Annotated in this window: 51 protein-coding genes (2 of these 51 cut by a window edge); 24 read left to right on the top strand and 27 right to left on the bottom strand. The window is 70.5% G+C overall.

Translation table 11 applies throughout. The features are described 5' to 3' along the window. Nucleotides 1-1,400, bottom strand: partial view of an ABC transporter substrate-binding protein gene (locus Q5716_RS00500; protein ID WP_305001131.1) — the 5' portion only. The gene continues 118 nt to the left of window position 1, outside the view; only the first 1,400 of its 1,518 coding nucleotides appear in the window; the start codon lies at nucleotides 1,398-1,400; its stop codon lies off the left edge, out of view. 166 nt (nucleotides 1,401-1,566) lie between these two features. Here Q5716_RS00500 and Q5716_RS00495 point away from each other — a divergent pair, with 166 nt between their 5' ends. The 5 genes from Q5716_RS00495 (at nucleotide 1,567) to Q5716_RS00475 (ending at nucleotide 7,853) form a co-directional block, all read left to right on the top strand. Then, complete coding sequence (locus Q5716_RS00495; RefSeq protein ID WP_305001130.1) at nucleotides 1,567-2,184, top strand: TetR/AcrR family transcriptional regulator; 618 nt, start codon at nucleotides 1,567-1,569, stop codon at nucleotides 2,182-2,184. 2 nt (nucleotides 2,185-2,186) lie between these two features. Further along, complete coding sequence (locus Q5716_RS00490) at nucleotides 2,187-4,556, top strand: glycoside hydrolase family 2 TIM barrel-domain containing protein (RefSeq protein WP_305001129.1); 2,370 nt, start codon at nucleotides 2,187-2,189, stop codon at nucleotides 4,554-4,556. A gap of 184 nt (nucleotides 4,557-4,740) precedes the next feature. Beyond that, nucleotides 4,741-5,082, top strand: a complete 342-nt coding sequence (locus Q5716_RS00485; protein ID WP_305001128.1) for an L-rhamnose mutarotase — start codon at nucleotides 4,741-4,743, stop codon at nucleotides 5,080-5,082. Beyond that, nucleotides 5,079-6,248, top strand: coding sequence for an L-rhamnose isomerase (gene rhaI / locus Q5716_RS00480; protein WP_305001127.1), 1,170 nt, complete (start codon nucleotides 5,079-5,081; stop codon nucleotides 6,246-6,248). Before Q5716_RS00485 ends, rhaI begins: the two co-directional genes overlap by 4 nt. A 171-nt stretch (nucleotides 6,249-6,419) precedes the next feature. Next, nucleotides 6,420-7,853 (top strand): L-fucose/L-arabinose isomerase family protein, encoded by a 1,434-nt coding sequence (locus Q5716_RS00475; RefSeq protein ID WP_305001126.1) that lies wholly within the window; start codon nucleotides 6,420-6,422, stop codon nucleotides 7,851-7,853. A 22-nt stretch (nucleotides 7,854-7,875) separates the two neighbouring features. On the opposite strand, the gene Q5716_RS00470 is transcribed toward Q5716_RS00475, so the two are convergent. Genes Q5716_RS00470 through Q5716_RS00450 form a run of 5 tightly spaced genes read right to left on the bottom strand, consistent with a single transcriptional unit; the run spans nucleotide 7,876 to nucleotide 10,469 of the window. Continuing rightward, complete coding sequence (locus tag Q5716_RS00470) at nucleotides 7,876-8,649, bottom strand: ABC transporter permease (protein ID WP_305001125.1); 774 nt, start codon at nucleotides 8,647-8,649, stop codon at nucleotides 7,876-7,878. A gap of 3 nt (nucleotides 8,650-8,652) precedes the next feature. Further along, nucleotides 8,653-9,423: an ABC transporter ATP-binding protein gene (locus Q5716_RS00465; protein ID WP_305001124.1), complete on the bottom strand. Its 771-nt coding sequence runs from the start codon at nucleotides 9,421-9,423 to the stop codon at nucleotides 8,653-8,655. Next, nucleotides 9,420-9,776 carry a DUF1048 domain-containing protein gene (locus tag Q5716_RS00460; protein WP_305001123.1) on the bottom strand — a complete coding sequence of 119 codons (357 nt, stop codon included), beginning with the start codon at nucleotides 9,774-9,776 and terminating at the stop codon, nucleotides 9,420-9,422. Before Q5716_RS00460 ends, Q5716_RS00465 begins: the two co-directional genes overlap by 4 nt. A 2-nt stretch (nucleotides 9,777-9,778) precedes the next feature. Further along, complete coding sequence (locus Q5716_RS00455; RefSeq protein ID WP_305001122.1) at nucleotides 9,779-10,138, bottom strand: DUF1048 domain-containing protein; 360 nt, start codon at nucleotides 10,136-10,138, stop codon at nucleotides 9,779-9,781. A gap of 1 nt (nucleotide 10,139) precedes the next feature. Continuing rightward, nucleotides 10,140-10,469: a PadR family transcriptional regulator gene (locus tag Q5716_RS00450; protein ID WP_305001121.1), complete on the bottom strand. Its 330-nt coding sequence runs from the start codon at nucleotides 10,467-10,469 to the stop codon at nucleotides 10,140-10,142. A 188-nt stretch (nucleotides 10,470-10,657) separates the two neighbouring features. Here Q5716_RS00450 and Q5716_RS00445 point away from each other — a divergent pair, with 188 nt between their 5' ends. The 3 genes from Q5716_RS00445 to Q5716_RS00435 are packed head-to-tail and all read left to right on the top strand — an operon-like array spanning nucleotide 10,658 to nucleotide 14,884. Then, nucleotides 10,658-11,407 carry a DeoR/GlpR family DNA-binding transcription regulator gene (locus Q5716_RS00445; protein ID WP_305001120.1) on the top strand — a complete coding sequence of 250 codons (750 nt, stop codon included), beginning with the start codon at nucleotides 10,658-10,660 and terminating at the stop codon, nucleotides 11,405-11,407. Between the two features lie 49 nt (nucleotides 11,408-11,456). After that, nucleotides 11,457-13,493, top strand: a complete 2,037-nt coding sequence (locus Q5716_RS00440; protein ID WP_305001119.1) for a bifunctional aldolase/short-chain dehydrogenase — start codon at nucleotides 11,457-11,459, stop codon at nucleotides 13,491-13,493. After that, entirely contained in the window at nucleotides 13,490-14,884 is a 1,395-nt protein-coding gene (locus Q5716_RS00435) for a rhamnulokinase (protein WP_305001118.1), read from the top strand. Before Q5716_RS00440 ends, Q5716_RS00435 begins: the two co-directional genes overlap by 4 nt. A 110-nt stretch (nucleotides 14,885-14,994) precedes the next feature. Here Q5716_RS00435 and Q5716_RS00430 read toward each other — a convergent pair whose 3' ends face one another. The 4 genes from Q5716_RS00430 to Q5716_RS00415 are packed head-to-tail and all read right to left on the bottom strand — an operon-like array spanning nucleotide 14,995 to nucleotide 20,928. Then, nucleotides 14,995-15,711: an SDR family NAD(P)-dependent oxidoreductase gene (locus Q5716_RS00430; RefSeq protein WP_305001117.1), complete on the bottom strand. Its 717-nt coding sequence runs from the start codon at nucleotides 15,709-15,711 to the stop codon at nucleotides 14,995-14,997. Then, on the bottom strand, nucleotides 15,711-16,385 hold the full coding sequence (locus tag Q5716_RS00425) for an SDR family NAD(P)-dependent oxidoreductase (RefSeq protein WP_305001116.1): 675 nt from the start codon (nucleotides 16,383-16,385) through the stop codon (nucleotides 15,711-15,713). Before Q5716_RS00425 ends, Q5716_RS00430 begins: the two co-directional genes overlap by 1 nt. Continuing rightward, nucleotides 16,386-19,220, bottom strand: a complete 2,835-nt coding sequence (locus Q5716_RS00420; RefSeq protein WP_305001115.1) for an FAD-binding and (Fe-S)-binding domain-containing protein — start codon at nucleotides 19,218-19,220, stop codon at nucleotides 16,386-16,388. It abuts the gene before it with no gap. After that, entirely contained in the window at nucleotides 19,207-20,928 is a 1,722-nt protein-coding gene (locus Q5716_RS00415; RefSeq protein WP_305001114.1) for an IlvD/Edd family dehydratase, read from the bottom strand. Before Q5716_RS00415 ends, Q5716_RS00420 begins: the two co-directional genes overlap by 14 nt. Nucleotides 20,929-21,053: 125 nt before the next feature. Between Q5716_RS00415 and Q5716_RS00410 the strand changes: the two genes are divergently transcribed. The 7 genes from Q5716_RS00410 to Q5716_RS00380 all read left to right on the top strand — a co-directional run bounded on the left by Q5716_RS00410 (nucleotide 21,054) and on the right by Q5716_RS00380 (nucleotide 28,173). Continuing rightward, nucleotides 21,054-21,905, top strand: a complete 852-nt coding sequence (locus Q5716_RS00410; protein WP_305001113.1) for a fumarylacetoacetate hydrolase family protein — start codon at nucleotides 21,054-21,056, stop codon at nucleotides 21,903-21,905. Between the two features lies 1 nt (nucleotide 21,906). After that, on the top strand, nucleotides 21,907-22,926 hold the full coding sequence (locus tag Q5716_RS00405; protein ID WP_305001112.1) for a zinc-dependent alcohol dehydrogenase: 1,020 nt from the start codon (nucleotides 21,907-21,909) through the stop codon (nucleotides 22,924-22,926). Next, nucleotides 22,923-23,687 carry an IclR family transcriptional regulator gene (locus tag Q5716_RS00400; RefSeq protein WP_305001111.1) on the top strand — a complete coding sequence of 255 codons (765 nt, stop codon included), beginning with the start codon at nucleotides 22,923-22,925 and terminating at the stop codon, nucleotides 23,685-23,687. The genes Q5716_RS00405 and Q5716_RS00400 overlap by 4 nt, the downstream gene beginning before the upstream one ends. Nucleotides 23,688-23,965: 278 nt before the next feature. After that, a complete protein-coding gene (locus Q5716_RS00395; RefSeq protein ID WP_305001110.1) occupies nucleotides 23,966-24,604 on the top strand; it encodes a GntR family transcriptional regulator in 639 nt (212 codons plus the stop codon). Then, on the top strand, nucleotides 24,597-25,829 hold the full coding sequence (locus Q5716_RS00390) for an alpha-hydroxy acid oxidase (protein WP_305001109.1): 1,233 nt from the start codon (nucleotides 24,597-24,599) through the stop codon (nucleotides 25,827-25,829). Before Q5716_RS00395 ends, Q5716_RS00390 begins: the two co-directional genes overlap by 8 nt. A 125-nt stretch (nucleotides 25,830-25,954) precedes the next feature. Further along, nucleotides 25,955-27,103: a sensor histidine kinase gene (locus Q5716_RS00385; RefSeq protein ID WP_305001108.1), complete on the top strand. Its 1,149-nt coding sequence runs from the start codon at nucleotides 25,955-25,957 to the stop codon at nucleotides 27,101-27,103. After that, nucleotides 27,100-28,173, top strand: a complete 1,074-nt coding sequence (locus tag Q5716_RS00380; RefSeq protein ID WP_305001107.1) for a hypothetical protein — start codon at nucleotides 27,100-27,102, stop codon at nucleotides 28,171-28,173. Before Q5716_RS00385 ends, Q5716_RS00380 begins: the two co-directional genes overlap by 4 nt. A gap of 27 nt (nucleotides 28,174-28,200) precedes the next feature. Here the strand turns inward: Q5716_RS00380 and Q5716_RS00375 are convergent, their stop codons facing one another. The 6 genes from Q5716_RS00375 to Q5716_RS00350 all read right to left on the bottom strand — a co-directional run bounded on the left by Q5716_RS00375 (nucleotide 28,201) and on the right by Q5716_RS00350 (nucleotide 33,783). Further along, entirely contained in the window at nucleotides 28,201-28,956 is a 756-nt protein-coding gene (locus Q5716_RS00375) for an SDR family oxidoreductase (RefSeq protein ID WP_305001106.1), read from the bottom strand. A 117-nt stretch (nucleotides 28,957-29,073) separates the two neighbouring features. Then, entirely contained in the window at nucleotides 29,074-29,787 is a 714-nt protein-coding gene (locus Q5716_RS00370; protein ID WP_305001105.1) for an ABC transporter ATP-binding protein, read from the bottom strand. Then, nucleotides 29,771-30,529, bottom strand: a complete 759-nt coding sequence (locus Q5716_RS00365) for an ABC transporter ATP-binding protein (protein ID WP_305001104.1) — start codon at nucleotides 30,527-30,529, stop codon at nucleotides 29,771-29,773. The genes Q5716_RS00370 and Q5716_RS00365 overlap by 17 nt, the downstream gene beginning before the upstream one ends. A 70-nt stretch (nucleotides 30,530-30,599) precedes the next feature. Further along, nucleotides 30,600-31,859, bottom strand: coding sequence for an ABC transporter substrate-binding protein (locus Q5716_RS00360; protein WP_305001103.1), 1,260 nt, complete (start codon nucleotides 31,857-31,859; stop codon nucleotides 30,600-30,602). After that, on the bottom strand, nucleotides 31,856-32,923 hold the full coding sequence (locus tag Q5716_RS00355; RefSeq protein WP_305001102.1) for a branched-chain amino acid ABC transporter permease: 1,068 nt from the start codon (nucleotides 32,921-32,923) through the stop codon (nucleotides 31,856-31,858). The genes Q5716_RS00360 and Q5716_RS00355 overlap by 4 nt, the downstream gene beginning before the upstream one ends. Then, the gene (locus Q5716_RS00350) at nucleotides 32,920-33,783 is read right to left on the bottom strand and encodes a branched-chain amino acid ABC transporter permease (RefSeq protein ID WP_305001101.1); all 864 of its coding nucleotides are present in this window, start codon (nucleotides 33,781-33,783) and stop codon (nucleotides 32,920-32,922) included. Before Q5716_RS00350 ends, Q5716_RS00355 begins: the two co-directional genes overlap by 4 nt. A 158-nt stretch (nucleotides 33,784-33,941) precedes the next feature. Here Q5716_RS00350 and Q5716_RS00345 point away from each other — a divergent pair, with 158 nt between their 5' ends. Together Q5716_RS00345 and Q5716_RS00340 are read left to right on the top strand one after the other, a co-directional pair. Beyond that, the gene (locus Q5716_RS00345) at nucleotides 33,942-35,117 is read left to right on the top strand and encodes a Gfo/Idh/MocA family protein (protein WP_305001100.1); all 1,176 of its coding nucleotides are present in this window, start codon (nucleotides 33,942-33,944) and stop codon (nucleotides 35,115-35,117) included. A gap of 49 nt (nucleotides 35,118-35,166) precedes the next feature. Beyond that, on the top strand, nucleotides 35,167-36,174 hold the full coding sequence (locus Q5716_RS00340) for a sugar phosphate isomerase/epimerase family protein (RefSeq protein WP_305001099.1): 1,008 nt from the start codon (nucleotides 35,167-35,169) through the stop codon (nucleotides 36,172-36,174). A 181-nt stretch (nucleotides 36,175-36,355) separates the two neighbouring features. On the opposite strand, the gene Q5716_RS00335 is transcribed toward Q5716_RS00340, so the two are convergent. From Q5716_RS00335 to Q5716_RS00305, 7 genes are all read right to left on the bottom strand, one after another. Next, complete coding sequence (locus Q5716_RS00335; protein WP_305001098.1) at nucleotides 36,356-37,027, bottom strand: GntR family transcriptional regulator; 672 nt, start codon at nucleotides 37,025-37,027, stop codon at nucleotides 36,356-36,358. Between the two features lie 49 nt (nucleotides 37,028-37,076). Beyond that, nucleotides 37,077-37,991: a creatininase family protein gene (locus Q5716_RS00330; protein ID WP_305001097.1), complete on the bottom strand. Its 915-nt coding sequence runs from the start codon at nucleotides 37,989-37,991 to the stop codon at nucleotides 37,077-37,079. Next, the gene (locus Q5716_RS00325) at nucleotides 37,988-39,217 is read right to left on the bottom strand and encodes a Tm-1-like ATP-binding domain-containing protein (protein ID WP_305001096.1); all 1,230 of its coding nucleotides are present in this window, start codon (nucleotides 39,215-39,217) and stop codon (nucleotides 37,988-37,990) included. Before Q5716_RS00325 ends, Q5716_RS00330 begins: the two co-directional genes overlap by 4 nt. 12 nt (nucleotides 39,218-39,229) lie before the next feature. Continuing rightward, nucleotides 39,230-40,135, bottom strand: coding sequence for a sugar phosphate isomerase/epimerase family protein (locus Q5716_RS00320; RefSeq protein ID WP_305001095.1), 906 nt, complete (start codon nucleotides 40,133-40,135; stop codon nucleotides 39,230-39,232). An 83-nt stretch (nucleotides 40,136-40,218) separates the two neighbouring features. Beyond that, nucleotides 40,219-41,703, bottom strand: a complete 1,485-nt coding sequence (locus Q5716_RS00315; protein ID WP_305001094.1) for an FAD-binding oxidoreductase — start codon at nucleotides 41,701-41,703, stop codon at nucleotides 40,219-40,221. Between the two features lie 164 nt (nucleotides 41,704-41,867). Further along, entirely contained in the window at nucleotides 41,868-42,467 is a 600-nt protein-coding gene (locus Q5716_RS00310; RefSeq protein ID WP_305001093.1) for a beta/alpha barrel domain-containing protein, read from the bottom strand. Then, complete coding sequence (locus Q5716_RS00305; protein ID WP_305001092.1) at nucleotides 42,464-43,420, bottom strand: sugar-binding transcriptional regulator; 957 nt, start codon at nucleotides 43,418-43,420, stop codon at nucleotides 42,464-42,466. The genes Q5716_RS00310 and Q5716_RS00305 overlap by 4 nt, the downstream gene beginning before the upstream one ends. Nucleotides 43,421-43,611: 191 nt before the next feature. Between Q5716_RS00305 and Q5716_RS00300 the strand changes: the two genes are divergently transcribed. From Q5716_RS00300 to xylB, 5 genes are all read left to right on the top strand, one after another. Further along, the gene (locus Q5716_RS00300; protein WP_305001091.1) at nucleotides 43,612-44,604 is read left to right on the top strand and encodes an ABC transporter permease; all 993 of its coding nucleotides are present in this window, start codon (nucleotides 43,612-43,614) and stop codon (nucleotides 44,602-44,604) included. A gap of 61 nt (nucleotides 44,605-44,665) precedes the next feature. Beyond that, nucleotides 44,666-45,661, top strand: coding sequence for a substrate-binding domain-containing protein (locus Q5716_RS00295; protein WP_305001090.1), 996 nt, complete (start codon nucleotides 44,666-44,668; stop codon nucleotides 45,659-45,661). A 20-nt stretch (nucleotides 45,662-45,681) separates the two neighbouring features. Next, nucleotides 45,682-47,196 carry a sugar ABC transporter ATP-binding protein gene (locus Q5716_RS00290; protein WP_305001089.1) on the top strand — a complete coding sequence of 505 codons (1,515 nt, stop codon included), beginning with the start codon at nucleotides 45,682-45,684 and terminating at the stop codon, nucleotides 47,194-47,196. Nucleotides 47,197-47,210: 14 nt separating this feature from the next. Beyond that, nucleotides 47,211-47,837 (top strand): KpsF/GutQ family sugar-phosphate isomerase, encoded by a 627-nt coding sequence (locus Q5716_RS00285; RefSeq protein ID WP_305001088.1) that lies wholly within the window; start codon nucleotides 47,211-47,213, stop codon nucleotides 47,835-47,837. A 25-nt stretch (nucleotides 47,838-47,862) separates the two neighbouring features. Further along, nucleotides 47,863-49,329: a xylulokinase gene (xylB, locus tag Q5716_RS00280; RefSeq protein ID WP_305001087.1), complete on the top strand. Its 1,467-nt coding sequence runs from the start codon at nucleotides 47,863-47,865 to the stop codon at nucleotides 49,327-49,329. 16 nt (nucleotides 49,330-49,345) lie between these two features. Here xylB and Q5716_RS00275 read toward each other — a convergent pair whose 3' ends face one another. Continuing rightward, entirely contained in the window at nucleotides 49,346-50,296 is a 951-nt protein-coding gene (locus tag Q5716_RS00275; RefSeq protein WP_305001086.1) for a sugar-binding transcriptional regulator, read from the bottom strand. Nucleotides 50,297-50,409: 113 nt separating this feature from the next. Here Q5716_RS00275 and Q5716_RS00270 point away from each other — a divergent pair, with 113 nt between their 5' ends. Further along, the gene (locus Q5716_RS00270) at nucleotides 50,410-51,627 is read left to right on the top strand and encodes a dihydrolipoamide acetyltransferase family protein (protein WP_305001085.1); all 1,218 of its coding nucleotides are present in this window, start codon (nucleotides 50,410-50,412) and stop codon (nucleotides 51,625-51,627) included. A gap of 23 nt (nucleotides 51,628-51,650) precedes the next feature. Next, nucleotides 51,651-54,110 (top strand): alpha-ketoacid dehydrogenase subunit alpha/beta, encoded by a 2,460-nt coding sequence (locus Q5716_RS00265; RefSeq protein WP_305001084.1) that lies wholly within the window; start codon nucleotides 51,651-51,653, stop codon nucleotides 54,108-54,110. 4 nt (nucleotides 54,111-54,114) lie between these two features. Here the strand turns inward: Q5716_RS00265 and Q5716_RS00260 are convergent, their stop codons facing one another. The 3 genes in view from Q5716_RS00260 to Q5716_RS00250 are tightly spaced (at most 33 nt apart) and all read right to left on the bottom strand, a layout consistent with a single transcriptional unit that may run on beyond the window. Next, nucleotides 54,115-55,008 (bottom strand): M56 family metallopeptidase, encoded by an 894-nt coding sequence (locus Q5716_RS00260; protein ID WP_305001083.1) that lies wholly within the window; start codon nucleotides 55,006-55,008, stop codon nucleotides 54,115-54,117. 8 nt (nucleotides 55,009-55,016) lie between these two features. Further along, entirely contained in the window at nucleotides 55,017-55,361 is a 345-nt protein-coding gene (locus tag Q5716_RS00255; RefSeq protein WP_305001082.1) for a BlaI/MecI/CopY family transcriptional regulator, read from the bottom strand. Nucleotides 55,362-55,394: 33 nt separating this feature from the next. Continuing rightward, nucleotides 55,395-56,172, bottom strand: partial view of an acyl-CoA dehydrogenase family protein gene (locus Q5716_RS00250; RefSeq protein ID WP_305001081.1) — the 3' portion only. It continues 326 nt past the right edge of the window; the window shows 778 of its 1,104 coding nt (coding positions 327-1,104); its start codon lies beyond the right edge, outside the window; the stop codon is at nucleotides 55,395-55,397.

The following is a 56,172-nucleotide window of genomic DNA, read 5'->3' as shown; positions in this document are numbered from 1 at the left end:
GCCTGCTCGACGATGTACTTGTTCAGCTCAGCAGCGCCCTCGGCCTGGGTGGCCTCGTCGCCGAACTGGATCTTCTGGATGAGGGCGTCAACCTCGGGGTCCTCGTACTTGAACGGGTTGAAGACGGCCGTCGGCGCGATCATGAACTGGATGAGCTGCCAGTCCGGGTTCTGCTCGAGAGCCATGAACGACGCCGGGTACTTCGGCGCGAGGAGGTCGGCGATGAAGTTCTCTGCCGGGGTCTCGACGCCCTCCACCGTGATGCCCACCTCGGCGAGCTGCTGCTCGATGAGGGTGTAGGTCGCGGCGCCCAGGAGCGACACGGTCGGCATCTGGATGGTGAGGCCGTCCGCGTAGCCCGCGTCGGCGAGCAACTCCTTCGCCTTCTCCGGGTCGTACGTGTAGTACGAGTCGAGCTCGGGGTCGTAGCCGGCGCTGGAGGTCGGGAAGACCTGCGTGGTCACGGTTCCGTTGCCGAGCTGGAGGGCCTGCAGCATCCCCTCGCGGTCGAAGGCGAAGTTGATCGCCTGGCGCACGCGGACGTCGGCGAGCGCCGGGTTCTGCGTTCCCGCGCGGTCGAGCAGCAGCATGCCCTGGAAGTCGAGCTCGTTGGCGTTGATGGTCCAGCCGGCGCCCTCGACCTCGGCGAGGTTGTCGTTGCTCGCGAGCTTGACGCCGTTCGCCTCGCCCGCCTTGATCGCGTTGAGCGCGGCGGTCGGGTCGGCGAGCACGTTGATGACGAGCTTGTCGTAGTGCTGGAGGTCGGGGTTCCAGTAGTCCGGGTTCGCGGTGTACACGTAGCTCGTGCCCGTCACCGTCGTGGCCGTGTCCAGGATGTACGGGCCGGAGCCGATCGGGTCGGTCGCGGCGTCGGCGCTGTCGAACTGCGCCGGGCTGCCGATGAGACCGGGGTCGCGGGTGAAGTAGTTGAGGAGCGCGGGGTCGGGGGCTCCGAGGGTGATGACGACGGTCGTGTCATCCGGTGCCTCGATGCTCGTGATCCCGGAGAGGTAGCCCGCGTCGGGCGAGGTGCCCGTCTGGAAGCGCTCGAGGTTCTGCTTGACGACATCGGCGGTGAGCTTGGTGCCGTCGGTGAACTCGACGTCGTCGCGGATGGTCAGGGTGAGGACGGTGTTGTCGTCGTTGTACGACCAGTCGCTCGCGAGGAACGGCTCGATGGTGCCCTCGGGGGTCGCGAGGAGGAGGGTGTCGTAGACGGCCTGGTAGTAGGGGGCGCGGTTGCCCCACTCCGCGCCGGACGGGTCGAACGTGGTGGGGGCGAAGACGGCGCCGAGGGTGAGCGTGCTCGACCCTTCGGAACCGGAGTCCCCTGCCGCGCAGCCGGTCAGCGCGAGCGCTGCGGCTGCCACGACGGCTGCTGTGGCCTTCCAACGGAACATCTTTGGTCCCTTTCGGATTCAGGGCGACTCCTCGGTGAGCCGCCGTGGGTGGAGACGCTAGCACGAAAACCTAGTGACCACTAGATTTTTGTTTTCGAGGATGACACAGTAGTGATCGAGCCGGTGGATAAGGTCAGTGCAGACCCGTAAGAGCTCAGGAGTAATCGTGACGATCGACGAGACCGCGCGCCCCCGAGGCAAGCGCGGACCGTACGCGAAGAGCGAGGAGAAGCGCGGCCTCATCCTCGAAGCCGCCCTCGAGGTGTTCGCCCAATCCGGCTATCGGGCCGGCTCGCTGCGCGACGTCGCCCTCAAGGTCGGCATGAGCGAAGCCGGGCTCCTGCACCACTTTCAGAACAAGAGCGCCCTCCTCGCCGCCGTGCTCGAACGCCGCGACGACCACGCGCGCGACATGATCGACTTCAGCGGACCGGGCCGCAAGACGCTCACCGACCTCATCGAGCTGGTGCGCTACAACTCCACCATCCCCGGGGTCGTCGAGCTCTACTGCATCCTCTCCGCCGAGGCGACCTCGCCCGATCATCCCGCCCACGCGTTCTTCGTCGACCGCTACCAGGACACCACCTCGTCGATCACGGGGGCGTTCACCGACATGGAGCAGCGGGGGCAGCTGCGCCCCGGCATCAACCCGGCCGCGGCAAGCCGCGCACTCATCGCGCTCATGGACGGCCTCCAGGTGCAGTGGCTGCTCAACCGCGACTCCGTCGACATGGTCGAGGACATCCGCGGGTTCCTCTCCGCCGTCGCGACCGAGCCGTTCTGACGATGAAGCGCACCCCGCTCCACGACGGCTGGACCGTCGGACCCAAGCGCGGCCTGTTCGACGGCCTCTCCGGCGCCGCCGAGCCGACCCCCGTGCGCCTCCCCCACGACGCCATGCTCGGGATGCCCCGCTCCGCCGACGCGCCGTCCGGCGCGCACGGCGCCTACTTCGCCGGAGGCGCGGTCGAGTACTCGCGCGCCCTGCAGCTCGAGCCCGACACCGTGAACGAGCTCGTCTTCGACGGCGTCTACCGCGACGCGATGGTCTTCGTGAACGACTCCTTCGCCGGCCAGAGCCCGGGGGGCTACTCGCGGTTCGCGGTCCGGCTCGACCCGTTCGTGGGCGCCGACGGGGTAGTTGAGGTGCGGGTGGAGGCGCGGTCGCACCGCGACTCGCGGTGGTACTCGGGCCTGGGCATCCACCGCTCCGTCGCCCTGCTGTCGTCGCCGCTCGTGCACGTCGCGCGCGACGGCGTCGTCGTCACCACGCCCGAGCTCGACGATGAGGGAGCCCTCGTCGCGGTCGCCGTCACCGTCGCCAACGACTCGCTGCGCACCGCGACGCCCGTCGTGACCGTGGTGCTCACCGGACCCGACGGCGCCGAGGTCGGCCGCGACCGGATGCCCGTCACCCTGCTGTCCGGCGAGCACGGGGTCGTGCGCTCCCGGATCTGGCTCCAGTCGCCACAGCGCTGGGACATCGACTCGCCGACGCTGTACCGGGCGACGGTCACGGTGGGCGCCGATACTGCGGCCGCCGACTCCGAGTCGGTCGCGTTCGGCATCCGCTCGCTGCAGCTCGACGCGAAGCACGGGCTGCGCCTCAACGGGCGCACCGTGAAACTGCGGGGCGCGTGCATCCACCACGACAACGGCGTGATCGGAGCGCGGTCGATCGCCCGCGCCGAGGAGCGGCGCGTCGAGCTGCTGCGCGACGCCGGCTTCACCGCCATCCGCAGCGCCCACAACCCGCTCTCGGTCGAGCTCCTCGACGCCTGCGACCGGCTCGGGATGCTCGTCATGGACGAGTCCTTCGACATGTGGGCCGAGTCGAAGTCGCCGTTCGACTACTCGCTCGCCTTCCCGGAGTGGTGGGAGCGCGACCTCGAATCGATGGTCGCAAAAGACATCAACCACCCCTCCGTGGTGTTCTACTCGATCGGCAACGAGATCCCCGAGACCGGTCGGCCGCACGGGTCGCGGATGGGGCGGCTGCTCGCCGAAAAGCTCCACGAGCTCGACCCGACACGGTTCACCACCAACAGCATCAACGGGCTCGTCTCGGTGCTGCGCGAGCTGCCGCCGATGGCCGGTGGCGCCGACGTCAACACCGCGATGGCCGACATGGGCGACGTTATGACCGACCTCATCGGCTCCAACCTCGTCACCGACCGCACTGAGGAGAGCTTCGCGGCGGTGGACGCGGCCGGCTTCAACTACGGCGACAGCCGGTACGCGACGGATGCCACAGCATTCCCGAACCGCGTGATGATCGGCACCGAGACCTTCCCCACCCGCATCGACCGCAACTGGCAGCTCGTGCTCGACCACCCGCACGTCGTCGGCGACTTCACCTGGACCGGCTGGGACTACCTCGGCGAAGCAGGGATCGGCCGCGTCGACCACGCAGAAGTGCCGGGTGCCTTCGACACCTCCGGCCCGTACCCCTGGCAGCTCGCGTGGTGCGGCGACCTCGACATCACCGGGTACCGGCGGCCCGTGTCGTACTTCCGGGAGATCGTGTTCGGACTGCGCGCCGAGCCCTACATCGCCGTCACCCGACCCGCCCCGGGCGTTCCCCTCGCAGGGCCCTGGTCGTGGACCGACTCCCTCGCCTCCTGGACGTGGGATGCTCCGCTCGGCACCCCCCTCGAGGTCGAGGTGTACACCTCGGCCGACGCCGTCGAACTCCTCCTCGACGGGGTGTCGCTCGGGACGGCGGTGACGGAGCGGTTCCGCGCGAGATTCGTCGTGCCGTGGCGCCCCGGGCGGCTCGAAGCAGTGACTCGCACCGGCGAGCGCTGGGCGCTCGCTACCGCGGACGGGGATGCTCAGCTCGTCGCCGTGGCGGACCGGGCGGGCATCCGGGCCTCCGACGACGACCTCGCCTTCGTGACGATCGAGCTGCACGCGGGCGACGTACTCGACCCGCGGGTCGACCGCCTCGTGTCGGTCGCGGTCGACGGTCCCGGCGAGCTGCTCGGCTTCGGCAGCGCACGCCCCGACACGACCGAGTCGTACCTAAGCGCGACAGCGACCACGTTCGAGGGTCGCGCGCTCGCGGTCATCCGCCCGACCGCTGCCGGCGCGATCACGGTCACCGCGACCGCGGAAGGGCTCGAGCCCGCCGTGACGACGATCACGGCGGGCTGAGCTCGTCCCCGCCGGAAGCCCGCCCCGCGCTTTTCGGCGCGATCCAAGCGCCTCGGCGTGCGGATTCCGCCGAAAGCGGCGGATCGGCACCGGCGCACCTCCTCGCTTGCGCCCTCGCGCCCTGCCGTCGTAGGCTGTCCCCGCACTTAAAACGATTCAACGCATCGATTCAACGGGGAACGACATGCACCGTGTCTGCTTCCAGCTTCACGTGAAGCCGGATCGCATCGCCGAGTACCGCGAGGCGCACGCCGCCGTGTGGCCCGAGATGCTCCAGGCCATCGCCAACTCCGGCCGCCGCAACTACTCGCTGTTCCTCCGCGAGGACGGGCTGCTCATCGGCTACTACGAGACCGACGACGACCGGGCATCCCAGGCGGCGCTCGCCGCCGACCCGCGCACTGCCGCGTGGGAGGCCGCCATGTCCGACTTCTTCGTGGCGCTCGACGGTCGCCCCGACCAGAACGCCCAGACCCTCGACGAGGTCTTCAACCTCGAAGATCAGCTAGCAAAGGAAAACCAGTGACCCACTCATTCGAGTCCATCGCCCCGCTCCTCGAGGGGCAGGCCATCGAGCTGCCCTCGTGGGCGTTCGGCAACTCCGGCACGCGCTTCAAGGTATTCGCGACGCCCGGCACGCCCCGCACCGTGGAGGAGAAGATCACGGATGCCGCGAAGGTGAACGAGCTCACCGGGCTCGCGCCGACGGTCGCCCTGCACATCCCGTGGGACAAGGTCGATGACTACGCCGCGCTCTCCGCCTTCGCGCAGGACAAGGGCGTGAAGCTCGGCACGATCAACTCGAACACCTTCCAGGACGACATCTACAAGTTCGGCTCGCTCACGCACGTCGACAAGGCGGTGCGCCAGAAGGCGATCGACCACCACTTCGAGTGCATCGACATCATGAACGCGACCGGGTCGCGAGACCTCAAGATCTGGCTCGCCGACGGCACCAACTACCCCGGTCAGGGCGACCTCCGCGGCCGCCAGGACCGGCTCGCGGAGTCGCTCGCGACGATCTACGAGCGCATCGGCGAGAACCAGCGGCTCGTGCTCGAGTACAAGTTCTTCGAGCCCGCGTTCTACCACACCGACGTTCCGGACTGGGGCACGAGCTACGCCCAGGTGAGCGCCCTCGGCGAGCGCGCCACCGTGTGCCTCGACACCGGCCACCACGCCCCCGGCACGAACATCGAGTTCATCGTCATGCAGCTGCTGCGCCTCGGCAAGCTCGGCTCGTTCGACTTCAACTCGCGCTTCTACGCCGACGACGACCTCATCGTCGGCGCGGCCGACCCGTTCCAGCTGTTCCGCATCATCTTCGAGGTGGTGCGGGGTGGCGGCTACGGCAGCGACTCCGACGTGGCGTTCATGCTCGACCAGTGCCACAACGTCGAGGACAAGATCCCGGGCCAGATCCGCTCCGTGCTCAACGTGCAGGAGATGACGGCCCGCGCCCTCCTCGTCGACCGGGATGCCCTGCTCGCCGCCGAGAAGGCCGGCGACGTGCTCACCGCCAACGCCGTGCTCATGGACGCGTTCTACACCGACGTGCGCCCGGCTCTCGCGGGTTGGCGCGAGTCGCGCGGCCTCCCCGCCGACCCGATGGCGGCGTACGCGGCATCCGGCTACCAGGCGCAGATCGCGGCGGACCGCGTCGGCGGCCAGCAGGCGGGCTGGGGAGCGTGAGGCCGACAGCATCGCTGTCGGTCTCCACGCTCTAGCGACGCCACAGCGTCGCACCCTCGGCAGCCACTCGAGGGTTCGGGGGCGGCGTGATAGCGTCGCCCCCGGAATCCACATCCACTCAGTACCACCGTCGCGACGGCGCACGCGGCCCGATCAAGGGACCGTTCCGTCATGTCCGATTCACTCTCGACCCTCCTCGCGCCGTTCGAGCGGCGCCAGACCCGCATCGGCCTCGTCGCCGGGGGGCTCGGCGCGTACTGGCCGCAGTTCCCGCAGCTGCTCCCCCAGCTGAAGGAGTCGACCGCCTACGTCGTCGAACGCTTCCAGCAGATGGATGCCTCGGTCACCGACGTCGGGTTCGTCTCCGACGCCCCCGAGGCAGCCGTCGCCGCCGAGCGCCTCCGCCAGGCCGACTGCGACCTCATCGTGATGTTCATCACGACCTACCTCACCTCGTCGATGGTGCTGCCGATCGCGCAGCGCGCGGGCGTGCCGGTGCTCGTGATCGACCTGCAGCCGACGACGAAGATGGACCACGCGGTGTTCGGCACGGGCGAGTGGCTCGCGTACTGCGGTCAGTGCTCGATCCCGGAGATCGGCAACGTGTTCCGGCGGTCGGGCATCCCGTTCCGTTCCGTCTCGGGGTGGCTGCGGCAGGATTCCGCGTGGGAGCGCATCGGCCAGTGGGTACGGGCGGCCGGGGTTCGCGCCCGCTTGCGCCACGCCCGGCACGGGCTCATGGGCCACCTCTACCCGGGGATGCTGGATGTCTCGACCGACCTCACTCTCCTGCCGACGACGTTCGGCTCGCACGTCGAGGTGCTCGAGTTCGACGACCTGCGCCAGCGCGGCGAGAAGGTCACCGATGCGGAGGTGCGCGCCCGCATGGACCTCGCCCGCGAGATCTTCGAGCTCGACGCATCCGTCGTCGACGAGGACTTCGCGTGGGGCGCCACGGTCTCCGTCGCCCTCGACCGGCTCGTGGAGGACTTCGACCTCGACACGCTCGCGTACTACCACCGCGGCCTCGACGGTGAGCAGCACGAGCGGCTCGGGGCGGGGATGATCCTGGGGGCGTCGCTGCTGACGGCGCGCGGCATTCCCGCCGCCGGCGAGTACGAGCTGCGCACCACGGTCGCCCAGCTCGTCGCGCAATCGGTGGGGGCGGGCGGGTCGTTCACCGAGATCCAGGCGCTCAACTTCGAGGACGACGTCGTCGAGATGGGTCACGACGGGCCGGCGCACCTCGCCGTGTCGGCGCGGCAGCCCCTGCTGCGCGGCCTCGGGGTCTACCACGGCAAGCGCGGCTGGGGGGTCTCGGTCGAGTTCGATGTGAAGGCCGGCCCGGTGACGCTCCTCGGCCTCGGCCAGGACCGCGACGGCTCCCTCGTCTTCATCGCCTCCGAGGGCACGGTCGTGCCCGGGCCCCTGCTCGAGATCGGCAACACGACGTCGCGTGTCGACTTCGGGAGGGACCCGGGCGAGTGGGTGGACGACTGGTCGCAGACCGGCGTCGGCCACCACTGGGCGCTCGGGGTCGGGCACCGCGCGGCCGACTACAAGGCGGCGGCGAGCCTGCTGGGGGTGGAGTTCCGGCTGGTGTGAGCCGGGCGTCCGGGACGGCGGCTCAGCGCATCCGGCGCCGGTAGACGGTGATCGCGAGCGCGGCGGCGACGACGAGGATGCCCGTGCACCACGCGAGCGCGATCCACAGCTCCGCGCCCACCGGCCGCTGCTCCAGGAGCGCTCGGATGGAGTTGACGATCGACGTCACCGGCTGATTCTCGGCGAACCACCGCACCGGTCCCGGCATCGACTCGGTCGGCACGAAGGCCGACGACAGGAACGGCAGGAAGATGAGCGGGTAGCTGAACGCGCTCGCCCCGTCGACCGACTTCGCCGTGAGTCCCGCGAGCACCGCGAGCCAGGTGAGCGCGAGCGTGAAGAGCACGAGGATGCCCGTCACCGCGAGCCACGCCCCGACGCCCGCTCCCGACCGGAACCCGATGGCGAGGGCGATGCCGACGACGAGCACGAGCGAGACGAGGTTCGCGACGAGCGAGGTGAGCACATGCGCCCACAGCACCGACGACCGGGCGATCGGCATGGACTGGAACCGCTCGACGATGCCGCCCTGCAGATCGAGGAAGAGCCGGTACGACGTGTAGGCGACCCCCGACGCGACCGTGATGAGCAGGATGCCCGGCAGCAGGTACGTCGCATAGTTGCCCTCACCGACTCCCGCCCCGGTGTCGATGGCGCCGCCGAACACGAACACGAACAGCAGCAGGAACGCGATCGGCATGATCGCGGTCGTGATGATCGTGTCGGGGCTGCGCAGGATGTGGGTGAGCGAGCGGCGGGTGAGAACGGCGGTGTCGCCGAGAGCGTGCGTGGTCATGGGTCAGGCCTCCTGGGTCACGGGGGCGTCCTCCCCGACGATCGCGAAGAACACCTCCTCGAGGGTGGGCTGCTTCTCGACGTACTCGACGGTCGCCGCGGGCAGCAGTGTCTTGAGCTCCGCGAGGGTGCCGTTCGCGATGATGCGCCCCCGGTGGAGGATGGCGATTCGGTCGGCGAGCTGCTCGGCCTCCTCGAGGTACTGCGTCGTCAGGAGCACGGTCGTGCCGTTCGCCGCGAGCTCGCGCACGGCATCCCACACCTCCACGCGCGCCTGCGGGTCGAGACCCGTCGTCGGCTCGTCGAGGAAGACCACCTTCGGATCGCCGATGAGGCTCATGGCGATGTCGAGGCGCCGCCGCATCCCGCCCGAGTAGGTGGCGGCCTTGCGACCGCCCGCCTCGGTGAGCGAGAAGCGCTCGAGGAGTGCGTCGGCGATCTGCCGCGGATCCTTCTGGTGGCGCAGCCGAGCGATGAGCTCGAGGTTCTCCCGGCCGCTGAGCCGCTCGTCGACGGCGGCGAACTGGCCGGTGAGGCTGATCGACTCCCGCACAGCGGCGGGGTGCGCAGTGACGTCGTGGCCGTCGACGACGGCAGTGCCGGCATCCGGTCGAAGCAAGGTCGAGAGGATGCGCACCACCGTCGTCTTGCCGGCCCCGTTGGAGCCGAGCAGAGCGAAGATGCTGCCGCGCTCGACCTCGAAGTCGACGCCGGTGAGCACCTCGAGCGCGCCGTACGACTTGCGCAGGCCGGCGACCTGGAGTGCGGCGGTCATCGTGCTCCTCCCTCGGCGTCGTCGATTGCGCGGGCGAGTCGCTCGCGTTCCTTGTCGACCCACTGGTGGCCGGAGTAGGCGCGGGCGAAGTCGTCCGCGAACGACGACGGGTCGTCCCCGACGATGGACCGCACGGGAGTGCCGTCGGCAGCCGCCCGCTCCCAGAGTTCGACGAAGTCGCCGAACATCGTGACGAGCGCGGTGCCGTCGACGATGCCGCCGTTGACGGTGAGGTACCGCTCGACGGCCTTCGCCGCCGCGAGGTACGGCTCCGGCAGTGCCTCGAGGCGCCCCCGCAACTGCTTGTACTGCTTCTTCTGCTCGAGCGATCCGGTGATCTTCTCGATCCACATGGTCACTCCCCCTTCTTCTTGATCGCTTCGGTGATGGATGCGGCGAGCCGGTCGCGCTCCTTACGGATCCAGCTGCCGCCTCCGTAGTTGGCCATGAAGGCCTCGGCGAACTCGACGGGGTCATCCCCCACGAGATCGCGGATGGCGAGGTCGTCGGCCGCGCTGCGCTCCATGAGCTCGGCGAGGTCGTCGAGCATCGCGATGAGCGTCGGGCCGTCGTCGCTCGGGCCGAGGTACATGACGTACCGCTCGAGGGCGGCAGCCGCTTCCCGGTACCCGGTCGGCAGGGCCTTCACCCGACGCTTGTACTCGCGGTAGCGCTTCTTGTCGCCGAGGTCGCCTGTCAGCTTTTCGATCCACATGTCACTGTCCTTCCTTGCGGAGCTGTTCCAGTCGCTCGGAGAGGAAGCCCCAGTTGTTCCAGAACTCGTCGAGGTACTCGCGGCCGGCGGCGTTGAGCGAGTACACCTTGCGCGGAGGCCCCTTCTCGGAGGGCACCTTCTCGACGTCGACGAGTCCGCGCTGCTCGATGCGCACGAGGAGCGCATAGATCGTGCCCTCGGCGATGTCGGAGAACCCCTGCTCGCGCAGCCACGTCGTGATCTCGTACCCGTACGCGGCGCGACCGGCGAGGATCGCGAGCACGATGCCCTCCAGGGTTCCCTTGAGCATCTCGGTGATCTGCTTGGGCATCGGCATCCTTCCACTACTGAGTGTCGCTGGTATTCAGCGTCACTGACTACTAGTACATAGTAACGCTGAATACCGCGAGCGCAAGTGGCTAGTTCTGCGAGTGTGATGGTGTGGCGGGTGAGGGCACCCCGTTACCCACCACAACCTCACACTCGGCGAGGAGAGCACCGACCCCGTACCCTGAACCCATGTCCACCCCGCTGCCCGCCAACCGGCGCTCGCGACTGCTCGAGATCCTCGAGCGCGACGGCGCGATCCGGCTCGAGTCGGCGGCGGCCGAGCTCGACGTGTCGGTGATGACCGTGCGGCGCGACATCCAGGACATGGATGCCGAGGGACTGCTGCGCCGCGTGCGAGGCGGCGCGATCGCCCCGGTGCTCCCGCGCGCGTTCGGGGAGCGGGCCGCGACGCGCTCGGCCGCGAAGGCCGCCATCGCCCGGAAGGCCGCCGCGCTGCTGCCCGTCGAGGGGGCTGCCGCCTTCGACGCCTCCACGACCTCCGGTGCCCTGATCTCGCTCCTGAGCGCTCAGCACCTCGTCGTCGCCACGAACTCGATCGACAACGCCGCGGTGGCCCGCCGCCGCCCGGGCGTGCGCTCGATCGTCGTCGGCGGGGAGCTCGAGGAACGCACCGGCAGTCTCGTCGGGCCCACCGCCGAGCTCGTCGCGGCGAGCATGAGCTACTCGCGCTTCTTCACGTCGGCGAGCGCGGTGCATCCCGAGTTCGGCATGAGCGAGGTGAGTCTCGACGAGGCGAGCGTCAAGGCGACGTTCGCGAGCCGCGCCGACGAGACCGTGCTGCTCGCGGATGCCTCCAAGCTCGGGCAGCAGGTGCTCGCGCGCGCCCTCGGCTGGAGTGAGATCGATGTGCTCGTCACCGAGCTCGACCCCCGCGACGACCGTCTCGACCCCTACCGCGACCTTGTCGAGATCCTCTAGGGATGTTAGATTCTGCAAGACTTAACAGAATCTAACAAAGGCTTCCCCCATGGCTGACTCCGCCGCCGCAGACCTCATCGCCCGCTCCAACCGTTTGGGCTCCGACCCGCGCGTCACCAACTACGCGGGCGGCAACACGTCCGCGAAGGGACTCGCGACAGACCCCGTCACCGGCGAGGAGATCGAGCTGCTGTGGGTCAAGGGCTCCGGCGGCGACCTCGGCACCCTCACCGAGTCCGGCCTCGCCGTGCTGCGGATGGATCGGATGCGCGCCCTCGTCGACGTCTACCCCGGCGTCGAGCGAGAAGACGAGATGGTCGCCGCGTTCGACTACGCGCTACACGGCAAGGGCGGCGCCGCCCCCTCGATCGACACAGCGATGCACGGCCTCGTGAACGCCAAGCACGTCGACCACCTGCACCCCGACTCCGGCATCGCGATCGCCACCGCCAAGGACGGCGAGAAGCTCACCAAGAAGATCTTCGGCGACAAGGTCGTGTGGGTGCCGTGGCGCCGCCCCGGCTTCCAGCTCGGACTCGACATCGCCGCGATCAAGGAGGCGAACCCGAACGCGATCGGCTGCATCCTCGGCGGCCACGGCATCACCGCATGGGGTGACACGAGCAAGGAGGCCGAGAAGAACAGCCTCTGGATCATCACGACGGCCGAGGACTACATCGCCGCCAAGGGCAAGAAGAACCCGTTCGGCCGGGAGGTCAAGAAGAACCTCGCCCTCCCCGTCGCCGAGCGCCGCGCGAAGGCCGCCGCCCTCGCCGCCACCATTCGCGGCATCGCCTCCCACGACCGCCCGATGGTCGGGCACTTCACCGACGACCAGGTCGTGCTCGACTTCCTCGCCTCCGCGAACGCGCCCAAGCTCGCCGCGCTCGGCACGAGCTGCCCCGACCACTTCCTGCGCACGAAGGTCAAGCCGATGCTGCTGGACCTCCCGGCAGGAGCATCCGTCGAGGACTCCATCGCGCGCCTCAAGCAGCTGCACGAGGAGTACCGCAAGGACTACACGAAGTACTACGAGAAGCACGCCACAGCCGACTCGCCGGCCATGCGCGGCGCCGACCCGCTCATCGTGCTCGTGCCCGGCGTGGGCATGTTCAGCTACGGCGCGAACAAGCAGACGGCGCGCGTCGCGGGCGAGTTCTACATCAACGCCATCAACGTGATGCGCGGGGCCGAGTCGATCTCCACCTACGCGCCGATCTCCGACGCCGAGAAGTTCCGCATCGAGTACTGGGCGCTCGAGGAGGCGAAGCTCCAGCGCCTGCCTAAGCCGAAGTCGCACGCCACGCGCGTGGCCCTCGTCACGGGAGCCGCATCCGGAATCGGCAAGGCCATCGCGACCCGCCTCGCCGCCGACGGCGCGTGCGTCGTCATCGCCGACCTCGACCTCGCCAAGGCGCAGGAGGCGGCAGCCGAGATCGGGAACACCGACGTCGCCGTGGGCCTGCAGGTCAACGTCACCGATGCAGCCGCGATCGAGAAGATGGTGCACGATGCGGTGCTCGCGTTCGGCGGCATCGACATCGTCGTCAACAATGCGGGTGTGTCGCTCTCCAAGCCGCTCCTCGAGACGACCGAAGCCGACTGGGACTTCCAGCACGACATCATGGCGAAGGGCTCCTTCCTCGTCTCGAAGGCGACCGCGCCGATCCTCATCGAGCAGGGCATGGGCGGCGACGTCATCTACATCTCCTCCAAGAACTCCGTGTTCGCCGGCCCCAACAACATCGCCTACTCGGCGACGAAGGCCGACCAGGCCCACCAGGTGCGACTGCTCGCGGTCGAGCTCGGCGAGCACGGCGTCAAGGTCAACGGCATCAACCCCGACGGCGTCGTGCGCGGCTCCGGCATCTTCGCCGCCGGCTGGGGCGCGAACCGCGCGAAGACGTACGGCATCCCCGAGGAGGACCTCGGCAAGTTCTACGCGCAGCGCACCATCCTCAAGCGCGAGGTGCTGCCGGAGAACGTCGCCAACGCCGTCTCGGTGCTCACCGGCCCCGACCTGTCGCACACGACCGGGCTCCACATCCCCGTCGACGCGGGCGTCGCGGCGGCGTTCCTGCGATGAGCCGCGGCACGGGCTTCGTCGCCGCCGTCGACCTCGGGGCGACGAGCGGCCGCGTGATGCTCGGCCACGTCGGCCACAACGAGCTGAGCGTGCGGCCCGTCGCCCGGTTCCCCAACGGCCCCGTGCACCGCGCCGACGGGCTGCACTGGGACATCGAGGCCCTGCGCGGGCACGTGATGGCCGGGCTCGCCGCGGCCGTGCGGGAGGAGCCATCCGTCGCCAGCATCGGAGTCGACTCGTGGGCGGTCGACTACGCGCTCATCAAGGACGGGCGGATGCTCGGCGAGCCGTTCCACTACCGGGACGACCGCAACCTCGCGGCCGTGGAGCGCGTGCACTCGCTGGTGTCCCCGGCCGAGCTGTACGCCGCGAACGGGCTGCAGCACCTGCCGTTCAACACTCTCTTCCAGTTCTCGGCGGAGGAGTCGCTCGACGCGGACGCCTTCCTGCTCATCCCCGACCTGTTCGGCTACTGGCTCACCGGCCGCGCCTTCGCGGAGCGCACCAACGCGTCGACGACCGGACTGCTCTCGGTGACGAGCGGGCTGTGGGATGACGCACTCATCGAGCGACTGGGGCTCCCCCGTTCGATCTTCCCCACGCTCGTCGACCCCGGCACCTCGCTCGGCCCCCTCCTGCCCGAGGTCGCCCTTGAGATCGGTGCGGAGCTCTCCGTGACGGCAGTCGGGTCGCACGACACCGCCTCGGCCGTGGTGGCCGTGCCCGCGGCAACCGACGACTTCGCCTACATCTCGTGCGGGACCTGGGGGCTCGTGGGCGTCGAGCTCGAGCATCCGGTGCTCACCGAGGCGAGCCGCGCGGCGAACTTCACCAACGAGGGCGGCGTCGACGGCCGCGTGCGGTTCCTGCACAACGTCATGGGGCTGTGGCTGCTGTCGGAGTCGCTGCGCGCGTGGGGTCGGGACGACCTGCCCGAGCTGCTCGCGGCCGCGGCATCCGTCTCCGGGAGCGTGCCGGTGTTCGACGCGAACGACCCCGCGTTCCTCGCGCCGGGCGACATGCCCGACCGCATCGCGACGTGGTTCCGGGAACGGGGCATCCAGCCGCCCGCGAGCGAGGTCGAGATGGTGCGCTCCATCGTCGAGAGCCTGGCGGTCGCCTTCGCGGACGCCGTGCGCACCGCCTCGGAGCTGAGCGGCAAGGATGTCTCGGTCATCCACCTCGTGGGCGGCGGTTCCCAGAACGAGCTCCTGTGCCAGCTCACCGCCGACCGCTCCGGACTGCCCGTGCTCGCCGGGCCCGTCGAGGCGACCGCGATCGGCAACGTGCTCGTCCAGGCGCGAGCGCTCGGCCTCGCGTCGGGGTCGCTCGAGTCGCTGCGCTCGCTCGTGGCGGCGGCGTTCTCCCCGCGGCGGTACCTGCCCCGCTAGCCGGGTGCCGACGCCGAGTGTGACGGTGTTGCGGGTGCGGCACCGGGATGACCCGCCACAACCTCACACTCGCGCGCCGCGCGGCGGCGGCGCGGCGCGGCGCGCTAGCCTCACCGCAGGGAGTGCACCCCTCCGTCGACGGCCAGCACGGTGCCGGTCGTCGAGCCGGAGAGCGGGCTCGCGAGGTAGCACACGGCGTGGGCGATCTCCTCGGGGGCGACGAGGCGGCCGATGGGCTGGCGGGCGACGAGGGCCTGGAGTGCGGCATCCGGGTCGTCCGCCTGGGCGAGGAGGCGCTGCACCCACGGGGTGTCCGCGGTGCCGGGCGAGACGGCGTTGACGCGCACCCGGTCGGCGATGAGGTCGGCGGCCATCGCGCGGGTGAGGGACTCGACCGCGCCTTTCGAGGCGGAGTACGCGGCGCGCTTGACGAGGCCGGTGCCCGCGACGATCGAGCCGGTGTTGACGATCGCGGCCGACGGCGAGAGCCGCAGGTGCGGCAGCGCCGCGCGCGAGAGCCGCACCGCGCCGTAGAGGTTCACGTCGAACACGCGGCGCCACTCGTCGAGGTCGTTGTCCTCGATGGTGCCGACGGCGCCGATGCCGGCGTTGTTGATCAGGATGTCGAGGCGCCCGTACTGCGCCACGACCTGCTCCACGGCGGAGGCGACGGCCGCGTCATCCGTCACGTCGCAGTCGATGTCTCCGCCCACCCGGTCGAGGGAGACCGCGGTCGCTCCGCGCGAGTTCAGCAGTGCCACGGTCGCCGCGCCGATTCCCGAGGCGCCGCCGGTGACGATTGCGACGAGTCCAGTGAAGTCGGTCATCAGTACGTCGCCCGTCCGCCGGAGATGTCGTACACCGCGCCCGTCGAGAAGCTCAGCTCGTCGGAGCACAGCCAGCTGATGAGAGCAGCCACCTCCGACGGCTGCCCGACGCGCTTCATGGGGATGAGGCTCGTGATGTGGGCGAGCACCTCCGGCGAGGTGGTCGCGTTCATCTCGGTGTTGATGACGGCGGGGGCGATCGCGTTGATGAGCACGCCGGTGGTGGCGAGTTCCTTGCCGAGCGACTTCGTCATGCCGATGACGGCCGCCTTGGTGGCCGAGTAGGCGCCGAGGTTGGGGTTGCCGTCCTTGCCCGCCATCGAGGCGATGTTGACGATGCGGCCCCAGCCGCGGTCGATCATGGTGGGGATGACGGCCCGGCACAAGTGGAACGTGCCGTTGACGTTGACGTCGAAGGTCTTCTGGAACTCGGCATCCGTCGCCTCCCACAGCGGCTTGTTCGGCCCGACGATGCCCGCGCTGTTGACGAGGATGTCGACGGGCCCGACCTCGGCGACGGCGAGGTTGACGGCGGTGGAGTCGCTCACGTCGACGACGAAGTCCGGCGAGCCGCCGAGGTCGAACGAGATCACCTCGACCCCGTCCGCGCGCAGCCGGGTCACGGTCGCGGCGCCGAGGCCGGACTCTCCTCCGGTGACGATCGCTCTTCTCATTCAGTTCTCCTTCGGGGATGACGCGGCATCGAGCAGCTCGAGCACGTGCTGGTAGGGGGCGCCGGTGGCGCGGGTCATGCCGATCTCGCACGTGCGGTTGCACGAGGCGTGCGCGTCGAAGTGCCCGGCGCGGACGGCTTCGGCCTCGCGAGCGGTCGCGCTCGCGGTGAGCTCGGGATGCAGCATCCCGCGGTCACCGGCGAAGGCGCAGCAGCCCCAGTCGTCGGGCACGACTGCCTCGGTCGCGACGGCGCCGGCGACGGCCATGAGGTGCGGGTTGGACCCGGCGCGCGTGGACGAGCACGTGGGATGCACGGCCAGCCGCCCCACGACGGGCGACACGTCGAGCACGGGCAGGAGGTGCTCCGCGGCGAAGTCGACCGCGTCGAGGATGCGCAGCCCGGAGTACCGGTCGTCGGACGCGACCGCCTTCTCGAGGGCGTGCACGAGCCCCTCCGAGCACGACGAGTTGTCGCACACGACGGGCAGCTCGCCGTGGCGCGAGGCCTCCCAGAGCGATGCGACGGTGCGGTCGACCATCTCGGCGTAGCCCTCGGTGATGCCCTTCGATTTCCACGGTGTGCCGCAGCACAGGTCGCCGACGCCTTCGGGCCGCACGGCCCCGATACCGGCCTTGACGAGTAGCGACTCGAACGCGACCGCGACCCCCTCACCGCCCTCGGCGGGGCCGAACATGGTGCCGACGCACGCGGCGAAGTACACGATCTCGGGGGCGCCGGTGACACCGGCCCGGCGCCGCGCCCCACCGCGCGGCAGGTCGCGCGACCACTCGGGCACGGTGTCCGCCCCGAGCACGGCGCGCGCCGCGCGATTGGGCAGGGGCACGAGGGGGGCGACGGCGGGCACGACGGACAGCGCGGTCGAGGCGAGGCGCGTCGTGGCATCCCAGTGCCGGCCCGCCGCCGTCCACGCGGCCGCGACGGGCTTCGCGACCGACTCGGCGCGCAGGCGCCGCACGAGGTCGCCCGTGTTGATGAACACCGGGCACGCGGTCGCGCACATGCCGTCGACCGCGCACGTCTGCTCGACCTCGTAGGCGCTTTGGCGCTCGAGCTCGCGCGCGAGGTCGAGGTCGCCGCGGGCAACGGCGTCGGCGATCGCACGCCGCACGACGATCCGCTGCCGCGGCGTGACCGTGAGGTCCTTCGACGGGCACACCGGCTCGCAGTAGCCGCACTCGACGCAGCGGTCGACCTCCGCCTCGACGGTCGGCGTCGACTTGAGGTGCTGGAGATGGATGCCCGGGTCGTCGCTCACGACGATGCCGGGACTGAGGATCCCCGCGGGATCGAAGGCCCGCTTGAGCTCGACCATCATGGCGAAGAGATCGTCACCGTACTGGCGGCGCACGAACGGCGCCATGATGCGGCCCGTGCCGTGCTCGGCCTTGAGGGTGCCGCCGGCGGCGAGCACGAGGTCGACCATGTCGTCGGTGAAGGCGATGTAGCGCTGGAGGGAGGCCGGGTCGTCGAAGCGCTCGTTGAGGAGGAAGTGGACGTTGCCGTCCTTCGCGTGGCCGAAGATGACGGCGTCGCCGTAGCCGTGCGTCGCGAAGAGCGCCTGAAGCCCCGCGCACGTGTCGGCGAGGCGGGCGACCGGTACGGCAATGTCTTCGAGGAGCGCCGTCGTGCCGCTCGGCCGCGCCCCCGCGACCGCGGCGAAGAGCCCCTTGCGCAGGTGCCAGAGGGCGGCGCGGATGCGGGCATCCGAGGTGAGCTCGGGGGTGCCGACGACCGGCAGCCGGGCGAAGAGGGTGCGCGCACCGGCGGCGAGGGCATCCAGCTCGACGACGGAGGCGGCCTGGTACTCGACGAGCAGGGCCGCGTGGTCGACGACCTCCAGTTCGGGGAGGGCTCCGACGGACGACGGGTCGGCCTGGGCGACGCGCAGGGACGCGGCATCCAGCAGCTCGATCGTCGCCGCGCCGGACGCGACGAGCTCGACGAGGGAGTCGGTCGCCGCCCGAAGCGATTCGAAGAGGAGCAGTGCCGTCGCGACTGCGGGCTGCAGCGGTACCGTGCGGAACGTCGCCCGGGCGACGAAGCCGAGCGTGCCCTCACTGCCGACGAGCAGATGCAGGAGCATGTCGACGGGTCGCTCGAAGTCGACGAGGGAGTTGAGGCCGTAGCCCATCGTGTTCTTGATGGAGAACTGGCGCTCGACGGTCTCGCGCAGCGCCGGATCGGCGAGCAGCCGCTCGCGCAGGTCGAGGAGGGTGTCGTACAGCCCGGGCTCGCGAGCACGCAGGGCATCGTCGGCATCCGGTGCCGCGGTGTCGACGACGGTTCCGCTCGGCAGCACGATGACGGCGGACTCGAGCGTGCGGTAGGTGTTCTGCTCGGTGCCGCACGCCATGCCGCTCGAGTTGTTGGCGATGACGCCGCCGATGGTGCAGGCGATCTCGCTCGCCGGGTCGGGGCCGAGCTTGCGCTTGTGCCGCAGCAGCCGCGCGTTGACGGCGCGCACCGTGACGCCCGGCTCGACTTCGACGCGCTCGCCGCCGTCGAGCACGCGGATGCCCCGGAACTCCGACCGGGTATCGACGAGGATGCCCCCGGAGCTCGCCTGACCGGAGAGGCTCGTGCCACCCGAGCGGAAGGTGAGCGCCTCCCCCGTCACCGTCGCGAACGAGAAGAGCTCCGCGACCTCCTCGACCGACTTCGGCGTGACGACGGCGCGCGGCGTGAGGAGGTAGTGCGACGCGTCGACCGCCGCGGTGACGCGGTCGAACGCGGTGGTCGAGACGGTCGCGGCGGTCGCCGACCGGATGCTCGCCCCGAGCGCATCGGTCGGCGCGATGTCAGTGCGACTCACGCGCCACCCCGCTCCCGCTCGATCCGACGAGGAAGTCGAGGTCGGCGCCCGTGTCGGCCTGCATGACGTGATCGACGTAGAGCTTCGTCCACCCGCGGGCAGGGGCGGCGTAGGCGGCCGCGCTCGCCTCGCTGGGCGTGCGGGCGGCGAGCTCCTCGTCGGGCACGTCGAGGTGGAGGCGGCGGCCCGGCACGTCGAGCTCGATCCAGTCGCCGGTGCGCACGAGCGAGAGCGGTCCGCCGGCGGCGGCCTCGGGGGCGGCGTGGAGCACGACGGTGCCGTACGCGGTGCCCGACATGCGGGCATCCGAGATCCGCACCATATCGCGCACGCCGCGCTCGAGGAGCTTCGCCGGCAGGGGCATGTTGCCGACCTCGGGCATGCCCGGGTAGCCCCGCGGTCCGCACCCGCGCAGTACGAGCACGGAGTTCTCGTCGACGTCGAGGTCGGGCAGGTCGATGCGGGCGCGGAAGTCTTCGATCGACTCGAACACGACGGCCCGGCCGCGGTGGGTGAGGAGCTCGGGCGAGGCGGCGGCCGGCTTGATGATCGCGCCGCTCGGCGCGAGGTTGCCTCGCAGTACGGCGATGCCGGCGTCGAGCATGAGCGGCGTCTCGCGCGGCCGGATGACCGTGTCGTCGTAGACCGGCCGGTCGTCGAGGTACTCGACGAGGGGTCGACCGGTGACCGTGATGGGCTCGGGCGAGAGCAGGTCGCGCACTCCGGCGAGCGCCGCGAGGATGCCCCCCGCCCGGTACAGGTCGTCCATGAGGTACTCGCCCGAGGGCAGCAGGTTCACGAGCAGCGGCACGTGCGAGCCGGCACCGTCGAAGTCGTCGAGGGAGAGGTCGACCCCGAGTCGGCCGGCGATCGCGAGGAGGTGCACGACCGAGTTGGTCGAGCCGCCTGTGGCGGCGACGGCGACGATCGCGTTGAGGAAGCTCTCGCGCGTCATGACCTGGCTCGGTGTCCGGCCCGCGGCGACCAGGTCGACGGCGAGCCGACCCGCGGCGTGGGCTCCGGAGAGCAGGCGGGCGTCGGGAGCGGGGATTCCGGATGACCCGGGGATGGTCATCCCGAGCGCTTCGGCGACGACCGCCATCGTCGACGCCGTGCCCATCGTGTTGCAGTGCCCGGCGCTGCGGATCATGGAGCCCTCGGACTCGCGGAACTGGCCGTTGGTGATGGTGCCGGCCCGCACCTCCTCGGAGAGGCGCCAGACATCCGTTCCGCAGCCGAGCGCTTCGCCGCGGAAGTGACCGGTGAGCATGGGCCCCCCGGGAACCACGACCGCGGGGAGGTCGACGGAGGCCGCCGCCATGAGCAGGGCGGGGATGGTCTTGTCGCAACCGCCGAGGAGCACGACGCCGTCGATCGGGTTGGCGCGCAGCATCTCCTCGATCGCCATCGCGGCCATGTTGCGCCAGAGCATCGCGGTCGGCTTGACCTGGGTCTCGCCGATCGAGACGACGGGAAGGTTGAGGGGAACCCCGCCGGCCTCCCAGATGCCGGCCTTGACCGATTCGGCCACCTGGTCGAGGTGCTTGTTGCACGGGGTGAGGTCGCTCGCCGTGTTCGCGATAGCGATCTGCGGGCGAGAGCCGTCGAGGGCCGAGTCGGGGGTGCCGCGTCGCATCCAGGCACGGTGGATGTACGCGTTGCGGTCGCTGCCGGCATACCAGTCCGCGCTGCGCAGGTGATCGACCATGATCGCCCTCTCGCCTAATAATTCCAACTATTGAAACGTTGTGCTGATATTCTGAATTATGGCACAATCGGGCCGACCGCGGCATCCGATTGCGGTCACCGCAACCCGCGAACCGAAAGACACACATGCGCCTGATCCGCCTGGGACCGATCGGTTCCGAGAAGCCCGCCGTTCTCGTCGACGACGACACCTACGTGGATGTCTCGGACGTCGTTCCCGACTTCGACGGGGCCTTCTTCGCCTCGGGCCGCATCGCCGAGCTCCCCGCGATCGTCGCCGGCCGCACGCCGCAGCCGATCGGCGACCAGCGCATCGGAGCGCCGTTCGCGCGACCCCACCAGATCCTCTGCATCGGGCTCAACTACTCCGACCACGCCGCCGAGAGCGGCATGGAGGTGCCGAGCGAGCCCATTCTCTTCACCAAGTCGCCGAACACCCTGCAGGGCCCGAACGACGACGTGATCGTGCCGAAGGGCTCCGTCAAGACCGACTGGGAGGTCGAGCTCGGCATCGTCATCGGCTCGCCCGCGAGCTACCTGGCCGACGAAGCCGCCGCCGAGGCCGCCATCGCCGGCTACGTCGTCACCAACGACCTCAGCGAGCGCGAGTGGCAGATCGAGCGCAAGGGGCAGTGGTCGAAGGGCAAGTCGGCTCCGACGTTCAACCCGGCCGGCCCCTGGCTCGTCACCCCCGACGAGGTCGGCGACGTGCTCGCCCTCGACATGTTCCTCGACGTCGACGGCGTTCGCCGCCAGACCGGGTCGACCGCCACCATGGTCTTCAGCCCCGCCTTCATCGTCCATTACCTCAGCCAGTTCATGGCCCTCGAGCCGGGCGACCTCATCAACACGGGCACGCCCCCGGGAGTGGGCATGGGCATGAACCCGCCCCAGTACCTGCACGGCGGCGAGGTGCTCGAGCTCGGCATCCAGAAGCTCGGCTCGCAGCGCCAGCGCGTGCTCCCCTACGGCGGCTGACGTGCGCGCGTTCGTCGTCACGGCACCGCGGGAGGCCTCCGTGCAGGAGGTCCCCGAGCCGGAGCCCGGCGACGGCGACCTCCTCGTCGAGGTCGAGCGCGTCGGCATCTGCGGTACCGACGTCGAGTTCTACACGGGCGAGATGGCCTACCTCGAGCAGGGCCTCACGCACTTCCCGATCCGTCTCGGGCACGAATGGACCGGAACGGTCGTCGGCCTCGGCGCCGGAACGGACGAGTCCTGGCTCGGTCGCCGCATCACCGGCGACACCATGCTCGGCTGCGGGCACTGCCGGTTCTGCCTCGCGGGGAAGCACCACGTGTGCCCCGACCGCTTCGAGGTGGGCATCCAGGACGGCTGGCCGGGAGCGCTCGCCGAGCGGATGCTCATCCCGCAGCGCTTCGCCCACGCGATCCCCGACTCGGTGTCCGTGACGGCCGCCGCCCTCGTCGAGCCGGGCGGCAACTCGCTGCGCGCCGTGATGGCTGCCGGCGAGGGAGGTCGGCTGCTCGTGCTCGGCTCGGGGACGATCGGCCTTCTCGCCGCCCAGTTCGCCCTCGCGCGCGGCTTCGAGGTCGAGGTCGCGGGGGTGCGACCGGAGTCGCTCGAGCTCGCCGAATCGCTCGGCGTGCCCGTCACGCGCACCATCGATTCGCTCGGCTCGCTCGAGGGCGTGCACTACGACGCCGTCATCGACGCGACATCCGATGCCCGCGCGCCGCACCTCGCCGCCCAGCTCGTCGACCCCGGCGGCCGGGTCGTGTACATCGGGCTCTCGGGCACCCCCAGCCACGTCGACACCCGGGACCTCGCCCTCAAGGACGTCACGGCCGTAGGCATCCTCTCCGCCTCCCCCGGCCTGCCCGGGGCGATCGACGGCTACGCGACCGGCGCGGTTCGGCCCGAGGCGATCGTGGCCGAGGTCGTCGGGCTCGGGGACGTCGCATCCCGACTCGCCGGCGAGCGCGGCGCGGATGCCGGCCCCGGCCCCAAGGTGCACGTCGATCCGAGGCTGCCGTGAGCGCGACGGCGGGCGACCCCGAGCGGCTCGTCGGGTCGGAGCGAGTGCTCGCCGTGCTGACCGAGCTCGCCGAGCATCCCGAGGGCATCTCGCTCGACGAGCTCGCGCGCCGCGTGCACGGGTCGAAGCCGACGGTGCACCGGGCGCTCGCCTCGCTGCGCAAGGCCGGACTCGCCCACCAGACCGCCCGGGGCGTCTACGAGCTCGGCGACGAGTTCCTGAGGTTGGCCTTCCGGTTCCAGGATGCCCGTCCCGAGACCGCGCGCATCGAACCCCTCCTGCGCGAGCTCGCGGAGGTCTTCGGCGAGACCGCCCACTACGCGGTGCTCGACGGCGCGCACGTCGTGTACCGCGCGAAGGTGGACCCGCCGTCGGGCGCCGTGCGGCTCACCTCGACGATCGGCGGACGCAACCCCGCCTACTCCACCGCGGTCGGCAAGCTCCTGCTGAGCGACTTCGTGCGCACGACCGCCGACCTCGATGCCGTGCTCGGCAGCGAGCCGCTCGCCGCCTTCACCGACCACACCATCACCGACCGCGCGGCGCTCCTCGACGAGATCTCGCTCTCCCGCGAGCGCGGCTTCGGCCTGGACGACCAGGAGAACGAGCTCGGCGTCAACTGCGTGGCGCTCGCCGTGACATCCCCCGCCGGGCACCGGGGCGCGATCTCGGTGAGCGCGCTCGCGTACCGCCGCGGGCTCGACTCGCTCGTCGCGGACGTGCCGCTCATCCGCGCGGCGGTCGCGCGGCACCTGGGCTAGCGCGCACCTCCGCATCCGCCCGCGCCCCGGCCCCCCGCATCCCGCCCGCGCCCCGCATCCCCCGCATCCCCCGTAACCCTCGAATCCCCTTCCGAAAAGACGGAGTTCCCGCAGTGCGGAGGGATGCGCGGCGGAACGAGCCACCGGGGAGGGGCGATCTCCGTCTTTTCGGAAGGAGGCGGGCTTGGCGGGAAGAAGAGGCGGCGGCGACTCCCTACTCGATTGTTAGACAATCTGCTATATTGTCTAGCAATCCCCTCAGCGCGGAAGGAGTACCCGTGTCCCTCGACACCCCCGTCGTGCTCCCCGACGCCATCGCCGACGAGTTGCGGGCGAGCATCCTGAGCCAGTCCATCGCGCCGGGCGAGACGCTCACCGAGTCGGCGGTCGCCGTGCGCTTCGGGGTCGCCCGGCCCACCGCGAAGATCGCCATCGAGCGACTCGTCGCCGACGGTCTTCTGCGGCGCGAGGCCCACCGGGCCGCCCGCGTTCCCGAGCTCACCCGCGACGACGTCGCCGACCTCTTCGACAACCGCGCCGTGCTCGAGTCCGCCGCGATGGCCGCGCTCGCGACCTCCGGCACGATCCCCGCGGAAGCCCTCGCCGCCCACCGCGAGCTCGCCGCCACCCACGACTTCGCCGACGCCGACATCCGCTTCCACCGCGCCCTTGTCGCCGGGCAGCCGAGTCCGCGCCTCGCGCGGCTGCACGACCTCCTCATGGGCGAGGTCGAGCTGTGCATCGGGCAGGTGCAGGCCGCGCAGCTGCTCACGTCCGCCGAGGTCGCCGCCCAGCACCAGCGCATCCTCGACGCCATCACCGCGGGCGATGCCGATGCCGCGGCAGCCCTCACCCGATCCCACATCGCCGGGGCGCGCGACGCCCTCCTCTCCCACCTCGAAGGACACCATGGTTAAGCGACGGCTCCCGAACCCCGTCGAGCTCTTCGAACTCATGAAGTTCAAGAAGCCGACGCTCAACGCGAAGAAGCGCCGGCTGGATGCCGCCCTCACGATCTACGACCTCAAGGACATCGCGAAGCGCCGCACGCCGAAGGCGGCGTTCGACTACACCGACGGAGCCGCCGAGGGAGAGCTCTCGCTCGCCCGCGCCCGCCAGGCGTTCGAGGACATCGAGTTCCACCCGTCGATCCTGCGGGATGTCTCGACCGTCGACACCACGACGACCGTGCTCGGCGGCACTTCCGCGCTCCCCTTCGGCATCGCGCCGACGGGGTTCACGCGGCTCATGCAGACCGAGGGCGAGATCGCCGGGGCCGGGGCGGCGGGGGCGGCGGGCATCCCGTTCACCCTGTCGACGCTCGGCACGACGAGCATCGAAGACGTCAAGGCGGCCAACCCGACCGGGCGCAACTGGTTCCAGCTGTACGTGATGCGGCAGCGCGAGATCTCCTACGGGCTCGTCGAGCGGGCCGCCGCCGCGGGCTTCGACACGCTCATGTTCACGGTCGACACCCCCGTCGCGGGAGCGCGACTGCGCGACAAGCGCAACGGATTCTCGATCCCGCCGCAGCTCACCGCCGGCACGATCATCAACGCGATCCCGAGGCCGTGGTGGTGGTTCGACTTCCTGACGACGCCGAAGCTCGAGTTCGCGTCGCTGTCGTCGACCGGCGGCACGGTCGGTGAACTGCTCGACTCGGCGATGGACCCGTCGATCAACTTCGACGACTTGGGCGTCATCCGCGGCATGTGGCCCGGCAAGATCGTCATCAAGGGGGTTCAGAACGTCGAGGACTCGAAGCGGCTCGCCGATCTCGGGGTCGACGGCATCCTGCTCTCCAACCACGGCGGACGCCAGCTCGACCGCGCGCCGATCCCGTTCCACCTGCTCCCGCAGGTTGTCAAGGAGGTCGGCAAGGACACGGAGGTGTGGGTCGACACGGGCATCATGAACGGTGCCGACATCGTGGCGTCCCTCGCTCTCGGCGCGAAGTTCACCCTCATCGGCCGGGCGTACCTCTACGGCCTCATGGCCGGCGGGCGCGCGGGAGTCGACCGCACCATCCAGATCCTGTCCGACCAGATCGTGCGCACGATGAAGCTCCTCGAGGTCTCCTCCGTCGAGGAGCTCGAGCCGAAGCACGTCACGCAGCTTCAGCGCCTCATCCCGAGGGGTTGACGGGCTCGGCGCTCGAGGCTCGTGGTGGGGCCTCGAGCGCCGGGAGCAGGGCACTCGCGCGGCGCTCGTGGTGGGGCGCCGCGCGAGTCTCGCCGTCGCGGCCCGCGCTTCGATAACGTGGGCACGTGACCTGGGTGTACCCGGCCGAGGAGGCCGCCGCGACGACACGATTCGGTCTCGCGGTCGCGTCGTTCTGGGTCGCGGTCGTGTTCCTGGTCGGCGGAGCCTCGACCCTCGTGACGAATGCCGTACTCGGGGGGCTCGCCGCCCCCGTCCTCGGACTGACCGCAACGGCCGTCCTCATCGGCCTCCTCGTCGTCGTGCGCGTGTGGCGAGGGTTCGCGGTGTGGTTCGGAGCCGCCGTCATCGCGGTCGGCGGCGTCGCGGTCGGGATGCTCGGGCTCGGCCTCTCCGTGAACGAGGCCACGTGGTTCCCGAAGGTCGCCGCGCTCGTCGGCATCACGGCGCTCGGCGGCATCGCCGATCGCTGGACGGGCGCCGCCGGGACGATCGTCGCCTACCTCGTCGGCCAGGCAGTGCTCACCGCCCTCGCTCCCGGTCACGCGGTCGAGCTCGCCCCCGCCCTCATCGCGCTCGTGGTCGCGGTGTACTACGGCTTCCTCAACGAGACCCGCCGTCGCGGGCGCTCCGCCGCCGACCGGCTGGATGCCGCGGCTCGCGCCGACCTCGCCGCCTCGCAGCGCCGGGCCTTCGAGCTGCGCTCCCGAGCCCTCGTCCACGACACCGTGCTGAGCGACCTCGTCGCCCTCGGGATGAGCCCGCCCGGGCCGCTGTCCGAGTCGGCGAGGGCGAGCATCCGCGAGAGCCTGGCGGCGGTGCGCGGCCCCGATGACGCCGAGTCGTACGTGTCGAGGCCGAGCCGCGCGCTCGACGCGGTGCTCGAGCGGGAGCGCGCGCTCGGCCTGCACGTGGAGGTCACGGGCGAGACCGGGGTGCTCGACTCACTGGACGCGGCGCCGCGGGCCGCCCTCCTGCAGGCGATCGATCAGGCCCTCGTGAACGTGCGCAAGCATGCCGGGGTCGAGTCGGCCGAGCTCTCGCTGATCGCGAGCGGGGCATCTGTCGTCGCCACCGTCGTCGACGAGGGCGTCGGCTTCTCGGAGGCCGACATCCCCGCGGACCGCTTCGGCTTCCGCGAGTCGATCCGCGGGTCGCTCGAGGCGGTCGGCGGCACCGCCCGCATCCTCTCGAGCCCGGACGCTGGCACCTCGGTGCTGCTCACCGTACCGCTCGGCGAGGGGGGCGACTCGTGAGCCGGCCGACCCCTCAGACGCTCGACCCGCTCGGCGGGCTCACCGCGCGGTACTTCCTGCTCGCGACGTGCGTGGTCACCGCGGTCGTCGCCGCCCTGATGCTGTGGGCCCATCAGGGCGACATCTCCTCCGCCGCGTTGCAGTCCGCCGCGCTCATCGTGTTCACGGGCGCCCTCATCCAGGCGATCATCGCCGCCGACCCGCAGTACTTCCCGTTCGGTCCGGTGCGGCACGCGCTCGTCTTCGCGACACTGCTCCTCGCCGCCGCGCTCGATGCCGCGAGCCGGCCCGACGGGGTCGCGCAGGCCGGCACGTGGGCGCCCGTCTGCATCGCGATCATCCTGTTCCTCAGCGGGTCGTTCCGGCCCTACCGCGAGGTGCTCATCGTCTCGTTCGTCGTCGCGGTCGGGGTGGGCATCATTACGTTCCTGCACCTCGGCGCTCTCGCGCCGGCGGACGCCGCGCAGCAGGTGACCCGCGCGGTCACCCCGATCGTCGCCATCGGCGCCGGCACCGCGGGCTTCTCCCGCGTGCTCGTCACGCGACTGTCGCGGTGGCAGCGCGACCACCAGCTGGTCCCCCCATCGGACCTCGCCGCCGCGGTCGAGGTGCAGCGCGTGCGGCAGGACTTCGTCGACTACCGAGTCGGCCCCTTCCTCGAGTCCCTCCTCGAGGCGGACAGTCTCACGCCCGTCGACGCGGCCCGCGCTCGCGGCCTCGCGGCGGGGTTGCGCCAGCAGATGCTGCGGGATGCCTCCCGCTCGTGGCTCTCCGACGCGGTGGACCGCTTCGAGGGCGACCGCACCATCGTCGATTCGCTCACCGCCGACCAGCGTCGCGCGCTCGGCGCGATCATCGCGGAACTGCGAGCGGATGACTCGCTCATCGAGAACAGCGTGGGCGCCGTGGCCCGTCCCGGGCCGCCCGCCACGATCGAGCTCTCCGCCGCGCTCGACACCTCGGGTCTCCGGGCCCCCGCCTACCGGGCCGTGCTCGGCGCGGCGTTCGCGCGGGCGCGCGTCGACATCACGCCGACGGCGGTGTCGATCGTGGCGCAGCTCGCGCGGTAGGGGCCGGCGCTACCGCACGAACGGGTGCTACCGCACGAGCCAGCCGCCGTCGACCGGCAGCACGACGCCGTGCACGTACGCGGCGGCGGGCGAGGCGAGGAAGACGACCGCCCCGGCGACGTCCGCCGCACTCCCCCATCGCCCCGCCGGGATGCGCGCCTCGAACGCGGCCCGGCGAGCGGGGTCGCCGTGCGTCGCCGACGTGAGCTCGGTCTCGATGTAGCCCGGCGCGATCGCGTTGACGCCGACCCCGCGGCCCGCCCACTCGTTCGCGAGCGCGTGCACGAGACCCGCCACCGCCGACTTCGAGGCGGTGTAGCTCACGACGTCGCGGCCGCCCTGCCACGTCATCATCGAGCCGAGGAACACGATGCGGCCCGAGCCGCGGTCGAGCATCCGGGCTCCCAGCTCGCGCGCGAGCACGAAGGGGGCGGTGAGGTTCACGTCGAGCACGGCGGCCCACTGCTCGTCGGTATGGTGCTCGGCGGGGTTGCGCTCGGCGATCCCGGCGTTGTTGACAAGGATGTCGATCGGCCGGTCGAGCGCGTCGAGGGATGCGACGAGCCCCCGTACGCCGTCGGGGCTGGAGAGGTCGGCGGCGAGAGCCGTGTAGTCCCGACCCGCCTCGCGGACGGCCGCGGCCGTGGCATCCTGCGACCCGCGCGCGACGCCCACGACGTCGGCACCGGCCTCCGCGAGCCCGAGGGCGATCCCTGCCCCGATGCCGCGGCTGGCCCCGGTCACGACGGCGAGTGAACCGGTGAGGTCGAACGGCGAGGTCATGGGGTCACGCTAGCCCAGTGCGCCCCGTCCACCCCGTTTCTCAGGAATATGCGGCCACTGACGACATAGTGCACTCGGCGCGAGCATATTCCTGAGAAACGGGGTTGGCCGGGTCCGCTACACGACACCGAGGTACTTGTTCTGCACCTCGGCGTCGCCGGCGATCTCGGAGGCGGGCAGATCGGCGGCGATCCGGCCGTTGACCATGACGAGGATGCGGTCGCACAGCTCGGTCGCGAAGCGCAGGTTCTGCTCGATGAGCAGCACCGCCTGCCCCTCCGAGACGACGCCGCGCAGAACCTCCGCGAGGTGATCGACGACCGCCGGGGCGAGTCCCTCGGAGGGCTCGTCCATGACGAGCAGCCGCGGGTTCGACAGCAGCGCGCGCCCGATCGCGAGCATCTGCTGCTCCCCTCCGGAGAGCTCCGCCCCGCCATTGCGCTTGCGCTCGGCGAGCCGCGGGAAGAGGTCGTAGATCGCGGGAACCGTCCAGCGGTCCGACTTGCGCGCACCGACCATCGTGAGGTGCTCGTGCACCGTGAGCGACGGGAAGATGCGGCGCCCCTGCGGCACGTGCGCGATGCCCGCCCGGGTGATCTGGTACGGCTGCTTGTTGGCGAGGTCGCGGCCCTCGAACGAGATCGATCCGCTGCGCACCGGGATGAACCCCGCGATCGCCTTGACGAGGGTCGACTTGCCCATGCCGTTGCGCCCCACCATGCCGAGCGGCTCGGTGCCCATGCGGAACGAGACATCCTGCAGCACATGGACGTGCCCGTAGTACACGTTGAGGTCGCTGACCTCGAAGGAGGTCTCAGGCGGCGTGGTCAATGGAGCCTCCCAGGTAGATCTCACGGACCCGCTCGCTCGCGCGGATCTCGTCGGGCGTGCCCTCGAGGATCTTCTCGCCGTCGTGCATCACGATGACGCGGCTCGCGACAGCGAGCGCGATGTCCATGTCGTGCTCGATGAGCAGCAGGCTGATCTCCTGCGGCAGTTCGCGCAGCAGGGTGACGAGGGATGCCCGTTCCGCCGGCGAGAACCCGGCCGCGGGCTCGTCGAGCATGAGCAGCTTCGGCTCGAGTGCGAGCGCCATCGCGAGTTCGAGCTGGCGCTGCTCGCCGTGCGAGAGGTCGGCCACCGGCTGGGGGCCGCGGCCGTCGAGGCCGACGCGGTCGAGGAGCCGCGCGACCCGGTCCCAGCGCGCGGTGTCGCGGCGGAAGTGCCGCAGCAGCCCGCCGCGGAACTCGTTTCCTCCGAGCGCGATGAAGACGTTCTCCGCGGCGGTGAGCTGCTCGAACAGCCGCGACGTCTGGAAGGTGCGGGCGAGCCCGCGGCGAGCGCGCTGGGCGGCCGACGTGCGGGTCACGTTCTCGCCGAACAGCTCGATGGTGCCGGATGACACGGGGAAGGTTCCCGCGATGCAGTTGAACAGCGTGGACTTGCCGGCGCCGTTCGTGCCGATGACGCTGATGCGCTCGCCCGCCTCGAGGGTGAGGCTGACGTGGCGCATCGCCTTGAGGCCGCCGAAGTGCTTCGACACGTCGTCGACGCGGAGCGCGAGCTCGGGCATCCTGGGTCCTTCCGAAGAGTGGGGGATGGTCCCCGGCCGGGCCGAAGCCCGACCGGGGACCGGGTGGGTGCTACAGGTCGTCGCAGCTCTCGAAGCGGTCGTAGACCGTCGTGCCCTGCTTGACGCCGGTGGCCTCCGAGATGTTCTGCTGGACGAGCGAGCCGTCCTCGCCCTCGGCGACCTCGATGAGGAAGTTGTCGACGATCGCCTGGCGGTTCTCGTCCATCGAGATCGGACCAGTGGGGCTGTCCCACTCGAGCGAGCCGAGCGCCTCGCGGAACGCGGCGTGACCGTCGCTCAGGTCGCCGTCGACGGCCTCGAGGCCGAGGAGGAGCGACTCGAACGAGTTGTAGTAGAGGATCGAGAAGATCGACGGCGACGGGAACTCGGCCGAGGGGGCCGCGAGGTACGCGTCGACGAACTCGGCCCAGACCGGGTTGTCGTATCCGGCACCGGGGACGGGTCCACCGGTGATGGTGCCGATCGCGGCAGACGCGATGTTCGCATCGCCGGAGAGGGCGGTGGTGTCGACGGCGATCGAGCCGCCGATGAGCGGCTTGGCCACACCGTTGGTCACGGCCTGCGACAGGAAGCTCGCGGCGTCCGCGCCACCGAGGCCCACGTACACCGCATCGGTGTCGGCGGGGATCTGCGAGATGATCGTCGCGTAGTCGGTGGTGCCGACGGGCACCCACGAGGCGCCCGAGATCGAGCCGCCGGCCGCGCAGAACTCGCTGAAGAAGCCGCCCGCGTTGTCATACGGGAACGAGTAGTCCTCGGCGAGGAGGTACACGCTGTCGTAGCCCTTCTCCTCCACGGCGTAGGTGCCGAGGCCGCCCATCCACATGGCGGAGTCGCCGTGGAAGCGGAAGAAGTTCTCCGCGCCCTCGAGCGTCATGCCGACGGGGCTCGCGGAGCCGTTGACGAACGTGACCTCGGGGACGGTGAGCGCGTACTGCACGACGGTCTCGCCCTCGTCGCCGGAGACCGGGCCGAAGACGATGTCGACGCCGTCGTTCTCGACGAGCTTCTTCACCTGGGTCTGGGCCGAGGCGGTCGTGCCGTCGGTTCCCGCGTAGATGATCTCGAGCGTCTTGCCCGCGACCTCGCCGCCGTCGGCGGTTCCGCCGTACGGTGCCATCGCGGCCTCGATCGCGGCCTTCGCCTCGCCCATTCCGAACGCGAGGTTGCCCTCGCTCGTGGCCATGACGCCGATCTTGATGACGTCGCCGCCACCCTCGCCACCGCCCGCGGTACAACCCGTCGCGAGCAGGAGCACGGATGCTCCGGCGGCCACTGCTGCGGCCAGGCCCTTCTTGTTCAGCATCATTGCTGCTTTCCTTCCGTGATTGCATGCTCCGCCGACTGGTCAGCCGACGGGTCTTGCTGCGGGGCATCGTGGCGCGGGGTGCGGCGCCGGGCGATGAGCCCCTTCACCTGCTTGCCGATTCCCGCGAGACCCGCGGGCGCGAACAGCAGGACGATGATGAACACCAGGCCGGTGAGGGTCATGTACCGGTCGGTGAGGTTCTGGGCGAAGTTCGACAGGAGCGTGAGCACGAGCGCTCCCGCGAATACCCCGCCGAGGGAGCCGACGCCGCCGATGACCGCGACGACGAGGACGTCGAGGGTGGAGCCGAGACTCACGACGTCGGGGTCCACCTGGGCGCGGTCGAGCACGAGCACGATTCCGCCGACGGACGCGATGAACGCGGCGAACGTGGTGGCGGCGATGCGGTACGCGTTCACGTTGTACCCGAGCGCGCGCATCCGGTCGGGGCTGTCGCGGACCCCTTGCAGGGTGAGCCCGAACGTCGAGCTCGCCGCGTACCGGCACAGCACGTAGCAGAGGATGCCGATGACGAGCACGAAGTAGTAGAACGACGTGATGTCGTTGAGGTTGAGGAACCCGAAATCGGGCTTGAGCACGGGAGCGAGACCGCGGCGGGCGTTCGTGACCTCGATGGCCTGCGACGCCCAGGAGTAGAAGACCTGACCGATCGCGAGGGTGATCATGAGGAAGTAGATCGCCTTGGTGCGGGCGGCGATGAGGGCGATGAGGAAGCCGGCGAGGGTTCCCGCGACGAGCCCCACGAGGGCGGCGAGTACGAACGGCTGCTCGAACGTCACCATCATGACGCCGACGCCGTAGGCGGAGACGCCCGCGACGGTCACCTGGGCGAGCGAGAGCAGCCCCACGTAGCGGTTGAGGAACACGAGGCTCATCGCGATGATGCCGAGCCAGATCGTGCGCACCCCGATGTTGGGCAGCCAGAACCGCGGCCGGTCGACGAGGAACGGGAAGAGAACGGCGACGAGGATGACCGCTCCCCCGAGCGCCCACGGCAGCCACCGGGCGACGCCCGTGCGCTTCGGTGCGAAGAGCTCGCTCATACCGCCCTCCCCATGATTCCCTGCGGACGGACGGCGAGCACGACGACCATGAGCGCGAACGTCAGCACGAGCGAGTACGTCGGCGCGTAGACGAGCGAGAACTGGCTCACGAGTCCGACGAGCACCGCGCCGATCGCCGCTCCGGTGATGGATCCCATCCCGCCGACGATCACGACGACGAGGGAGTAGAGGAGGTACACGCCGTCCTGGCCGGGCAGCAGCGGGAAGAGCGTTCCGCCGACAACCCCGGCGAGGCCGGCGAGCGCCGAGCCGAGCACGAAGATGATCGCGAAGACCACCCGCACGTTGACGCCCGTCGCCGCGGTCATCTGACTGTCGTCGACGCCCGCTCGAACGACCGAGCCGAACCGGGTGCGCGTGATGAAGAGGGTGAGGGCGACGCCGACGACGACCGCGATGAGCAGCACGAGGAGGCGCAGGAGCGGGTAAGGACCGATGAAGGGGATGCTCACCGACGCCACCTGCACGTCTCCGGGCACGGGCACCTGGGTGGCGGTGCCGCCGAACACCGCGAGCATGAGGTCGGTGCCGATGAGGCTCACCCCGAGCGTGATGAGGGCGACGCGCATGTCGTCGTCCTGGAAGCGCCGGATGAGCACCTGGTGGATGAGGAGGCCGAGGAGCCCGACGAGGATGGCTCCCCCGATCGCCCCGAGGAACCAGTTGCCGGTCTCGCGCGCGATGACGTAGCCGAGGTAGCCGCCGAGCAGGTAGCTCGTGCCGTGCGCCATGGTGATGACGCGCATGAGCCCGAAGATGAGGGTGAGGCCGCTGGCCACGAGGAAGTACACCCCGGCGAGCGTCAGCCCGTTCAGCGCGATGAGGAGAAACTGGTCCATGTCACCTGACTCACGACGTTGTGGTCTTCCATTCGTTTCGGGATTCTAAAATGTATCCCGGCTTGTATACAAGTAGTTGTACACTAAGGGCGAGTTCTCCCGCTGTCAACAAGCGATGAGCATTCACCACCTGGACGCAACGGAGCGAAGGGACGACGATGGCGTCGTACAAGACACTGCGCGTGGCCGCGATCGGCTACGCATTCATGGGCAAGGCCCACTCCCAGGCCTGGCGCAACGTCGCCGCCTACTTCGACGTGCCGCCCGTCGAGCAGGCGGTGCTCGTCGGGCGCAACGCCGAGCACGTCGCGGCGGCCGCCGCCCGGTTCGGGTGGGCCGAGTCCGCGACAGACTGGCGCGAGGTCATCCAGCGCGACGACATCGACATCATCGACGTCTGCGCCCCCGGCAACATGCACGCCGAGATCGCGATCGCCGCCCTCGAGGCCGGAAAGCACGTCGTCGTCGAGAAGCCGATCGCCAACTCCGTGGAGGAGGCGGAGCGGATGCTCGCCGCCTTCGAGGCGGCCTCAGCCCGCGGCCAGCACGCGATCGTGAACTTCAACTACCGGCGCGTCCCCGCGATCGAGGTCGCGCGTCGACTCGTCGCCGACGGCCGGCTCGGCCCGCTCCACCACGTGCGCGCCTCGTACCTGCAGGACTGGCTCAACGACCCCGCGACGCCGATGAGCTGGCGGCTCCGCCGGGAGACCGCGGGCTCGGGCGCGCTCGGCGACCTCGGCTCGCACATCGCCGACCTCGTGCAGCACGTCACCGGGGAGAGCATCGACGCCGTCTCGGGCGGAGTGACGACCTTCATCGGCGAGCGCCCGGGCGGCGACTCGGGCGACGGTGGCATCAAGGGCACCGGGGGCGGCGCGCTCGAGAAGGTGACCGTGGATGACGCGGCTTGGGGCACCGCGCACCTCTCCGGGGGAGCCGTCGTGCAGCTCGAGGTGACCCGCCTCGCGCTCGGCTGCAAGAACGCGATGACCCTCGAGGTGTACGGCGAGCGCGGGAGCATCCGCTTCGACCTGGAGAACCTCAACGAGCTCTGGTTCTTCGACGGCGCGGACGGCGCCGGGGAGCAGGGCTTCCGCCGCATCCTCGTCACCGAGGCCGACCACCCGTGGGTGGGGGCGTGGTGGCCGGACGGCCACATCATCGGCTGGGAGCACACGTTCGTGCACCAGTTCGCGGAGTTCCTGAATTCGATCCGGGATGACACCCCCTCGAGCCCCTCGTTCGCCGACGGGCTGCGCGTTCAGCGCGTGCTCGCCGCGATCGAGGAGTCATCTCGCAGGAGCAGCCAGGCCGTTCGCGTGGCAGAGTAGTTATGACGATCTTCGACAAAAGTCCCACCCCTCTCGAGAAGGAGCAGCAATGACGCATCCCGTGACCCTCTTCACCGGCCAGTGGGCCGACCTTCCCCTCGAGGAGGTGGCCCGGCTCGCGAGCGAGTGGGGCTACGACGGCCTCGAGCTCGCCTGCTGGGGCGACCACCTCGACGTGTGGCGCGCGGCCGAGGACGACGACTACGCGAAGTCGCGCCTCGACCTGCTCGACAAGTACGGGCTCAAGCTCTACGCCATCTCCAACCACCTCAAGGGCCAGGCCGTGTGCGATGACCCGATCGACTTCCGCCACCAGGCGATCGTCGGCGCGAAGGTGTGGGGCGACGGCGACGCCGAGGGCGTGCGCCAGCGCGCCGCGGAGGAGATGAAGAAGACCGCGATCACCGCGCGCAAACTCGGCGTCGACACCGTCGTCGGGTTCACCGGCTCGAAGATCTGGCAGTACGTCGCCATGTTCCCGCCGGTCGGCCAGGACGTCATCGACGCCGGCTACGAGGACTTCGCCAACCGCTGGAACCCTATCCTCGACGTCTTCGACTCCGAGGGCGTGCGCTTCGCCCACGAGGTGCACCCGTCGGAGATCGCCTACGACTACTGGACCACCGTGAAGACGCTCGAGGCGATCGACCACCGCGAGGCCTTCGGCCTCAACTGGGACCCGTCGCACATGGTGTGGCAGGGCCTCGACCCCGTCGCGTTCATCCTCGACTTCGCCGACCGGATCTACCACGTCGACTGCAAGGACACCCGTATGCGGATGGGCAACGGCCGCAACGGTGTGCTCGGCTCGCACCGCGCGTGGGCCGACCCCCGCCGCGGCTGGGACTTCGTGTCCACCGGTCGCGGCGATGTGCCGTGGGAGGACAGCATCCGCGCCCTCAACTCGATCGGCTACACCGGCCCGATCTCGGTCGAGTGGGAGGACGCCGGCATGGACCGCCTCGAGGGCGCGCCCGCCGGACTCGCCTACGTGCGCTCGCTCCTGTGGACCGTGCCGACCGGCTCGTTCGACGACGCGTTCGCCTCGAAGGACTGACGCGGCGCACGCGCCGCTCGAATCGCCGAGTGTTCCGATTTGGTCGCTATAAGGCCTCGCTTACCGACCAAATCGGAACACTCGGCAGAGAGGGCGACCGGGGGTATCTCCTAGCCGACGCCCGGGACGGGCGTCGGCGATTGACTCCGGCGAAGCCCAGAAATGGGCTTCGCTTCAGCAGTCAATCGCCCAGCAGGGCCGCCGCGGTCTCGAGCATCTCGACCATACGCTGCCGCATGTGGCCGATGTGCTCCTTCACGGCCGGCTCGATCGCCTCGTAGTCCTGGGCGATGATCGCGTTCGCGAGCACCAGGTGCTCTTGCGAACAGGCCTGCAGCCTCGACTGGAGGGAGGCGGCGCGCATCCAGAACCGCTGGATGCGGCGCCTCGTCTCCTTGACGGTGTCCGCGACGAGCTGGTTGCCCGCGATGGTGTTCACGGTGCGGTGGAACGCGAGGTCGGCGGCCGACCAGGAGTTGCGGTCATCCGCCGCCGCCGCGCGCTGCATCTCGGCGACGGACGCCTTCAGCAGCTCGATGTCGTCGGGCGTGAGCTTGCTCGACGCCTTGCGGCACACGTACGTGTCGAGGGCCTCGAGGAGATCGCACGCGTCGTTGACCTCCTGGATGGTGAGCTGCGAGACCGCGAAGCGCGCGTTGTCGGTGCGCTTGACGAGCCCCTCCTTCTCGAGCCGCTGCAGCGCCTCGCGCACCGGAGTGCGACTGATGCCGAGCTGGTTCGCGATGCGGTTCTCCGACAGCGGGGCACCGGACCGGATGCGGAACGCCGTGATCTCCGCGAGCAGCCACTCGTACGCGGTGTCGACCCGCGAGCCCGCTTCCTCGATCGTCATCGTGCGTCCATTCCTTGTGCCTGCCCCACTATAGGCCTCCCGCGGCGCCTCACATCGTGCGGTCGACGAACTCCCGGTGGTGCACCTCGACCGGCACCTTCTCGAGTTCGAGGATGCCTCGCGCGACGTGCTCCGAGTACCGCCGGAACGCCTCCTCGCCCTTCTCCGCGGTGGCGCGCATCGGGTTGCCGATGATGCCGTTCTCGACGAACTCGTGGTGGTCCATCGGGAAGGTGAAGTACTGGTAGCCCTCGAACTCGGTGTCGGGCATCCCGTCGTTCTTCTTGAACGCGTCGGGCAGGAACGCCGGCGTGTGCGCGCGGGTGTCGACGGCGCGCTCCATGCGGACGAGGTCGGGGTTCCACGCCATGTCCTGCGAGGTCTCGAGCTCGCTCGAGTGCCAGCCCGGGGTCTCCTCCGGCGGGTTCTCCATGAGCCCCTCGAGGATGCCGGTGTAGCGCTCCATGAACGGCTTCACGAACGAGATGAGCGCCCCGGTCTCGTAGCGCAGCTTGCGCAGCACCGGGTCGACGACCTTCGTGTTCGAGCCGTGCCCGTTGATGAAGATGATGCGGTTGAAGCCGTGGTGGATGAGGCTGCGGGCGACATCGTTCATGAGGTTGAGGAGGGTGGATGCCCGCAGCGTGACGGTACCCCGGCCCTGCCCGACGCCGTACATGTGCTGCGGCGAGTAGCCGGCCCACAGCGGCGGGGTGTGCAGCACGCCGATGTGCTCGGAGATGCGCTCCGAGATCTCGATCGCCGTGATCGTGTCGGTGTAGAGCGGCAGGTGCGGCCCGTGCTGCTCGGTCGAGGCCATCGGCACGAGGATGGTGTCCTTCGTCTTCAGGTACTCCTCGATGTCGACGTAGGAGAGGTACGCGTGGTTCCACGAGCGGAACTTGGCGCGGAACTCCTCGTCGCCGGTGGTCAGTCGGGCGATGCTTCGCTCGGGGCGGGTCATGCTGGCTCCTTGATTCGGATGATGGTCAGGAATCGGTCGGCGACGAGCCGCCCGAGGTCGGGGTCGTTGATGTGGTGGTCGGTGGTCTCGACGACGATGTCGTCGCGAAGGGTCTCGCGCAGTGCGGCGAGGAACAGCTGGTCGCCCTCGGGGTCCCAGAAGGGGCCATCCGGGGTCGCGGGGATGGAGAGGCCGCCGAGCGGCATGACGATGTGCACCGGCCCGGTCGACTCGTTGACGCGCTCCGCGAAGATGCGCCCCATGGTCGCCTTCTCCTCGTGGGATGCCCGCACGAGCGTGTACTCCGGGTTGTGGTCGTACACCGGCCGGTCGCGGAGGTGCTCGGGGATGCTCCCCGCCGCCCACACCGAGAAGTCGATGCATCCCGGCACGAGCACTTGCGGCAGCCCCAGCCGCCCGGCGACGCGCAAGCGGTCGGGACCGCCGTTGTGGATGCCCCCGACCAGCGGGTCGTTGATCTCGTTCGTCGTGTAGTCGACGACGCCGACGAACTGGCCCTCGGCGGCGAGCTCCTCCATCGCGGGCCCGCCGACGCCGTTCGAGTGGAACACGACGGCCTCGAAGCCGTCCTCGGCGAGGCGGTCCTTGAGCGCTCCGACCGCCTTCGTGGTGTTTCCGAGCATGGTCGTTGCGACGTACTTGCGCCCGGGCGGCGGCGGGGTGAGCGGATGCCCGTGCGCGAGCATCCCGGCCATCGCGGCCGCGACGTTATCGAGGACGGTCGTCATCACCGGGTTGAGGCCGAGGATGTCGACGACCGAGTGCACGACGAAGACGTCCTTGAGCCCCACGTAGGGGCCGAACTCGTGGTGGCCCGACGCGGTCGGTGCGACCACGATCTTGGGCACCCCGACGGGGAGCTCCTGGATGGCGGCGGCCCCCATCACGGAGCCGACGCCACCCACACTGATGCCGCCCACGAGCTGCCCATCCGCATAGAGCTCTCGCACGAGGTCCTGCACCAGCCGGCGCATGGTCTCCACAGCGCGACCACGCGTCCCGGAAGCCTGCAGCTGGGCGAGGGTGATGCCGCCTCGCCCAGCCAGCTCGGCATGGCTCACGTCGGGGACGATGCCCACCGGTTCGCCCAGGATCCCGGAGTCCACGACGAGCGTCTCGATGCCCAGGGCGTTGAGGCGATCGCGCAAGTACGCGACCTCCGGCCCCTTGGTGTCGAGCGTCGCGACGAGGACTACCTTGCCCATGTGCCTAACGGCCTACCACTTGTCGTCGATGAGCGGCAGGAGGGTCTCGCTGTTCACCTTGACCAGCCAGTCGTAGAACTCCTCGGTGAGGATCGACGAACCGTGGTCGATGATGAACTTGAGCTGCTCCGGCGGGATGTCGAGGCCCTCGAAGTTGGTCTCGAGCGCGTTCGGGTACTTGTTCGCCGGGGTGCGGTCGACAGGGGCGACGAACTCGGCCGTGAGGGCTCCGTCGTAGCCGATCTCGTTCAGGACGCCCACGAACTCGGTCCAGTCGTAGTCGCCGTAGCCGCAGGGCATCCGGTTGTTGTCCGCGACGTGCACGTCGACGAGCTTGTCCTTGCCGACGAGGCGGATGGCGTCGTAGAGGTTCGACTCCTCGATGTTGATGTGGAAGGCATCCAGTACGACACCGAGGTTGGGGCCCACCGCGTCGCACAGCGCGAGCGCCTGCTCGGCGCGCGTGATCAGGTAGGACTCGAAGCGGTTGAGCGGCTCGATGCCGACCCGCACGCCCTTGGCCTCCGCGAACTCGTAGACCTCCTTCGTGCCATCCACGAGCCACTGCCACTCGTTCTCCGGCGTCGAGTCGGGGACGACCTTGCCGACCGTGCCGGGCACGAGCGTGAGGATCTTGCCGTCGAGGTCGTGGACGAGCTGGATGCAGTCCTTCACGTACTGCACGGAAGCGGCCCGCACGGCCTCGTCGCCGGACTGCATGTTGCGGCCGTCGACCATGAGCGTCACGGAGCCCCAGCAGTTGAGGCCGTAGTGGTCGAGGAGTCCGCGCACGTGCTTGGCGTCGTACTTCTCGGGTTCGCCCGAGATCTCGATCGACTTGTAGCCGTACTTCGCGAGTCGCGCGATCGTCGTCTCGATCGGCTCTGCGCGCATCCAGTTATGCATGGACAGGTGCATCACTACTCTCCTTTGAGTCGGGCACAGATCGTGCCTCTCTGTCGATTGTTGCGGGATTTTCAGTTATGGGGAATGGGGGGAGGTCACCACGCGCTGTTGCGCGGCGGGCCGAATCCGAGCTTGCCGGGGTTCATGATCCCGTCGGGGTCCCACGCGTCCTTCAGCTGGCGCATGAGCTCGAACCCCGTGCCGTACTGCGGGCGCATGAAGCGCCCGAGCTTGATTCCGACGCCGTGGTGGTCGTTGAGCACGGCCCGGTTCTCGAGACCGGCGAGGATGCCCGCGTCCCACAGCCGGTCGTGCAGGTCCATGGCCTCCGCGGGGTCGGCCGGCGGCTCGTCCACGTAGAAGCGGTCGTAGAGCATCGCGCCCCAGTCGTACCAGTGCGAGAGGTGGGCCGTGTAGCGCGCGCCGTACTGGCCGAACTGCTCCTCGATGACCTTCTTCTTCGCGCGGTAGATCGCCGGGAGGTCCTGGAATCGGGCGACCTGGTCGAAGGTGCCGTACATGAGCGGCGGCTGCGGCAGCTTGCCCTTCGCGTACGGCTCGTACTTGCCGTCCCACCAGGTCTGGCCGACGTCGGGACCGAGGGATGCTCCGCCCGCCCCCTCCACGACGGCGGTGATGGCCTTAGTCTCGTAGTCGACGAGCTCCTGCGACCCGTCGCACATGACGACCATGAGGGTGCCGGTGAACGGGGTGCCCACCCAGTCGCGGAGCTTGTAGCTGTCGGCCTCGTCGTAGAGGCGGATGACGGCGGGCCGCAGTCGGCTCGTCATGATGCGCCGGCCGGCCTCGATGCCGGCGAAGATGTCGGGGAAGCTGAAGGAGAGGAACCCGCGCGCCTCGGGCAGGGGGTCCACGCGCAGACTCGCTTGCGTGATGACGCCGAGAGTTCCCTCGGAGCCGACGAACGACTGCAGGAGGTCGGGCCCGGCGGCGTGGCTCGGCACGGGCAGGGTGGTCACGGTCTTGCCGGGGGCGACGACGACCTCGAGCTGGAGCACCTGGTTCTCGGCCTTGCCGTACTTGGTCGACACGACTCCCGAGCCGCGGGCGGCGATGAAGCCGCCGATCGTCGCACCGAGGTGGTACGAGCCGGGGTAGTGCGCGAGGGTGAGGCCCTTCTCGTTGAGGGTCTTCTCGAGGGTGGGGCCGTCGATCCCGGCGCCGGTCGTGACGATGAGGCTGTCCTCGTCGATCTCGACGATGTCGGTGAGGCGGGAGAGGTCGAGGGAGATGCCGCCGTACGGGGCGAACGTGCCGCCCTGCGTGCCGGACCCGCCGCCGCGGGTCACGATCGGGATGCGGTAGTCGCTCGCGATCTGCACGACGCGCTCGACCTCGGCGGTGTTCGCCGGTCGCACGGCGAAGTCGGCCGCGGGCTGCTCGAGGCCCTTGAAGGCGAGGTACTTGGAGTACCACGACCAGTCGGCCGCCTGGGCCTGGAGATCTGCGGGGTTCTGGCTCACGTGCTCGGCGCCGAGCGCCGCGGTGAGCTCCCGGGCGATCTGGCCGCGGAGGTAGCTCCGCCCGCTCACGTCGCCGGCCGACGATGTCGTGCTCACTGGTCTCCTGTCGGTGCTCGGGAGGCCGTGCGGAGCCCGTCCCGGTCACCGCTGACCCTGTATCCGTATCTGTATACAAGTAAGAACACTAGGACGTGCGCAGGATGCTGTCAACTGGGTCCGCGCTGCAGCGCCGCACGCCCGCCGACCGGAGCGGGACGGTACTACGAGAGGAATGCGGTCGGGTCGGCGAGGAGCGCCGTGCCCGAGACGATCCAGGATGCCCCGGCAGCCCGGGCATCCCGAGCCCGCTCCGCGGTGACGCCGCCATCGACGCCGACCGCGTCGTGGCGCGTCGAGAGCTCGCGCACTCGGTCGAGCGCGCCCGGGAGGAACGCCGAACCCCCGTGGCCCGGCTCCACCGACATCACGAGCGCGTCTATGCCGTCGGCGGAATGCATCCCGAGCGGATCGCGCGGCGAGAAGGCGAGGGCTCCCCGCACCCCCGCGGCAGCGACTCGCTCGAGGGCTTCCGCGGCGACCGGCGACGCCGCGTGGACGACGACGATCGAACAGAAGTCGAGCCACTCGTCGAGCTCAGAGAGCGGGTCGAGCAGCATGAGGTGGGCCTCTGACTCGAGGCCCGTGAGCTCCGCGAGAGCCCGGGCTTGCGCAGCGGAGAACCCGCCAGCGGGGCCGAGAGACCCGTCCGCCCGATCCCAGTGCCACGACTCGAGCCCCGCGGCAGCCAGACGACGGGCCTCGTGCTCGAGATACTCGGGGGCGACAGACCAGAGCGACGCGCTGACGCGGGGGGCGATCATCCGTCGATCGAGTCGTCGAGGAGCGCCTCGGCGAGTACCCGGTCGGTCACGATGCCGCTGAGCATGCCGGCCCGCAGCACGGCTCGAGCCGCGGACGCCTTGCGCTCGCCCGCCGCGACGAGCAGGACGCGCGGGATGGCTCGGATCTGCTCGGCCCCGATCGCGATGCACTGGTCGGCGAAGTCGGGGGCGACGAGCGATCCGTCGCTCGCGATGAGGGTCGCCGCGACCTCGGCGACGACACCCCGGCCGAGGAGGTCGGCGCGCTGGGCATCCGGGATAGCCTCGGCGAGCTGCGACTCCACCGGGTCCCACGAGCCGAGCGCGAGCACGGCGGTCGTCACGTCGCCGAACATCCGGATGGCCTGGGCGACGTCGGGCTGTTGACGCAGGGCCGCCGCGGTCGCCGCGTTGTCGACGACCATGGGCGCGAAGATCGGATAGGCCGACCCACCGGAGGTGAGGGCGACCTTGCGCACGATCTCGACCGGCGACTGCTCGAAGTTCGAGCCGACCGTGCCGGTGAGCTGGACGACGGACACGCTCGGCAGGGAGGGCAGCGCCTCGGTCATCGCGCTGAGCGTGCGACCCCAGCTCATGCCGAGCACCTCGCCATCGCGCAGGGTGCGGCTGAGGACGTCCGCCGCCGCCTCCGCGACGTGCTGTCGGGCCACGACCTCGCTGCCGTCGCTCTCGACGACGACGGCCTCCGCGAGTCCGAGCTCGTCGACGAGCCGCTGGGCGAGCTCCGGGATGACCGTGCCCTGGTCGTGGAGCGTGATGGTGACGACGCCGAGAGCACGGGCCTGCTCGAGCATCCGGGCGACCTTGAAGCGGGAGTAGCCGAACTCGTCGGCGATCTCGACCTTGCTGCGATCCTCGAGGTAGAAGCGGCGCGCGACGGCGACGAGCGCCGACCGCTCGGCCACACTGAGCGCCGGTTCCGTCGCCATCGTCGTTCCTCTCCGCGGGGCCCCACCGGCCCGCGCCCGATCGTACCGAACCACGACGGTGTTGCGCGTCGCGGATGATTCGATCTAGTATCTGATCGTATGAGCAGCATACGCGCTCATATGAGCGGCACACAAGTTCTCCGCCGGAGACGGTGAGCCGACCCCGAACCACTGCAAGGAGGCAGCCGAGTATGCGCAGGCGCACACCCGAGGAACTGGGAATCGCTGCGGTCGTCGTGATCGTCGCACTGGTGCTGAGCGCCATCTCCCCGACGTTCCGCACGCTCGAGAACGCACAGATCCTGCTGCTCAACGGAGCCGTCATCGCCTTCCTCGCGCTCGGCCAGACGTTCGTGCTCCTCACCGGCGGCATCGACCTCTCGACCGGATCGAACGTGGCACTCACCGGCATGATCGCGGCCCTCACGATGTCGGTCGGGGCGCCCTGGTGGCTCGCCGCCCTCGCCGCGATCGCGGTCGGCATCCTCGTCGGCACCGTCAACGGCTCGCTCGTGCACTTCCTCAAGCTCCCGCCGTTCATCGTGACGTTCGCGACGTTCGGCGTCGCGGCGAGCATCCCGCTCATCCTCACCGGCGCGAGCTCCGTGTCGGTGAAGGACCCGTTCTTCGCGATCATCGGGCGCGGCTCGATCTTCGGGATCCCGATGCCCGTGCTCCTCGTCGCCGTCGCCGCGATCGTCTTCACCATCGTGCTGCGGCTGACCCCCACGGGCGTCCACATCTACGCCGTCGGCGGCAACCAGGAGACGAGCCGGCTCGCGGGCATCCCGATCGGGCGCACGATCGTGCTCGTCTACGCGATCAGCGGGATGTGCGCGGCGTTCGGCGGCCTCATCGTCACGAGCCGGCTCATGGTCGGCTACCCGAGCGCGGGCTCCGGGAACGAGCTGTTCTACTCGATCGCGGCAGCGGTCGTCGGCGGGGTGAGCCTGTTCGGCGGCATCGGGTCCATCCCCGGCGCCCTCCTCGGCGCCGTGCTCATCGCCACGGTCTCCAACGGCATGAACGTGGTCGGCGTGCAGAGCTACTGGCAGCCCCTCGTCATCGGCGTCATCATCCTCGGCGGCATCATCATCGACACCTACCGCCGCCGCGTCCCGCTGGGGGAGCTCCTCTCCCGGCTCGTCAAGCGCAGGCAGGCCGCACCCGCGGACCAGGCCTGACCCCCGTCGCGGCACCCGCCGCGCGAGCACCACACCAAGGAAACACCAGGAGGAATACACCATGCGAAGAGGCATGCTCATCGCCGGCGCGGCTGCGGCCCTCGCCCTCGGCCTGTCGGCCTGCGGCGCGGTCGACACCGGCACCGGCACCGACACCGGCACGGCCGACGGCGGCATCCCCCGCCCGGCCGCGTGCGACAGCGACACGCCCTACATCGCGGTCGCGCTGCCGAACCTGACCAACCCGTACTACGTCGCCATGAAGGAGGGCTTCGAGACCGCGGGCGCCGACAACGGCTTCGAGGTCGAGGTGCAGATCGCCAACGACGACGACGCCGCGCAGCTCTCGCAGGTGCAGGCCATGCTCCAGAAGAAGCCGTGCGCGCTCGCGCTCAACGGCGTCAAGTCGGAGCCGGCCGCGGCCATCGTCAAGGCGGCCAACGACGCGGGCGTGCCCGTGTTCACGGTCAACGTCACCGTCGACCCGGACGCCCTCGAGGCGCAGGGCGCGAGCATCGTGCAGTACCTCGGTGCCGACAACTACGCCGGTGGCGCGCAGATGGCCGAGCAGGTCCTCGCGGACCTCGGCGCCGACGCCGACCTGAAGATCGGCTTCGTGACGGAGCCCGACGAGGTCCCGACGCGCGTGCGCGACCAGGGCTTCGAGGAGACCGTCGCCTCCGACGCCAACGCGACGGTCGTCGCGAAGGTCGACGGCAACGTCAAGCCCGACGACAGCCTCGCCGCCACGACGGAGCTCCTGTCCGGCAACCCCGACATCAACGTGATCTTCGCGAGCACCGGGCCGGCCACCTACGGCGCGCTCCAGGCGCTCGCCGGCAACACGAACGTGTCGGTGTACGGCTTCTGCGCCTCCGAGGAGCCGCTGCAGGGCAACTACAAGGGTTGCGTCGCGCAGGAGCCGGGTCGCTACGGCCAGCTGGTGATCGAGGAGATCGCCGGATGGCTCGGCGGCGCCACCCCCGAGGCGGAGGTCCTCCTCCCCCTCAAGCTCTTCGTGACCGGCGAGACCCCCGCCCCGGGCGAGGTCGGCTAACCATGGAGAGGACGGCGACGGTGGATTCCGCCATGAACTCGGGCGCACTGGAGGTGCGCGACATCGAGAAGCGCTTCTCGGGCGTCCCGGTGCTGCGCGGGGTCTCCGTCGCCGTCCGCCCCGGGGAGGTGGTGGGGCTCGTCGGCCATAACGGCGCGGGCAAGTCCACTCTTCTCCGGATCATCTCGGGAGCGCATCGGCAGGATGCCGGTCAGCTCCTCGTCGGCGGGGAGGAGCAGTCGTTCTCCTCCCCGGCCGACGCGCACGAGGCGGGCATCGCCACCGTGTACCAGGAGCTCTCGCTCCTGCCCAATCTCACCGTCGCGCAGAACGCCTTCCTCGGCGTCGAGTTGCGCAAGGGCGGCATCCTCGACCGGGCGCGCATGCGACGGGAGACCCGCGAGCTGACCGAGTCGTTCGGCCTCGACGTGGACCCCGACCGCAAGGTCCGCGACTACCCGGTCGCCACGCGCCAGTTGCTGGAGGTCGCCATCGCGACCCGGCGCGGCGCCCGATTCCTCCTCCTCGACGAGCCGACCACGAGCCTCGAGGGCGCCCAGGTCGAGCGGTTCCTCGGCACGGTTCGCGAGCTCGCCGCCCAGGGCTTCGGCATCGTCCTCGTCGACCACAAGCTCGAGGAGCTCTACGCCGTGGCATCCCGCATCGTCGCTCTCGTCGACGGGCGCATCCGCATCGACGCCGCCGTCTCGGAGGTGAGCCGCGACGACGTCATCCAGGCGATCGCCGGCCACGCGATGGAGCACACCCCGGCGCGCGAGCGAATCGCGCCTCCCGCCTCCGACGAGTCGGCGCCGGCACTGCGCGCGGTCGGCGTTCGCACGAGGGCTCTCCGATCCGTTTCCCTCGACGCGCGCGCCGGCCGCGTCCTCGGCCTCTACGGCCTCGTGGGCTCGGGGCGCACGGAGTTCCTCCGCACACTGATCGGCCTCGACCCGGTGCTGGACGGCTCGATCGAGCTCGGCGGCGCCGCCTTCCGGCCGCGCACGCCCGCGCACGCCGCCGCCCAGGGCATCGTCTACGTCACGGAGGAGCGCAAGACGGACGGGATCGTGCCGCTCCTCGACGCGGGGGCGAACGTCACCCTCCCCGTCGTCGGACGGTTCACTCGCGCGGGCTTCCTCCAGCGGGCACGACTGCGTCAGGAGGCCGTCGAGCGGATGGACCAGCTCTCCGTCCTCGGCGACCGCCTCGGCCCCGTCGTCCGCTTGTCGGGCGGCAACCAGCAGAAGGTGCTGCTCGCCCGCGCGCTCGCGCAGAAGCCCCGCATCCTGCTGCTCGACGAGCCGACGAAGGGCGTCGACCTCGGCGTGAAGGCGCAGATCCACCGGATGATCGTGAGCCTCGCCCACGACGAGGGACTCACCGTCATCGTCGTGTCCAGCGAAGAGGACGAGATCTGCGAGATCGCCGACGACATCGTGATCTTCGCCCACGGCTCCACCTCCCCCGACGTCCTCGACGCCTCGGACGTCACCCCCAACGACCTGCGCACCCTCGCGTGGAGCGCCGCCTGATGAAAGGAACACCCATGCCGGAGAGCGACTCGCCGTCGACCCTCGAAGCCGCCCGCGAGGCCGTCCGCCGCGAGGCCGCCGGGGTGCTCGCCGTCGCCGACCAGCTCGACGAGACGTTCGACCGCGCGGTCGAGCTGCTCGAGGCGTGCACCGGCAAGGTCTTCGTCGTCGGCTCCGGAACCTCGGGGGCGATCGCGCGGCGGATGGCGCATCTGCTCTCCGTGAGCGGCACGCCGTCGGTGTTCGTGCATCCCATGGATGCCCTCCACGGCACGATGGGCGCCTTCGCCGGCAACGACGTGCTCATCGGCATCTCCCGCGGCGGGGAGACCGCGGAGATCAACGACCTCATGGTGCTCGCGCAGAAGCGCGGGATGCCCGTCATCGCCCTCACCGCCGAGCCGGCCTCGACGTTCGGCGGCGGCGCGGACCTCACGGTCGTGCTCACGACGGAGGGCGGGGGCGATCCCGGCGGCGTCATCGCGATGGGGTCGACGCTCGTCACCGCGGTGTGGGGCGACGCGCTCGCCTACGTGCTCATGCGGCGCAAGAACTACGGTTGGGACCAGGTGCTCGAGACGCACCCGGCGGGAGCGGTCGGCAAGATCACCGAGCTTCCGACGTCGCTGCCGACGCTCTAGACCGCCGCATATAGAGGAGTACCCGATGGCCGTCGTCGCTGGCGTCGACAGTTCCACCCAGTCCTGCACGGTCGAGCTCCGCGATGCGGACAGCGGCGCCCTGCTCGGGTCGGGCCGCGCCCCGCATCCCCGCACCACTCCGCCGGTGTCGGAGCAGGACGCGGAGAGCTGGTGGGATGCCCTGCGCTCGGCGTTCGGCGCGGCGCTGCGCGACGCCTCCCTCGACGCGCGCGAGGTCGACGCGATCAGCGTCGCCGCCCAGTGCCACGGCCTCGTGATGCTCGACGGCTCGGGTCATCCCCTGCGTCCTGTCAAGCTGTGGAACGACACGACGTCCGCTCCCCAGTCCGACCTACTCATCGCCGAGCTCGGCACCGCGGCGTGGACGCGCGCGGTCGGCTCGGTGCCGCTCGCGGCATTCACGATCACGAAGCTCGCGTGGGTTCAGGAGCACGAGCCGCAGCTGCTCGACCGGCTCGCTCGCGTCATGGTTCCGCACGACTACCTGACGTGGCGGCTGTCGGGCCGTCACGTGACGGACCGTTCGGATGCCTCGGGCACGGGCTACTACGCGAGCCACGAGTCGCGCTGGCGCACCGACCTCCTCGATCGCTTCGTCTCCGACCGAGTCGACTGGGCCGCAGTGGTGCCGACCGTGCTCGGGCCGGACGAGGCGGCGGGTCCCATCTCCCCCGCGGCGGCAGCCGAACTCGGTGTGCGCGACGACGTCGTGATCGGCCCGGGAGCGGGCGATCAGCATGCTGGAGCGGCGGGCCTGGGGATGCGCGACGGCGAGGTCGCCTACAGCCTCGGAACCTCGGGCGTCGTGCTGACGCCCACTCCCGACCCCGTCTTCGACGATTCCGGAGACGTCAACGGGGTCTCGAACGTGACCGGTGGCTATCTCCCGCTCGTCTGCACCCTCAACGCGACGAAGGTCACCGACACGGTCGCCCGGCTCCTCGGTGTCGGCCTCGACGAGCTCGCCGCGCTCGCCCTCGCCGCGCCCGACCGGCCCGGCCGACCAGTGCTGTCGGCGTACTTCGACGGCGAGCGCTCGCCGAATCGACCCGGCGGCGTGGGCATCCTCGGCGGGCTCTCGAACGAGACGACTCGCGAGGAGCTCGCCGCGGCGGCATTCGAGGGCGTGCTGTTCGGCCTCGTGCGCGGTCACGAGCGCATCCGCGCGGCGGGGGCCGGGGCCGATGGGGAGGTGCTCGTGATGGGCGGCGGCGCGAAGTCACCTGCCTATCGGCAGCTGCTCGCCGACGTCCTCGGCTCCGAGGTCGTGATCCGCGACGTGCCCGAGGCGACGGCGCGCGGAGCGGCGATCCAGGCCGCCGCCGTGCTCGAGGGCGGATCGGTGGCTGCCGTGCGCGACGCGTGGGCGCCGCCGGTCGTGGAGCGGGATGCCCCGCGCGGCTCGGGCTGGGCAGCCGCGGCGCGCGAGCGCTACGAGACTCTCTCGTCGTGGACGGGGCTCGACCGCTAGGACCGCGCCGGGCCGGCTAGGCCGGGTCGGCGAGCAGTTCGCGGGCGGTCGCGGAGTCCGTGACGAGGGTGTCCACGAGGCCCGATCGCAGCGCGGCGGCGATCGCGTCGGACTTGCCCTCTCCTCCCGCGACCGCGATGACCTCCCCGACGGCGGCGAGCCGTTCGGCGTCGATCGCGATGACCCGGTCGAGGGCGTCCGCGGTGACGATCGACCCGTCGGCGGCGAGGATGCTCCCGCCGAGGTCGGCCACCGCTCCGAGTCGCGTGAGCTCGGCGCGAGCCGGGGCATCCAGCTCGGTCCACAGCGCGGAGCGACCGGTGGAGAGCGACCCGATGCCGAGGAGGGCGACAGTGACCGCCGAGAACCGCTCGATGGTGGGGGCGAGGCTGGGGTCGTCGCGCAGGAGTCGCGCCGTGTCGGCCGAGCCGACGAGGAACGGCGCGTGGAGCGGCCTGACCGTCGCGCCGCCCGATCGTGCGATTCGGCGAAGCAGCTCGACGCCGTTGACCTCGAGGCCGGCGCTCGCGACGCCGCCGACGAGCTGGACGACTTCACCCACGGCGAGCTCGTCCACGGCGTCGACGACGGCGGTGAGGGTGGAGCCCCAGCTGATGCCGAGCACGTCGTCGCGCGTCAGCCGCGCGGTGAGGAGCCGGGCGGCGGCGGACCCGAGCAGGTCGGTGGTCGGCACCCCCTCCTGCGCGAGCGCGACGTGGCCGCGACGGATGCCGAACCGCGCGGCGAGGGCGTCCCCGAGCTCGACGTCGAGCCCGTCGGGGAGGGCGACGTCGATGCGCACGACGCCCTGGGCGAGGGCATCGTCGAGAAGGCGCGCGACCTTGAACCGGGAGATGCCGAGCTCGTCGGCGATCTCGTTCTTCTGCTTGCCCTCGAGGTAGTACCGGCGCGCGACGATCGCGCTCTCCCAGGCGGGTGTGCGCGGGGCGGGGTCGAGGGGCGCCACGGGTCTCCTGTCGGTCGGGGCGAGTCTAGCTTGACGCGATCGGCGCTCCCGCGTAGCGTGAGGATGCGCTCGTTCGAGCATAGTACGCTCGAATGAGCGCGAAGGAGGAGATCATGGCCACGGACGTGAGAGTGCCGACCACCGGCAACTCCGGGGAGGACGCCGTCGTTCTCGAATGGCTCGTCTCGGTCGGGGACGCCGTCACCGAGGGCGACACCCTTGTCGTTCTCGAGACGGCGAAAGCGACGGTGGATGTCCCGGCTCCCGCGAGCGGCACCGTGCTCGCCATCACCGCCCAGCCCGGCGACGACGTCGCCGAGCACGCCACGATCGCCGTCGTCGGCGCGGCGGGCGAGGCGACGCCGCCGGCCCCGCTTCCCGAGGCGACCCCGCTTCCCGAGGCGACCGCGCTTCCCGAGGGACTCGAAGGGAGCACCCCCGCAGGTCCCGCGCCCCGAGCATCCCGCGGCCACGCCTCGCCCCGCGCCGCGATCGTCGCCGAGCGCAACGGCGTGGACCTCTCCACCGTGACGGGTACCGGCCCGGGAGGCCGCATCCTCGCCCTCGACGTGCTCGCCGCGAAGCGCACCGCGACCCCGCTCCCTGAGGCTCGCGAAGGGAGCACTCCCGCCCCCTCGGCCCCCGCCGAGCAGAGCCCCTTCACGAGCATCCCGGTCCGCGGCGCGCGCAAGGTGACGGCCCAGCGCATGCACGCCGCGCTCGCCGAGATGGCCCAGGTCACCCTTACCCGCTACGCGGACGCGAGCACCCTGCTCGGCTACCTCGGGCGGCTCCGCGAGCAGGCGGAGCGCCGGGACTTGCCACGATTCACGGTGAACGACCTGGTGCTCTTCGCCACGGCTCGCACGTTCGCGCAGCACCCCGAAGCGAATGCGACGTTCAGCTGGGACGAGATCCGGCAGTACTCCCGCGTCGACCTCGGTGTCGCCGTCGACACCGGCCGGGCGCTACTCGTGCCGGTCGTCCGCGACGCCGCCTCCCTCGGTCTCGTCGACCTCGCTCGCGCGACCGCGACCGCCGTCGAGCGGGCCCGCTCGGGCGCACTGACCCCCGACGAGATGGCCGGCGGCACGGTCACGGTCTCGAACCTCGGGGGTGCCGGAGTGCATTGGTTCACCCCTGTCGTGAACCCTCCGCAAGTGTGCATCCTCGGTGTCGGCCGAGCCCTGCCGTCGAGCCCCGCGGGCGCCGACCTGATGCCCCTCTCGCTCACGTTCGACCACCGCGCGATCGACGGCGCCGCAGCGGGGGCCGTGCTCGCGGACGTCGCCGACGCCATCGAGAACCTCGACATCATCGCCGCCCTCTAGGCCCCCAGCGCTCAAGGAACCCCATGACCAAGGATCTGTTCATCGACCCCGCGGTGGTCCGCCGCAGCGGGTCGCTCGAGTTCTCCCCCATCCCCGTCAACGCCTACTCGGCGACGCTCGCGCAGGAGAAGAAGCGCTTCGGCGCGGACGCCCTCGTCGCCGCCGCCCGCGACATGGTGCTCGTGCGCGAGTTCGAGCTCATGCTCGACTCGATCAAGAAGACCGGCGCCTACCGCGGCGTCGAGTACGTGCACGCCGGACCCGCGCACCTGTCGATAGGCCAGGAGGCGGCAGCCGTCGGCCAGGCATTCGGGCTCGGCGTCGACGACCGCGTCTTCGGGAGCCACCGCAGCCACGGCGAAGTCATCGCGAAGGGGCTGTCGGCCATCCGCACCGGGGACACGGCGGCCATCCTCGACAGCATGCGCTCCTGGAACTGCGGCTCGAGTTGGGCGGTCAGCGAGCGGCTCATGCCGGGCGGCGACGACCGCGCCCGCGCCGAGTCCTTCCTCTTCTACGGCATGGCGGCGGAGACGTTCGGCCGCTCGACGGGCTTCAACCGCGGGCTCGGCGGCAGCATGCACGCGTTCTTCCCGCCGCTCGGCATCTACCCCAACAACGCGATCGTCGGTGGGTCGGCGCCCATGGCGACCGGCGCTGCGCTCAGCAACCGGCTGCGGCGGCAGCCCGGCATCGTCGTCGCGAGCTTCGGGGATGCCGCGACCGGCACCGGCCCCGTCTGGGAGTCGCTCAACTTCGCCTCGATGGCACAGCTGACGACCCTCATGGACGAGGAGCACCGCGGCGGCCTGCCGATCGTCTTCTTCGTCGTCAACAACTTCTACGGGATGGGCGGGCAGACCATCGGCGAGACGATGGCGTTCGATCGGCTCGCCCGGATCGGCGCGGGAGTCAACGCCGACAACTTGCACGCGCAGACCGTGGACGGCACGAACCCGCTCGCCGTCGCCGACGCCATGGCGACGGCCCGGGGCATCCTGGAGCGCGGGGACGGGCCGATGCTGCTCGACGTGCAGACCTACCGGCAGTCGGGTCACTCGCCGAGCGATGCATCCTCGTACCGCACCGCCGAGGAGATGGAGCTGTGGAGCTCGGTCGACCCGATCGCGTCGTACTACGAGCACCTCGGCTCGCTGGCCCCGCGGTCGCTGCAGGACGAGCACAAGGCCGAGGCGGAAGCGCTCGTGACGGCGGCCCTCCGCGCTGCGATCGACCCCGCCGCGTCGCCCCGCCTCTCGCTGCGCGCCGACCCCGGCGTGATGGCGGGCATCACCTTCGCGGGCACCGCCATCGACCTCGCCGACGCGCAGCCGGGCGACACGATCGTCCCCCTCGAGGAGACCTCCCGCGCAACGGCGCTGGCGCGCAAGTCGCGCACCGGAGTGGTTGACGGCGCGACCCTGTCCGGCGCGAAGGCGGTGACGTTCCGCGACGCGCTCTTCGAGTCGCTCGCCGCTCACGCCGTCGCCGACGACCGCGTCGCCTTCTGGGGCGAGGAGAACCGCGACTGGGATGGCGCGTTCGGCGTGTACCGCGGGATGACCGAGCTCCTGCCGCGCCACCGCCTCTTCAACTCCCCCATCTCGGAGGCCGCGATCGTCGGCACCGCCGTCGGATTCTCGCTCGCCGGCGGACGCCCCGTCGTCGAGCTCATGTACGCCGACTTCATCGGCCGCGCCGGCGACGAGATCTTCAACCAGCTCGCGAAGTGGCCGGCGATGTCCGGCGGGCTCGTCCGCACCCCGGCCGTGCTGAGGGTGTCGGTCGGCAGCAAGTACGGGGCCCAGCACTCGCAGGACTGGAGCAGCATGGTGGCGGGCATCCCGGGCCTCACCGTGGTGTTCCCCGCGACGCCGCGCGATGCGAAGGGGCTCATGGCGAGCGCGCTCGCGAGCGATGACCCCGTGGTGTTCTTCGAGAGCCAGCGCCTCTACGACATCGTCGAGACGGTGCACGCCGACGGGGTACCCGCCGAGTACTACCGCACGCCGATCGGTCAGCCGGCCGTCGTGCGCGAGGGTACGGATGTCACGATCCTCACCGTCGGCGCGACCCTCTACCGCGCGCTCGATGCCGCCCGCTCGCTCGACGAGCTCGGAGTGTCGGCGGAAGTCATCGACGCCCGGACGCTCGTGCCGTTCGACTACGACGCGGTGCTGGCCTCCGTGGCCAAGACGGGTCGGCTCCTCATCGCGTCGGACGCGTGCCTGCGCGGCAGCTGGGCGCAGACCGTCGCGTCGCGCGTGCAGCTCGAGGCCTTCGACGACCTGGATGCCCCGGTCGTCGCTCTCGGAGCCCGCAACTGGATCGCCCCGCCGGCGGAGCTCGAGTGGGAGTACTTCGTCACCGCGGCCGACATCCTCGACGCGATCCACACGCGGATGCTGCCCCTACCGGGCCACACCGTGCAGGAGGGACCCGGCGCCGAGGGCACCCTCGAGGAGGCTCGGCTGGGGCTGTAGTGACTCAGGCGGCCAGCGCCGCGAGGTCCGCGACCGCGGGGGCGAGCAGCAGCAGCGTCGGGACGGCGAGCAGGGACACCGCCGCAGCCACGACGAGGGCCTCGACGGGGTGAGGCAGGGGGCGGGCATCCGGGCCGAGGCGCTCGACCCGGGTGGCCAGGGCATCGGATGCTCCGTGCCCTTCTCCCACGCGCGTGATCGTCTGGGCGAGCACCGAGTCGTCGACCGCCCGCCGCGCGTGGTCGTCCGCGAGGAGCTCGACGAGGAGGCCCACCTCGTGCTGCGCGCGGTACGCGATCGGGAACCACGGCAGCGACATGTACCACGCCCGGAACGCCACGAGCACGACGTCGTGGCGCTGCCTCACGTGCGCCTTCTCGTGCTCGATCACGGCGAGCATCCCGGGCTCGTCCAGGAGGTCGATGAGGCCCGCAGACACGACCGTGACCGAGCTGAGCGCACCCGGCAGGCAGTACGCGACCGGGGCCGGACTGTCGAGCACACGAGACCCGTCGGCGCCCGGGGTGCTCAGCAGCATGAGCAGCTGCGCGTGCCGGCGGCGATCGCGCTCGGCGGTCACGACCGTGAGCACGAGGTTGAGCAGCAGGTGACCCGTGAGCAGCACCGCACCGGCGAGCGCGAAGACGTGCCAGAAATCAGCCTCGCCCTCCCCACGGACCAGGCCCAGGATGCCCGCCACGAGGTGATCCCCGTAGGGCTGCAACCCGAACGTCAAAAGTGCCCCGATCATCGACAGCCCGCCCGCGATCGCGATCGACTGCCACAGCACGAGGGCCGCGGCAGGGCTGCGTCGGGTCCAGCGCGCGCCGGCGAGGAGCAGGGGCACGGGCCACGCGAGCAGCACGGCGAGCGCGCCGAGGAGGAGGGGCGCGAGCATCCTGGCCGCTAGCGTCCGGCGAGCAGGCGGCGAAGAGCCTCGGCGTCGTCCGAGCTGACCTGGCCGACGAACCGCTCGAGCACGGCGACGCGGTCGGAGGATGAGCCGAGCACCTCGTGCATGAGGTCGGCCATGTGGTCCTCGCGGCTCGCGACGGCGCGGTAGCGGTGCGGGCGCGCGGTGCGCTCGCGGGCGACGAAGCCCTTCTTCTCGAGGCGCGAGAGCACGGTGAGCACGGTCGTCGCCGCCCGATCGCCGCCGAGCGACTCCTGGATGTCGTACGCGGACAGCGGCGTGGCGCTCGCCCAGAGCAGCTCCATCACGGAGCGTTCGAGGTCGCCGAGGGTTGCCATGGAGGTAATTCTACCGCGTGTAGAAGCACCCTGTTACAGCGCGCCGAGGAGGTTCGCCGCGACCGTCGAGTGCACCGACTCGGTGTCGCTCGGGTGGTAGATGCCGGCGAGCACATCGCGCTGCAGCCGCGACAGCTCGGCCGCGTTGCGGTACCCGCCTCCGCCCGCCGAGCGCATCGCCTGGTCGACGACGTAGCGCGCGGTCTCGGTGGCACGGTGCTTCGCCCCCGTCAAGTAGCGGAACCAGGATGCTCCGTGATCGGCGAGCTCGTCCACGTCGCGGGCGAGCGACTCGAGCTGCGGCGCGAGGGCGTCGAGCGCGAGCGCGGCATCCGCGATCCGCCAGCGGAAGTCCGGGTCCTTGTCGTAGGTGAGCCCCGTCTTGAGGCTCGAGCGCTTCTTCACCGCCTCCACCGCGAGCTCGAGAGCGCGGTCGGCGATGCCGGCGTAGACGCTGCCGACGAGGAGCAGGAAGTTCGAGAAGATGCCGAAGATAAACGGGTCGGCATTCGGTCCGACGGGCAGGATGCGGGCGACCCGGTCGAGCGGCACGACGGCGCCCTCGAGCACGGTCGAGGTGGACTGGGTGGCGCGCATGCCGAGGGTGTCCCAGTCGTCGTTGGCGTGCCATCCCGGCGTCTCGCGCGTGATGAAGCCGTGGATGAGTCGGTCGCCGTCCGGGCCGCGGTGCTTGCCGAAGATGCCGAGCCGCGTCCACGCCGGGGACAGCGACGTGAAGATCTTCGTCCCCGTGAACGCGTAACCGCCATCGACGGTGTCGACCGTGGTGAGCGAGTCCCACAGCACGAGG

The organism is Antiquaquibacter soli, from assembly GCF_030580675.1.
Lineage (GTDB): Bacteria > Actinomycetota > Actinomycetes > Actinomycetales > Microbacteriaceae > Rhodoglobus > Rhodoglobus soli.
This window is presented reverse-complemented; position numbering and strand designations above follow the sequence as displayed.

Excerpts from the sequence above, each read along its gene's own strand:
- Q5716_RS00340 (WP_305001099.1), top strand. The coding sequence starts at position 35,167 with ATGACGCATCCCGTGACCCTCTTCACCGGCCAGTGGGCCGACCTTCCC.
- Q5716_RS00265 (WP_305001084.1), top strand. The coding sequence starts at position 51,651 with ATGACCAAGGATCTGTTCATCGACCCCGCGGTGGTCCGCCGCAGCGGG.
- Q5716_RS00360 (WP_305001103.1), bottom strand. The coding sequence starts at position 31,859 with ATGATGCTGAACAAGAAGGGCCTGGCCGCAGCAGTGGCCGCCGGAGCA.
- Q5716_RS00300 (WP_305001091.1), top strand. The coding sequence starts at position 43,612 with ATGCGCAGGCGCACACCCGAGGAACTGGGAATCGCTGCGGTCGTCGTG.
- Q5716_RS00455 (WP_305001122.1), bottom strand. The coding sequence starts at position 10,138 with ATGTGGATCGAAAAGCTGACAGGCGACCTCGGCGACAAGAAGCGCTAC.
- Q5716_RS00260 (WP_305001083.1), bottom strand. The coding sequence starts at position 55,008 with ATGCTCGCGCCCCTCCTCCTCGGCGCGCTCGCCGTGCTGCTCGCGTGG.
- Q5716_RS00425 (WP_305001116.1), bottom strand. The coding sequence starts at position 16,385 with ATGAGAAGAGCGATCGTCACCGGAGGAGAGTCCGGCCTCGGCGCCGCG.
- Q5716_RS00285 (WP_305001088.1), top strand. The coding sequence starts at position 47,211 with ATGCCGGAGAGCGACTCGCCGTCGACCCTCGAAGCCGCCCGCGAGGCC.
- xylB (WP_305001087.1), top strand. The coding sequence starts at position 47,863 with ATGGCCGTCGTCGCTGGCGTCGACAGTTCCACCCAGTCCTGCACGGTC.
- Q5716_RS00430 (WP_305001117.1), bottom strand. The coding sequence starts at position 15,711 with ATGACCGACTTCACTGGACTCGTCGCAATCGTCACCGGCGGCGCCTCG.
- Q5716_RS00325 (WP_305001096.1), bottom strand. The coding sequence starts at position 39,217 with ATGGGCAAGGTAGTCCTCGTCGCGACGCTCGACACCAAGGGGCCGGAG.
- Q5716_RS00450 (WP_305001121.1), bottom strand. The coding sequence starts at position 10,469 with ATGCCCAAGCAGATCACCGAGATGCTCAAGGGAACCCTGGAGGGCATC.
- Q5716_RS00390 (WP_305001109.1), top strand. The coding sequence starts at position 24,597 with ATGGTTAAGCGACGGCTCCCGAACCCCGTCGAGCTCTTCGAACTCATG.
- Q5716_RS00375 (WP_305001106.1), bottom strand. The coding sequence starts at position 28,956 with ATGACCTCGCCGTTCGACCTCACCGGTTCACTCGCCGTCGTGACCGGG.
- Q5716_RS00485 (WP_305001128.1), top strand. The coding sequence starts at position 4,741 with ATGCACCGTGTCTGCTTCCAGCTTCACGTGAAGCCGGATCGCATCGCC.
- Q5716_RS00320 (WP_305001095.1), bottom strand. The coding sequence starts at position 40,135 with ATGCACCTGTCCATGCATAACTGGATGCGCGCAGAGCCGATCGAGACG.
- Q5716_RS00305 (WP_305001092.1), bottom strand. The coding sequence starts at position 43,420 with ATGGCGACGGAACCGGCGCTCAGTGTGGCCGAGCGGTCGGCGCTCGTC.
- Q5716_RS00355 (WP_305001102.1), bottom strand. The coding sequence starts at position 32,923 with ATGAGCGAGCTCTTCGCACCGAAGCGCACGGGCGTCGCCCGGTGGCTG.
- Q5716_RS00255 (WP_305001082.1), bottom strand. The coding sequence starts at position 55,361 with ATGGCAACCCTCGGCGACCTCGAACGCTCCGTGATGGAGCTGCTCTGG.
- Q5716_RS00475 (WP_305001126.1), top strand. The coding sequence starts at position 6,420 with ATGTCCGATTCACTCTCGACCCTCCTCGCGCCGTTCGAGCGGCGCCAG.
- Q5716_RS00350 (WP_305001101.1), bottom strand. The coding sequence starts at position 33,783 with ATGGACCAGTTTCTCCTCATCGCGCTGAACGGGCTGACGCTCGCCGGG.
- Q5716_RS00415 (WP_305001114.1), bottom strand. The coding sequence starts at position 20,928 with ATGGTCGATCACCTGCGCAGCGCGGACTGGTATGCCGGCAGCGACCGC.
- Q5716_RS00365 (WP_305001104.1), bottom strand. The coding sequence starts at position 30,529 with ATGCCCGAGCTCGCGCTCCGCGTCGACGACGTGTCGAAGCACTTCGGC.
- Q5716_RS00330 (WP_305001097.1), bottom strand. The coding sequence starts at position 37,991 with ATGACCCGCCCCGAGCGAAGCATCGCCCGACTGACCACCGGCGACGAG.
- Q5716_RS00435 (WP_305001118.1), top strand. The coding sequence starts at position 13,490 with ATGAGCCGCGGCACGGGCTTCGTCGCCGCCGTCGACCTCGGGGCGACG.
- Q5716_RS00335 (WP_305001098.1), bottom strand. The coding sequence starts at position 37,027 with ATGACGATCGAGGAAGCGGGCTCGCGGGTCGACACCGCGTACGAGTGG.
- Q5716_RS00470 (WP_305001125.1), bottom strand. The coding sequence starts at position 8,649 with ATGACCACGCACGCTCTCGGCGACACCGCCGTTCTCACCCGCCGCTCG.
- Q5716_RS00295 (WP_305001090.1), top strand. The coding sequence starts at position 44,666 with ATGCGAAGAGGCATGCTCATCGCCGGCGCGGCTGCGGCCCTCGCCCTC.
- Q5716_RS00270 (WP_305001085.1), top strand. The coding sequence starts at position 50,410 with ATGGCCACGGACGTGAGAGTGCCGACCACCGGCAACTCCGGGGAGGAC.
- Q5716_RS00440 (WP_305001119.1), top strand. The coding sequence starts at position 11,457 with ATGGCTGACTCCGCCGCCGCAGACCTCATCGCCCGCTCCAACCGTTTG.
- Q5716_RS00310 (WP_305001093.1), bottom strand. The coding sequence starts at position 42,467 with ATGATCGCCCCCCGCGTCAGCGCGTCGCTCTGGTCTGTCGCCCCCGAG.
- Q5716_RS00345 (WP_305001100.1), top strand. The coding sequence starts at position 33,942 with ATGGCGTCGTACAAGACACTGCGCGTGGCCGCGATCGGCTACGCATTC.
- Q5716_RS00465 (WP_305001124.1), bottom strand. The coding sequence starts at position 9,423 with ATGACCGCCGCACTCCAGGTCGCCGGCCTGCGCAAGTCGTACGGCGCG.
- Q5716_RS00460 (WP_305001123.1), bottom strand. The coding sequence starts at position 9,776 with ATGTGGATCGAGAAGATCACCGGATCGCTCGAGCAGAAGAAGCAGTAC.
- Q5716_RS00490 (WP_305001129.1), top strand. The coding sequence starts at position 2,187 with ATGAAGCGCACCCCGCTCCACGACGGCTGGACCGTCGGACCCAAGCGC.
- Q5716_RS00410 (WP_305001113.1), top strand. The coding sequence starts at position 21,054 with ATGCGCCTGATCCGCCTGGGACCGATCGGTTCCGAGAAGCCCGCCGTT.
- Q5716_RS00445 (WP_305001120.1), top strand. The coding sequence starts at position 10,658 with ATGTCCACCCCGCTGCCCGCCAACCGGCGCTCGCGACTGCTCGAGATC.